Origin of the sequence: Providencia rettgeri (assembly GCF_001874625.1) — a bacterium.
Taxonomy (GTDB): Bacteria; Pseudomonadota; Gammaproteobacteria; order Enterobacterales; family Enterobacteriaceae; genus Providencia; species Providencia huashanensis.
Genome location: NZ_CP017671.1, coordinates 1,787,815 through 1,844,106, shown reverse-complemented (window position 1 = coordinate 1,844,106; position 56,292 = coordinate 1,787,815). Strand labels below are relative to the sequence as shown.

The following is a 56,292-nucleotide window of genomic DNA, read 5'->3' as shown; positions in this document are numbered from 1 at the left end:
CATTAGATTCAGATGAAGAAAGACTTGAGCACCTTTTTAATCTTTATAATAAGATGATTGAGGAGGAGCGTTTAAATGATTAATATAATTGATGTTTGTTACCAGCAAACTGGTGAAAGCACCTCAACAAACAACATGGGTATGCGGGCTATGCAAGCTCGTGCTTACGCATCTCGCAACTCACAATATTTATTGTTAAAAGCACCACCCGCTTCAGGTAAATCTCGTGCATTAATGTTCCTAGCGTTGGATAAACTGCATAATCAAGGTATTAAAAAAGTTATCGTAGCTGTACCTGAACGCTCTATCGGTGGTTCATTTGCTAACACTAAGCTTACAGAAAATGGTTTTTTTGCAGATTGGGATATTAAACCTGAAAACAACTTATGTACTGCTGGTGGGGACAAAAGCAAAGTAAAAGCCTTTAAACGCTTTATAGAAGACTCTGATCAGATCTTGGTGTGTACCCATGCTACATTAAGATTCGCTTTTGAAGAGCTTGAAGATAAGGTATTTGACAACACATTAGTCGCAATTGATGAATTCCATCATGTATCAGCAGATGCCGATAATATTTTAGGTACTGTTCTTAAATCTCTGATGGACAATACCACAGCTCATATTATTGCAATGACAGGCTCTTACTTCCGTGGTGATAGCGTTCCTGTACTTACCCCTGAAGATGAAGCCAAGTTTGATAAAGTTTCGTTCAACTATTATGAACAATTAAATGGTTACACTTACTTAAAATCACTTGGCATAGGATATCACTTTTATAAAGGTCGTTATTTTACTAAAGATGATGAAGGTAATATTGCTCTTGAGTATGTATTAGATACCGACAAAAAGACCATCATTCATATTCCAAATGTAAATTCAGGTGAATCAACCAAAGATAAATATGATGAAGTTGATGCCATTCTCGAAATTATTGGCGAGTTCATTGCTAAAGCCCCCGATACTGGCATTATTACCATCAAACGTCCAGATGGTAAGATTTTAAAAGTAGCTGATCTAGTTGAAGAAGATGGGCGCGACAAAGTTGTTGAATATCTACGAAATATCAAAACAGTCGATGATCTTGATCTAATTATTGCTCTTGGAATGGCAAAAGAAGGGTTTGACTGGCAATTCTGTGAACATGCCTTAACGATTGGTTATCGGGGATCTTTGACAGAAATTGTGCAAATCGTAGGTCGCTGTACTCGTGATAGCTCAAACAAATCACATGCACAGTTCACAAATCTTATTGCACAACCTGATGCTCAAGATACTGAAGTCAAATTTGCAGTAAATAACATGCTTAAAGCAATTACTGCATCTTTGCTCATGGAGCAGATCCTTGCACCAAACTTCAAGTTTAAAACTAAACGAGATGATGAGGATATTGTTCCACCAGGCACTTTAACCATCAAAGGATTTAAAGAACCAAGTACAGCAAAAACAAAAGCGATTATTGAAAATGATCTTGTGGATCTAAAAGCAGCAATTCTTCAAGATGCCAAAGTGATCGCTGGCTCTGCTGGAAAGGTTGAGCCTGAAGTAGTCAATAAGGTCCTTATTCCAAAGATTATCCAAACTAAATATCCAGATTTAACAAAATCAGAGCTTGAGGAAGTGAGTCAATATTTAGTAGTTGACTCAGTGATTAGTACAGCAGAAGTAAAAGAAGTCGGTGATAAGAAATTTATTCGTATGGCGGATAAGTTTGTCAATATTGATGATCTCAATATTGATCTTATTCAATCTGTGAATCCATTCCAAAAGGCTTTTGAGATTCTGTCAAAGGATGTCACAGTGAATGTTTTGAAATTGATTAAAGAAGCAATTGAAGCAACTAAAATTAGTATGACTCAGGAAGAAGCAATTGAGCTGTGGCCTAAACTCAAAGCCTTCACTAAACAAACAGGACGTGAACCTAGTCTAGAGTCAAGTAACTTAATTGAGAAGCGACTAGCTGAATGCTTAATCTATATTCGTGAACAACGTAGACGAGCTGGAGTGTAAAACATGGAAGATTTTGACTGGCTTCACGATATGATTGCTGATGACGATTTGGGGCTTTTAAAAGTTAAGAAAAAGACTTCAGCCCTAACTGCTGATGAACAATTAGTCTCTAAATTTAATGAAATCAATAACTTTATGACACAGCATGGACGTGTACCTACCAAAAATATGGCAAACATTTCGGAGTTTATGCTTGCGAGTCGTCTAGAATCGATCAAGAGTAATCCAGAGCAATATATGGCTTTGGCAGATTACGATGAACATAATTTGCTCCCAGAACAGCAGGACTAAAACATGTCTGAGATTAAATCTCTCGAAGATATTTTTAATGATGATGATCTAGGTCTACTAGATGATGGTCAAGATGGTGACATCTTTAAGATTAAACATGTTACTGCCCAACGTGCTGCTGCAGACGAGGTTGCTAAACGCAAACGCTGTAAGGACTTTGATCAATTTGAACATCTATTTAAAAATGTTCATCAAGAGCTTCGGGAAGGTAAACGTAAGTTATTACCTTTCAACGATAAGGGATACCAACTAGTTGAAGGTAATTACTATGTTTTAAATGGCTTGCTGGTTTATCTTGCAGATATCAATTTTACGTCTGAGGCTAAAACCGTGGATGGCAAGCGTTTTCGTAAAGATGGTCGGACACGAACCATCTTTGAGAATGGCACCGAATCAACTATGCTTTATCGCTCACTAGCTAAAGCATTGTATAAAGATGGACGTATTGTTTCAGAAACGAATGAGCAAGAAAACTCCAATTTCTATACTCATTTTGGCGGTATTACCGAAGATGATACATCTACAGGTTATATTTATATCCTAAAGTCACAAAGTAAAGATCCACGCATTCAGTCACTTGATCACCTCTATAAAATTGGATTTGCAACTACAACTGTTGAAAAACGTATTGCTAATGCAAAAAAAGAACCTACCTATTTGATGGCTGATGTTGACGTAATTGCTGAGTATCAAGCATTCAATATTAACCCACAGAAATTTGAATATTACTTACATGCTTTCTTTGGTGAGTCTTGCCTTGATTTATTTGTTGCAGATAAAGATGGTAAAAATCATCAACCTAAAGAGTGGTTTATTGCGCCTTTAAATGTGATTCAACAAGCCGTTGAATTATTAGTAAATGGCCAAATTACGAATTACAAATACAATAAGTTGGCGAAAGAGATTGAGTTGAGATAGTAATTTTTTTATCTTAATTACAATTGATATGAAAATTACCTATAAAATAGAACTATAATAAATGTATGATAGTTCTATTAAACAACTATAATAAAAACCTATTGGGATAGGTTCTAAGCTCTATTTTAGATGTTATTTTCTCTGTAAATGATTATGTTTTGTTTTTGATAATTTTAATAATGATTTTCGCTAAATCGAAATCAAGACTATTCAAATTTGCATTTGGTTATTCTGGTATATCAGTTGTATTTTTACTCTTTAGTTATTTTATCAGAGATGATTTACTGTTTGATATTAATAATACACCGCGATTCGGATTATTGATGATCAATATAGGCATGATTACAACAGCATTATATTTAATATACTGGCTTATCTATCTATTCAACGAAAGTGGCATGATTGATAGCAAAAAGAGTAAACCATAGTTAACCGAATAAAAGGGTGCTTGTATCACCAAACTATCGTAATCTGTAAAAGAGAAAATGTGGGGGTTTCCCCCCACAAGAGCAACGTTACTTATCACAAGATAACGTTGCTTGAACCACTGTGCCTCCGCTTGTGAAATTTAGTGAACATAAGCGATCACGCATTAACAATGAGAAGCACAGAACTGTGATGCACACAGCAATCAGCCCTATCAGGGCAAATTTGCTCATTTCTCTTGACTCCTTGAGTAAAAGGAGACAGAATCAAATTGCGAAGTTTGTAGACTGCCTCGAATTGAGATTAACATCAAGATTCGGGGCTTTCGTCTTTTTGGCTCTTAGCAATGCTCGAACCAAAATGATTCAAGCACCCAAGACGATATTATCAGATTATTATTAAGAGACATACTATTTATTGGTAATTATAACATTATATTTTAATTATGTTTTTTCATTTTTTTAAGTAATGATTGCATTATCAAAAAAGACTAATAAATGAATATATTCAATATCGTCAAGGCTAAAAGAGCTTAACTTTGAATGTAATAATTCCTTTTTAGTATCATCAGAAAGATGCTCTAATAGCATCCTATCCACTTTTGATAATCGACCTATTTTATCCCTAGCAAGGAAATTAAATTGATCCTCTATATTAATTATCTTTGCTATTATGTCGTAGTCACTTTTAGAGATTTTTATTCTTTCAGTTTTTATTTTCGATTGCTTTTTAATTCCTTTTTTTCATTGTCTTTGAGTTTTAACCAATCTCTTTTATAGAGCCCACCATTCCGGATAACACCGACTCTCCAATCTATTGATTCAAAATCAGAAATACGTTCAAAATCAATTTTATTCAGTTTATTCAATGGAATAAATTTATCACCGATTAAAAATCGAAAGAGTTGTTTAAGCATTAATCCCTCGCTCAGTTCGTACTAGGGGTTCGAGGTTCAATCGTGTAAAAAACCACGTTAAGGCAATAATTCATTGTTTGAATTGAAATTTAATGGCCTCAACTCTCCCTTCAGAATATTTTCCGGCAGCGTGAACGTATAATGTCCCAGCATGTTGATATGACCGTACATCAGTGGCGACAGGCGTGAGATATGCTCGTCTTCCGGGATCTCACCAGCGCTGCGCAAATGTGATAGCGCTTCCTGCATATAAAGCGTGTTCCACAATACAACTGCGTTAGTGACAAGCCCCAGCGCACCCAGTTGATCCTCCTGCCCCTCACGGTAACGTTTTCTAATCTCACCACGTTGGCCGTAACAGATCGCCCTTGCCACGGCGTGACGGCCTTCTCCCCGGTTAAGCTGAGTCAGTATCCTGCGACGATATTCTTCATCATCAATGTAGTTGAGGAGGTACAGCGTCTTGTTGACCCGTCCCACCTCCATAATCGCCTGCGCCAGCCCTGACGGACGGGAACTTTTTAAAAGCGAGCCCACAAGTTCTGAGGCGTGGACTGTACCCAGCTTCAGAGAACCGGAAACCCTCATCATTTCATCCCATTGGGTTTCTATCTTTGACAGTTCAACGCATCCCCGCGCCAGCTCATCCAGTACCCCGTAGTTCGCATTTTTATCTGCACGCCAAAATACCGCCTCACCGGCATCTGCCAGGCGGGGCGAAAACTGGTAGCCCAGCAGCCAGAACAGGCCAAAGATAATGTCGCTGGACCCTCCAGTGTCCGTCATAATCTCCACCGGATTCAGCCCCGTCTGCTGCTCCAGAAGCCCTTCCAGCACAAAGATAGAGTCACGCAACGTACCGGGGATAACGATGCCGTGAAAGCCGGAATACTGGGGGTCGCCTCAGAAAACGGAATCTATGGTCACTCCCGTTTTTGCAACACCGATTTTGACGACAAGTTGGCTTGCTTGAATCTATCCGGCGTCTGAATGGGATTTTATTCCCGCGCCTTGATGAGTTCCGCGCCTGATGAACCTCCAGAAAATATACGGCTTCAATGAGCCTTTCCGTTTTACAGGTTCCTCAACAGGCCGGTGGGCCGTTAGTATCATCAATATCAGTATTCGCAAAACCAGATCAGTAATTCTTTAAACCGGTGTATTTCTGCCGTTATGCTACATAAGTTTGCTGTCGTGCCGTTAGGGCCCAGGCTATTCTGGCCAGCTTGTTTGCCAGAGCACAAGTGACGACAAAGTTGCTTTTCCGGCACAGTAAATCCCTGACCCAATCGGCCAATTTGCCAGACTGGTGTTCCAGTTTTTGTATGAATACCCTGGCACATTGAACCAACAAAGTTCGGATCTTTTTATTACCTCGCTTACTAATTCCCAGCAATGTCGTCCTACCTCCCGTGCTGTACTGCCGAGGTACAAGCCCTGTTGCCGCCGCAAAGTCACGGCTGCTGGCGTACTGCTTCCCGTCGCCAATCTCAGTTGAAATAGTACTCGCTGTCAGTGTTCCGACGCAGGGAATGCTCAGCAAGCGCTGTCCAACCTCATCTTCGTCCAACTTTCGTTTCAACTGGGATTCCAAATCTTTAATCTGCTCAACAAGATAGTGATAATGCTGTTGTAATTTCAGCAATAACTGGCTGAGGTAAAGAGGCAAACTATTATCCTCAAGAATGGTACTCAGTCGGCTAATAACGGCAGCTCCTCGGGGAACGCTAATGCCAAATTCCAGCAGAAAAGCATGCATTTGATTGGTTGTTTTTACCTTATCCTGAACCAGGGATTCACGGACACGATGCAGAGCCCGCATTGCCTGCTGAGATTCCGTTCTGGGCTGCACAAAACGCATAGACGGACGCGATGCAGCTTCACAAATAGCTTCGGCGTCGACAAAGTCGTTTTTATTGCTTTTAACGAACGGGCGGACAAATTGTGGTGATATCAGCTTTGGGGAATGCCCCAACTCTTCCAACTTGCGTGCCATAAAGTGAGAACCGCCACAGGCTTCCATTGCGATGGTTGTAGCGGGGCATGTCGCCAAAAATTCGATCAACTTTGGCCGGGTAAATTTTTTACGGTAAACAGCCTTCCCGCGACGATCCTGGCAATGAATATGGAAAGAGTTTTTACCCAGATCGATACCAATGAGCGCAATGTTTTCCATGATAGTTCTCCGAATGAAAGCCTGTCCTCAGCATAGTACCGGGAAGGAGGGAGTGACCATCTCATTAAATAAAGGGCACTGTTGCAAATAGTCGGTGGTGATAAACTTATCATCCCCTTTTGCTGATGGAGCTGCACATGAACCCATTCAAAGGCCGGCATTTTCAGCGTGACATCATTCTGTGGGCCGTACGCTGGTACTGCAAATACGGCATCAGTTACCGTGAGCTGCAGGAGATGCTGGCTGAACGCGGAGTGAATGTCGATCACTCCACGATTTACCGCTGGGTTCAGCGTTATGCGCCTGAAATGGAAAAACGGCTGCGCTGGTACTGGCGTAACCCTTCCGATCTTTGCCCGTGGCACATGGATGAAACCTACGTGAAGGTCAATGGCCGCTGGGCGTATCTGTACCGGGCCGTCGACAGCCGGGGCCGCACTGTCGATTTTTATCTCTCCTCCCGTCGTAACAGCAAAGCTGCATACCGGTTTCTGGGTAAAATCCTCAACAACGTGAAGAAGTGGCAGATCCCGCGATTCATCAACACGGATAAAGCGCCCGCCTATGGTCGCGCGCTTGCTCTGCTCAAACGCGAAGGCCGGTGCCCGTCTGACGTTGAACACCGACAGATTAAGTACCGGAACAACGTGATTGAATGCGATCATGGCAAACTGAAACGGATAATCGGCGCCACGCTGGGATTTAAATCCATGAAGACGGCTTACGCCACCATCAAAGGTATTGAGGTGATGCGTGCACTACGCAAAGGCCAGGCCTCAGCATTTTATTATGGTGATCCCCTGGGCGAAATGCGCCTGGTAAGCAGAGTTTTTGAAATGTAAGGCCTTTGAATAAGACAAAAGGCTGCCTCATCGCTAACTTTGCAACAGTGCCGCGCGACGAGCAGCAGCACCAGGAGCAGAAGCACGTCGAGAAAAAGCAACAGCAGATCGAGCAGCGCCCACGGCGGGCCGCTCGCATCGGATAAGTCGAAAAATCCGGCTAAAGTGGCCGAGCTGCACATCAGGCCGCGCGGTTTTCCTCCCTGATCGCCGGCGCGGTTTCTTCCTCCCTGAACCGCATGCAGACTTGCCGCCTCGGACACCCCGAGGCGGTTTTTTTTCGCCTCGCTCGAGCATCGCCGCATCCGACGATGCCGAGACGACCAGGCCGCGCACGTCGAGCTGCAGCATCGCCATTGCCGACGATGGCACCAGGTCGCCGGCGGTGGCCACCGACCTCGAGCTCGCATCGCCACATCCGACGATGCGCGCCGGCGTCGACCATCGCCAGGTCTGACGATGGCGGCCGCCCTGCCCTGGATCTCGCATCGCCATTTCTGGCGATGAGATCCACGGAGCGGCCATTTAGACCCGCCAATAACGACCCGGCCAAGATAAATCGCATGACGGCCTTTTTGGCCGGGGGTAGCATGACCGGACACTTTGCGTATGCCCAAAGGAGCCCGCAAGTATGCGCAGGACGAAGCCAGTAGCCGCGCCGATGGTGGCGCGGGTCTATCTGCGCGTCAGCACCGACGCGCAGGACTTGGAACGCCAAGAGGCGATCACTACGGCCGCGAAGGCCGCCGGCTACTACGTCGCCGGCATCTACCGTGAGAAGGCATCCGGCGCACGCGCCGACCGGCCTGAGCTGCTGCGCATGATCGGCGACCTACAGCCCGGCGAGGTGGTCATTGCCGAGAAGATCGACCGCATCAGCCGCCTACCTTTGCCCGAGGCCGAGCGCCTGGTGGCCTCGATACAGGCCAAAGGCGCAAGCCTGGCCGTCCCTGGCGTGGTCGATCTATCCGACCTGGCGGCCGAGGCCCAGGGCGTCGCCAAGATCGTGCTGGAAGCCGTGCAGATCATGCTTTTTCGCCTGGCCTTGCAGATGGCCCGCGACGACTACGAGGACAGGCGCGAACGCCAGCGCCAAGGCATTGAGTTGGCCCGCCAGGCCGGGCGGTACAAGGGCCGCCGTGCTGATCCGAAGCGCCGCGCCCAAGTTGTCGCGCTGCGCAAGTCCGGCTACAGCATCAACAAGACCGCCGAGCTGGCCGGGTACAGTGCGGCCCAGGTGAAACGGATATGGGCCGAGGTCAGCCAGGCCGAAGCGAAGCAGCACGGCGCGTTCGTGGAGGACGCATTGACGGAAGCCGATGCCCTGGCCGCTGTCGGCCAGGATGAGCGCCAGGAGGAAAGGGCATGAAGAAGCCGAACCAAGACGACGAGCCGTTTTTCATCACCGAGGAGATTGCGGCCGAAATGATCGCCGGCGGCTATGAGTTCGAGCTGCCGCCCATTCCTTGCACCATCCGCCTACGCGACGTGCTGGAGCGCATGACCGATGCTGAGCTAGCATTGCAGCCGGGCGAGATCGCCGACCAGGAGCGTGAACGCTGCCGGCGCAAGCCGTGTTCAACCTCATGATCTGGTCATGGTATTTTTCATGGCACTGAGCCTGATAGTTCTTGCAAATTGTTGTCACTAAAGGGTTTTGTGTGCTTGTTTACAATCGAGTGGGAGTGACGGGCACTGGCTGGCAATGTCTAGCAACGGCAGGCATTTCGGCTGAGGGTAAAAGAACTTTCCGCTAAGCGATAGACTGTATGTAAACACAGTATTGCAAGGACGCGGAACATGCCTCATGTGGCGGCCAGGACGGCCAGCCGGGATCGGGATACTGGTCGTTACCAGAGCCACCGACCCGAGCAAACCCTTCTCTATCAGATCGTTGACGAGTATTACCCGGCATTCGCTGCGCTTATGGCAGAGCAGGGAAAGGAATTGCCGGGCTATGTGCAACGGGAATTTGAAGAATTTCTCCAATGCGGGCGGCTGGAGCATGGCTTTCTACGGGTTCGCTGCGAGTCTTGCCACGCCGAGCACCTGGTCGCTTTCAGCTGTAAGCGTCGCGGTTTCTGCCCGAGCTGTGGGGCGCGGCGGATGGCCGAAAGTGCCGCCTTGCTGGTTGATGAAGTACTGCCTGAACAACCCATGCGTCAGTGGGTGTTGAGCTTCCCGTTTCAGCTGCGTTTCCTGTTTGCCAGCCGGCCCGAGATCATGGGGTGGGTGCTGGGCATCGTTTACCGCGTCATTGCCACGCACCTGGTCAAGAAAGCGGGCCATACCCACCAAGTGGCCAAGACGGGCGCGGTCACCCTGATCCAGCGTTTTGGATCGGCGCTCAATCTGAATGTTCACTTCCACATGCTGTTTCTCGACGGTGTGTATGTCGAGCAATCCCACGGCTCAGCGCGTTTCCGCTGGGTCAAGGCGCCGACCAGCCCAGAGCTCACCCAGCTGACGCACACCATCGCCCACCGGGTGGGTCGCTATCTGGAACGGCAAGGCCTGCTGGAACGGGATGTCGAAAACAGCTATCTGGCCTCGGATGCGGTGGATGACGACCCGATGACACCCCTGCTGGGGCACTCGATCACTTACCGTATCGCTGTCGGTTCACAGGCGGGGCGAAAGGTGTTCACTTTGCAAACTCTGCCGACCAGTGGTGATCCGTTCGGTGACGGGATTGGCAAGGTAGCCGGGTCCAGCCTGCACGCCGGCGTGGCGGCCAGGGCCGATGAACGCAAGAAGCTCGAACGGCTGTGCCGGTACATCAGCCGCCCGGCGGTATCCGAGAAGCGGCTGTCGTTAACACGAGGCGGCAACGTGCGCTACCAGCTCAAGACGCCGTACCGGGACGGCACCACGCACGTCATTTTCGAACCATTGGATTTCATTGCAAGGCTGGCCGCCCTGGTACCGAAGCCCAGAGTCAACCTAACCCGCTTCCACGGGGTGTTCGCACCCAACAGTCGGCACCGGGCGTTGGTCACGCCGGCAAAACGGGGCAGGGGCAACAAGGTCAGGGTGGCTGATGAACCGGCAACACCAGCACAACGGCGAGCGTCGATGACATGGGCGCAACGGCTCAAGCGTGTTTTCAATATCGACATCGAGACCTGCAGCGGCTGCGGCGGCGCCATGAAAGTCATCGCCTGCATTGAAGACCCTATAGTGATCAAGCAGATCCTTGATCACCTGAAGCACAAAGCCGAAACCAGCGGGACCAGGGCGTTACCCGAAAGCCGGGCGCCACCGGCTGAGCTGCTCCTGGGTCTGTTTGACTGACGAGCCTGAAGGCCAACGATACCAATCAAAATGCTGCGTTCACAGCGCCGCGGCAGGGATCCGCCGTGCTGGTTGTCGGAAAAGGAGCCGCTAGTGGGAAAGAGGAGGGTAAATTTTCAGCGTTGCTGGCTCCCCGTCAGCCGGATTGGGTTGCATCGCAGGGGTGTCGAAAGAGTCAACTGCGGTCCAAAGCTGTTGGACTTGGGTGAAAAGGGCGTTTATTCTTCCTATACGTTTAACATGTCCAAACAATGGAATTGAAAAGAAAACTATCTTTTTCATACTGCTCCTATAACATTTTACTATTTTATAAACTGATTTTAAAAAATTTATTAATACTTTTGTTGTCTGTTCCTGTGCATTCTATTTAATTTAGATTGTTCTAATAACAATTTGGCATAAGAGCCTATAACAAACTTTTTTTTATCATCAGATACAAACTGTTTGTAGGTATTAAATATCTCAACCCATTGCAAATAAGTCCATTCGGAGAAAGTAACATCTTCGTCTAGATTAATAGATTTTCTTAAACGCTTTTGTTGTTCATAAGAAAAAACTTTTTTGGTTTTTTCTTTAAAAAATTTCCCAGGAGCAGCGTACACATACGATAAAAAATCCCAAAACTCTAACATTGTGGCTTTCTTTATATCGCAATATTTCTTTTTATGAAAATGTACCATTACTATAGAAACATTTGGTTTAGGTGTAAAATCGGCTGAGTCAAATTCGTGAACCATTTTAATATCGTACATTGGTTTAAACATAAGTGACTTTAAACTATCTTTATAATATGGAGCTCCCGCATATTTTAGCATCGCTTCATATTGCATAATAATATACATATCCTGTGGCGGATTAGGTGCAGTTAATAATTTTGTTAAAATCTCTGCTGTCATATTAAATGGAATATTTGAAAAAACTTTATACTTTTCATCTGGTAGATTCGTTAACATGAAGTCTTCATTTATAAGTGTCAGTTTAGGATTTTTAAATTTATCCTGTAATAATTGATATAATTTGTTATCCAATTCTATAGCTATAACATTTTTACATCTAGCCAATAATTGTTCTGTAATCATACCTTTTCCGGGACCTATTTCATATACTGTATCTTCTTTAGAGAGATTACTCTCTTCAACAAGTTTTTGAACCAATTTTTTATTATGTAAAAAGTTTTGAGAGTCTTTAATATTTCTTTCCATAAGTTTTCCTTATTTGAGCCTTCAGAAGCACCGGCAAATCGAAGCGCAGCCGCAATTCATCGAACCGCGCCAGCACCGAGAGCGAGGTTTCGGGAGCAGCCCCCAGAAAAAACCCCATGCCGGGATCAAGGACAAGGCGGTTGCGTTTGATACCGGCACCCGTCAGCGCCGCGATGCGCGCGTCAAAGAACGCCGCAATGTGATCCATGATGTCGCCAGCGGGTGCCTCGCGCCGATCTGCCTGCCCGTCTTGCACCGAATGCATAACGACGAGTTTGGCAGATGATTTCGCCAATTGCGGATAGAACGCAGCGTCTGGAAAACCGCGAATATCATTGAGATAGGCCACACCACGCGACAAGGCATAGGCTTGCGTCGCGGGTTGATAACTGTCGAGCGAGACGGGAATGCCATCTGCCTTGAGCGCGTCCAGCACCGGCGCGATACGCGCGATTTCTGTGTCGGACGAAACAGGCGCGGCGTCGGGATTGCTGGATGCCGGACCGAGGTCGATCACATCTGCCCCCTCGGCCATCAGCTTACGCGCCTGCGCAATGGCTGCGTCTGGCGCCAGATACCGGCCTCCATCGGAGAAACTGTCCGAGGTTATGTTGACGATGCCGAAAATGATGAGCGATTTATTCATGGGGGCTTCTATAATAATAATAATCGAGCATGAGTCTCATACGGATGCTCGGGTCGAAAGGGAATCCCCAGGCGAGTAACCTGTTTGCGGTGATCCATTAGCTGCAGGAGCAGAATAGCATACATCTGGAAGCAAAGCCAGGAAAGCGGCCTATGGAGCTGTGCGGCAGCGCTCAGTAGGCAATTTTTCAAAATATTGTTAAGCCTTTTCTGAGCATGGTATTTTTCATGGTATTACCAATTAGCAGGAAAATAAGCCATTGAATATAAAAGATAAAAATGTCTTGTTTACAATAGAGTGGGATAAATGGACGCTAAAGAACTGAACCACATGATAGCTGAGGCCTACAGCCGGGATTTGCAAAAGCCTGAGCTGGTATCGTTCAAAGAGGTGAGTCGCTGGGGGCGTAAGTACGGTTTCCCCGTCGTATGCACTCTGGCCGATGAAAGTGAAGAAAAGCAGATCCACTGGGCTGCCAGTTTGCTCATTCAAGTAGCCGGTACTTGGCCGCGAGAAGATATGCCGGAATTGCTCACACCGGAACGGGGCTCCGCGCTGTTCAACGATGCGATGCAGTTATTGGCGAATGGGCTTGGAGCAGCAAATCAATTGCGCTGACAGCACAAACCTTGTCAATAAGCGGCCTTCATGGCCGTTTTTTTGTTTAAAGTTTGTTTTAACAGAACCATAATTAGATATTGCAGTATCATTTTATGATCGCTACAATCTTTCACATGTGAAAGTTTGGGGGTGGTCTTGATCACCTGCGAGAAACCAAAATAGAGGTGGGTATGGCAAAAGTAATCAGCTTCGCCAACCAGAAAGGCGGAGTGGGTAAGAGTACCCTCTGTATCCAGCAGGCCTTTTATCTGGCGTTACAGAAGAAAAAGAAAGTGCTGGTCTTGGATATGGATGGTCAGGGGAACACGTCCTCTCGACTGGCCCCCAGACGAGAGCTTGAGGATGGTGACTACGAGCCCATCCTCACAGGAACCAAAACCGCAGAGCTGTTCGCTTACGAGCTGGACGGCATTGAGGTCATGCACTGCCCTTGCGGTGCAGACCTCATTCATACGCCGAAAAACGACCCGGATCTGTTTGAGATGGAGGCTGTGCCTCTTGACCAGGCCATGAATCCGGCTCGCCATTTGGCTGAGCTGTTTGAGAACTACGACTACGTGCTGATTGATTGTCCGCCTAGCCTCGGCAGAAAGCTGGTGGCAGCGTTGGTGATGTCTACCCATGTGGCATGTCCAGTAAAGCTCTCTGGCTTCGCTGTGGACGGCGTAGAAGGTCTCCTGAACACGATTATTGGTGTGCGCGAGGCGTACAACCAAGATTTGGAGATCCTGGGCATCGTGATCAACGACATGGACCGCTCTGTCAATCACGACAAAGCCCTCAAGTCGCTGGAGAACACAGTTCCGGATCTGTTGTTTGAGAACAAAATTATGCACCGGCCTCCGCTCGATACGGCGACGACTGATGGCATCCCTGTCTGGGAGCTTCGCTATGGACATGTCGCGGCCAAAGAAGTTGAGGCGGTGTTGGAAGAACTATTAGAGAAGGTGGGCTAAGCGATGGCATTGAACAATTTAAAAGGCCTGTCCGAACTTGCTAAAGCCGCCAAAGGCAAGAAAGGCAAAGAGGTTCTTACCGTACCTGTTGACGACGTTGTATCCAAGGTCCAGGTTCGTAAGCGCTTCCGTAACATTGAAGAGCTGGCGGCAACCTTGCTGACCGAAGGGCAGCAGTCTCCGATCATCGTGTTCCCGAAGAACGAAGAAGGCAAGTTCGTCATCCAAAAAGGGGAGCGGCGTTGGAGAGCGTGTAAACACGCTGGTATCGAGACCATTGACTTGGTGGTGAATGATAAGGTCCAGAACAACTTGGACGAGACTGCTGGTGAGCTGATCGAAAACATCCAGCGGGATGACTTGACTCCGGTAGAGATTGCCGAGGCGTTAAACCTGTTTATTGAAGAAGGTTGGAAGCAAAAGGATATTGCTGATCGGCTCGGTAAGAATATCACTTTCGTATCTACGCATCTGTCGTTGCTCAAGCTACCTGACTGTGTGCGTGAGTTATACGATAATGAAGTATGTTCTGATACAGAGACCTTGAATAACCTTCGTCTCTTGTTCGATCTGAATGAAGAAAGATGTCGCGCCGTCTGCGCGGTGGCTATGTCTGACGGGATTACTCGTAAACAAAGCCGTGAGCTGCTGAATGATGCCAAACGTATCAAAGACGAAATGGAAAAAGGCCCACTGACTGGCTCCCACCAGAATGATGAGCTTGGCGCTGGCAACACCGACGAGCAATCCCTCAACTCGGGTGGGGATGGTACGTCGGAACAAACCGGGAATGACGACCTGAACCTTGCCCAGGAGGAACTGGAAGGGGGTAAAAATTCCAATGGTCAGGACGATGATGACGAAGACCCTTTGCGTGATGAAGAGGGTGAGCACAAAGATCCTGTCAAGCAGCCAGATAACAGCGGCAAGGACAAAGATGAAGAAGGCGGTGATGCTCTTCCTCCTCTGCCGAAGGACAAGGAATGGAAGAACGTCCGGGCTGACAGTTTGATTTTTGCTGTCAACGTTAACCTGGATGGCGAGACCAAACGTGGAGTCATCATGACCGACCGTGTTGCTCTGGTTCCGTCTACTGTCTGGGTTAAAACGCTCGATGGCGAAGGCAAGGAAAAGCATGTTCATGTGCCTGTGTCAGACATTGAACTCCTGAGTGTCGAAGGCTAATAAAGGAGGCCCAGCCAGAGAGGTTGGGCCTGTCAAGAACAGGTGAATATGAAGATCTCACAGGACATGAAAAGAAAATTTGCTTTGGTGAATGCCCTGTCTAAAACGGAGAAGCCAAGTCTCCAAGACCTTCACAAGGCAACAAATATTCCTGAATCAACGATCAAGAGACAGTTGTCTGCCCTGCGTGATGAGTTCGGAATGAATATCTTGTTCGTCAGGGAGTCTACCGGCGAACGAGGTGCCACCGGCTACTACATGCTGACAGACTGGGGGATCTTAGACAGGTCTTCGTTCTTGAACCGGTACGGAAAACTGTAAGGTGCCATAGAGCAGCGCATTGAATGCAAAACCCGCCAATCGGCGGGTTTTTTTATGCTGCCACGGTAGCGGCGGTTGCTGGAGGTTTTTCGGCGTAGTAGGCGATGTTCTTGGTTCGTCTGCTAAGGGTGTCTATGCCGACGATACTCAGCGTTTTGGGAGTGGTATTGCGGGACTCGAAATAATGGAATAGCTGGATCATGCAGCACTTCACCATCAACGGATCGATGTCTTCCAGGTAGATTGAGGCTTCTCTCAATGCTTCGGGACCGTGGTTCTCGATCAGGTTTTCCATCCAGTGAATGGCGTTGATGCCAGAACCACAGCAGGGCTCATAAAAGTCTGCCGAAGACTGTGAGCCAACAATGAGTGACATCAAGCGGCCAATCTCTGGAGGAGTGGGGAAGTAATTGGTGCCCTTCTTGTGGAAGCCAGACATGCTTAGGACGTAACCCAAAACATCGCTGGTGGGGTCGCGCTTAATGGCGGCAGACAGGACGTGAGAGAGCTCGAAGGCGACCGGCTGAAGTTCTTCCGGGATCTCCTCCTTGGCTGGGTATAGGCCAGTCTGCAAGTATGCCCACTGGTCAATAAAGGCCTCAACAAACCGAGATGTGCCCATTCTGTATCGGGACTGCTCGATGAGAGATAAAGCCTTGGATGTAAGTTGCTGTGTTTCTGGTGACATAAGCGCTCCAGTTTGTTCTGACGAAACATTCAAGAGGTAGAAACGAAGAACCCCGCCGAAGCGAGGTTCTTTGCTTTCCTGCCTGATCGCCTTAATGCCGAAGCAAAGACGTCTTGATAAAGTCGGGGCAACCGGACATTTCCCGGTCGATGAAGTCCTGACGTTTCGCCAGCGGCCATTTCATGAACGCCGCGAGCGGGATGCGCTTATTCGTGTTAGTATTGCCTTGCAGCATAACAAAGCTCCTTAATTGCTTGATTGTGTTGTAAGGGCTGCAACGAAGGTCGAAGAGCGATGCGGCCCTTATTTATGATTATTACAGCATCATAAAATAATATCAAGGGACAATAAAACGATACCAAGAAACAAAACTTTCACATGTGAAAGTCTCCCCGCTGTCCACCTCGCACACTCCAAACGCCCAAATAACTTGTCTATCTGCCCAAAATGGGCGCGTAAGCGTCCGATAGAAAGTAATTGTTAGTGAGATATTGACTACACGGAATATGGCTATATCATAGAATCATAAAATGATACTGTAAAAGTGATATGTATGCCAAAGCAAGCAAATCATCTCCGTTTGAAGAAACCTTGCGCCAACTGTCCATTCCGGAAGGAGGGCGCTATCGAGCTGGTCCCTGGGCGATTAGAAGGCATCATCAACGACATCGTTGAAAACGACATGACGACGTTTCATTGCCACAAGACCGTGCATTCAAAGTCAGGTGGTGAATGGGATGAAGAGGGTAACTATGCACCTTCGGGACAAGAGTCGATGTGTGCCGGTGCTGCGGCTTACTTGATGAAAATAGGCAGGCCGACAGTGGCTATGCGAATTGCCTTTGCGTTTGGTGATGCAAAGGTGTCCGACTGGGACGAAGCTCAAGAGCTGGTTGTCGAGCCTTTGGTACAAGGGGACCGAAATGAGTAAGCGATATGCGGTAGTGCCGCATCCGAAACTGAAACGAGAGTACAAAGGTCGGCTGGTCAGAACTACTCGGGTACTAAAAAACGGCTGGGGGGTGATCCCTCTAGGGGCTGTGGCAACGGTCACGCATCAGTCTCCCAAGGGATCAGAACTGACCTTTGAACCATGCGACTGCTGCGGCCTGAAAGCCATTATCAGTCATGTAAGCATGGACTCCATTGAATTTATCGAACCGATTACTGAGGAAGAAGATGGACGAGAACAAGCTCAACATTGAAACGGTCGATGGGCACAACGAGCTGGTAGTCAGCTTTTTGTCCAGAATGGTAAGCCTGAGTGACGAGGAAAAGCAGACAGTATTGTCCTGCCTTCCGGGCACCGGCAAACAAACAATCACCCAGCTCTATGAGGCGCTGCGTTCTCAAGGGCACCAGGATCTTGCAGAGAAGGTCGAACCATACCTCCAGCAGGGGGTGTTTGGGCCGATCTTCGATAACGCCAAGTCCAAGGTGTTCGTTCGGGACGAAGCGCCTTTTTTCCTCATGGATGAAAATCCTTTGAACTGGGATGACGCTAAAGCATTCAATCGCCTACGTATGAGTACGACCTGTGTTCTTGGCCGTGGCGGCTGGACTATCGGTGAGCGCTTTGATGACCGCTTTGATACCGAGGTGGGCGGAACACAGCTTATCGTCACCCAGTCACTCAACGAAAAAGGTGAGATTGAAGGAGGACTTCCTACCTCGATGTCGCTGAATGACTTTGCTGAGTTCCCTAAACAGCCAAGGCCTCCTCAAATAGTCGATTACCAGGAAGACAAGCGATACACGCTTGAGGAAGCGGAAGCTATCCCTGAGCTCGCACCAGTGGTTCAGCGTCTGAAAGAGCGCATCGAAGAGTATGAGGAGAGAAGAGCCCATGATTGACATGACATGCCGCCTCTGTGCTGGTTCCGGTGTTTATGACTTTTCCCCTTCCAAAGAAACCTGCGGTATGTGCCAAGGGCATGGGAAATTTGCTGACGCCAAAGCAATGCTGGTGGCTGCCATCGAGCTGGCAAAGAAGCAACGCGAGCCGGTCATTGAAGTGGTAATGGGGTTGGTGCTCCAGGGTGTGGATGTTAGAGGGAAGGAGCCTGGAGAGCGGTTCAAGGCTGCTCAGGCCTTTAACGCCCCAGGGCACAACCTATTACGATACGGGTGGGATGCTTGGGAGCTCTATGCCCTCCATGAGGGTGTAAGTCCAGAACTTGCATCGCTTGGCCGAAGTGTGATGCGCGAGTGGCATAGCCATTCATGGGGCCGGTTCAGTGGAGAGGTAGGCTTTAACGCCGCCGAGATCATGATCAAACAGGCCAAAGACAACCCAGAAAAAGCAGAAGAGCGCTGGGCGTTCCTGCTTAGTGAAGAATGGATGGTGGAGTAATTGTCGTGACAGAACAAACCAATAAGAAATTGATGCTGGATGAGTCTCCAGATATGCCCCTGCAATTCAAGTGGAGAAAGTTTGGTGGTGCGATTTTTACTGCCACGCAAACAATGGAGCACGTCAAGGAAGGACGTAAGCTCGGGCCGACTCCAGCAGGGATGCTACCTCAAGAAGTGTGGCTGAACCGCCTGATCGCTATGGAAGAAACCCTGCCACGAGGGAAGTTTTTTGACAGATTCCGCCGCCGCGACAAAAACGAGCAGTATGACTTGGCCGCCGATCATCTCCGTCTTGTCGGACAGAAAAAGCGATAGGGGGATAGATGAAAGCCCAGGCATACCCACCATCAGTCATTCGTAAAGGCGCTGTGTTGTACGCAGCCCTTTATTACATCTCTGATGATGATAAAGCAAAGGTCGAGGTTACAGAGTGGATAGTTCGCTCTATTCAGAAACGACGCAACTCAACCAGCGATCAACGCTATGTCAATCTTGCCCAAAAGTTAGATGGGATTACGTGGGGGAAAAGGTCACGGAAGAATGGGGACTTTGGTTGGTTGCCATCTATACCGAGCTGGTGTTTGAAGCAGTTCCGGGAAGGTGGCGAATTGCCTTTTGGCGTTTATACGACGCGACTGGCCGCTCTCAAGTTTGCGAAAGTCAGCTTGCAGGAAGAGGTCCAATATTGCGAGGCCGAGCTGAAAAAGCCTCAGACAGAAGAGGATACTCAGGAACTCCAAGAGGAGCTGGCGGAGAACCAGAGACTTCTGAAAGCTGCTGGAGCAATGGTGAAGCGCGAGCAAAACAAGAAGAAAAGAGGTTGACCAATGTTACCGATCGTCTCCCCCTCCGTAGTAACCAAACAACTTGCGTTCAATCGAGTAGGCGATAAACGCAAGGTTAGGGTTTCGTCCAACTTTTTGGATGTTATGGGGTTCAAGCCAGGTATGGGCATCGCCGTTGAGCCAGGGGAGGGGATGGGCGGTTTTTCGGTGATCCCAGCGACCGATGAACTACAGACACACCAGGTTTATCAGCGCCGGTATCAACCAAAGAGTCGCTCCAACAACCCGCTGGAAACCGTTATTGAGTTTTCTGGACAAGGGCTCATAGATAAGTGCTTCCCTCGCTATACAGAGCGTTTCCACGTCGAAATGCGAAAAGGCCGAGTAGTCTTCACTCCTGTCGCAAACAGAGCCTTTGCCATTGCGGATCGGTTCAGAAAAACCAGCCCTTTCCGTGCCTTTGTGGCATTGACTGGCGGGGTAGACATTCATGTTATGGAAGCGCTTGGCTGGAAGGCTGAGATTGTTTTGGAGCATCGTCCAGTTGAAGCCAGAGACAGAGCATCCGGGCGGAACCTGAGTGAAGTACATGCGCTCAATACGCTGGTGAACAGCTCCCCGCGTATCCTGCTGAATGAAGACATTCATCACCTGGAGCTGGATCGCCTTGGAGCCTTGCTGGCGGAGTGCCCACCAATTGGTTTGGCCCATTACTCGTTGGGGTGTGATGACCACTCAAACGCCAAAAGTCCAAGGGACAAAGAGCGTTCTCTTGAGGATCTCTCCACCATGCTCGACATGGTTTACCCGGCACTAAAACAGATCGAGGTCGTGAACCCTGCCGTCGTGCTGGTGGAAAACGTCCCGAACTTCAAAGCATCCGGAGCCGGGGCGATGATGGGAACGACACTGCGGCGGATGGGGTACTTCCTCACTGAGATGGTCTTGAACGGTCTGGATTTCGGCGCTTACCAGGGGCGAGAACGCTATTACATGGTGGCGTCGGTCTTCCCTGGGTTCGTTCCACCGAAACCTGAGCAGAGAGCTGGTGGACGATTGTGGCCGGTGATCGAGAAGCACCTCGGGGATTGTGCTGACGTCACAGTGTTGAAGTCAATTCAGGCCAGAGAGTCAACTTCTCGCAGGATGCCTGCGTTCTTGACGAGAGAAAGCACCAGTTGCCCGACCATCCTCAAGTCTCAGGATCGTGGGGTAAAGGATGCAGTGTACATCCAAGACGGTGGCCGCATTTACAAGCCATCGGTCGATCTGGTTCAGGAGTTGATGTCGATACCTGATAGCTTTGATGTTTCGTGGATGGCAAAAGAACAAGCGACAGAAACGCTTGGGCAGAGTGTGGATTACAGATTGCATTCAGCGGTCATGGCCGCAGTTCGGGATCACCTGAATGTGAATTGCGGTCGCCATACCGTGGTGCAGCACGGTATCAGAAGTAAGGAAGGTAGATAATGGCAGTCATTTACTACGGCGAGGGAACCCATGACGCCGGTTTCGTCGGGTTCCGTGTCGCACGAACAGTTGGGGTGGCGGATGATTACCGGCAGGAATACTTCTCCTTGAGAGAGTATTCCTACGCAACAGCTCACCGGCTGGCCTACAGCTTGGACCGAAAGTGGGAAGCTGAGGCAGAAGAGGTGAAGCGTCAGAATAAGACTTGTAAGCGGCGACGCAACTCCGGGCCAAACATCATTGCTGAGGGGCTGAGGGCTTATATCAGCATTGAGAACCGGAGCCGGATGGGGGTGAAGAGAACCTACTTCGCGCCTTGTTTTCTCGTCACAAAGCCAGGCTACGGCAATGGGGATATTGCTTTCAGGATTTCCACTCATGGCTACGCAGAAGCCTACGAAAAGGCGGTGGAAAAATATTGTGAGATCCATGATTTGACGGATGAGCAGTATGTTGAGTTGCTTGACCGTATGCCGAGTACAGAGGTGTTCACTGGATACCTGCTGAATGCTCTTTTAATGCGCGGCCATCGCGCTACAAAAGCTGAAATACTGAGTAAGCTGGGGGCTGAGAAGAATGAAGAGGACATTGCCAATGGCAAAGGGAAAAGCGGCCAGAACAGAGTGCGTTGCCCAGAGTATCGGTGGGCGCAATAACAGCGCCACCAGCTTTTGGGACCGTATTTTAACAGTTGAGGAGACGGCCACACTCATTGGCGTCAGGATCTCTGAGCTCAAAGACGCGGTGCGCTATCAGAAACTCCTGAAAGGGAAGGCAGCTCCAGAAGTACATTCGGTATCAGGAACTGGGAAACTGTTTTTTGATGGGCGATCCATTAAATCGTTCATAGAGGACTAACCGGTGGATCTGGATCAAAAGCAAGAACCGTGGATCAGCGTCAACGACAAGATGCCGGTCGTCGGTGTGCCTGTTCATTGCCAGCTTAAAGGATGTTGGTCGGGCAAAATTGTTGAGTACGACTTGATCCATGTTCAGGAAGATGATTGTTCGTGGCGAACGGCGGACGACAACTCGGAAGTCAGCTATGACTTCGATGTCATCACCTGGAGACCTATTTAGGTTTGGGAGTCTTGCATTATCCGGCGGTTATTGCCGTGAAAATACGGATGTTCAAACCATGTTTTATAGCAACACCTCCTTGGGGGCGGAATTATGTTTTTTGATAACAAAGTAGAATCTCACTCGCTCGTAATGGGAGCCAGCGGGAAGGGTAAATCGGTCTTGTCCGAACAAGTGCGGAAAAATGCGAGGCTGCGCGGTGATCTGCTGGTGGATACTGAAATGTACCGTGAAGGTCGAGGGTTGAAACCATACGAGCATGAGTACGCTCGTCGCTTAGTTCTGGGGCTAAGTGGACCGTTGCCGCGTGAACTGCGTGGGAAGCCGGTGACGGTTATCTCTGATGTGTCCAGGCCAAAAAAGGTAAAGCGTCAGCCAAAGCAATTTGTTAAGACCGTGAATGGCGTAACCCTTGAACGCCAATTGGTGGCCGATGCAAGAGATCAGTTGGAAATGCAAACAGGCGTCTGGCTCAAACAACCACAGCTCATCGAGCTGATGGAAGAGTCGGGCATAGACGAAACTCTGGCCGATTTTGGTGAGGCTGAAACACAGATCCGAGAAATGCTGGCGGATGCGTTGGCGATGAAACTGGTAGGACGCTCATGGCCCAAGTGTGGAGCCCTCTATAACGCGGCAGAAAAGTCCGACGTTAACTTCTCCTCCGAGCTTGATGCTGCGGCCAAAAAAGCTGGATACATGGTTCGCTAAATGGGATTTGGTGTGGACAAGATAGATCGGCAAAGTTGGCTCGTTAAATTCAGGCGAGCGAAGTGTCAGGACACTTTAGACACGATGAGGGATGCGGCCATTCGCAACTATGAAGGGAATATTCGTGTTATCGCGGATATTGTATTGGCCCATGAGGCGAGAGAGACAGAAATTGAAAAAGGGATGTTTTGTCGAATAGTTAGATAGTCTGATGGGCTATCAGGTGGTGATTATGAAAAAGAGAATACTTCATCTGCCCGTAAAAAAGATTTACTTCGATCAGATCAAATCTGGAGAAAAACCAGATGAATATCGCCTCGTTACAGACTACTGGATAAAAAGACTAGAGGGGCGCGAGTATGATGAAGTCCATGTTAAGTGTGGCTACCCAAAGGCTGGAGATATGTCCAGGATAGAGATTCGCCCTTGGCGTGGCTTCTCAAGGAGTGTTATAACGCACCCGCACTTTGGAGATTGTCCGGTTGAAGTATTCGCTATCCATGTGAATTGAATGGTGTATGACAACTGTGCTTGGTAGGAAAATCAGGTATCAAAAGAAATTGGGTTATTAAAAATTAGGGGCCATCGGCCCCTTAATTGTTTTAGTCTGTGAACATTGAACAATCGAGGTGGGATAGTGCTTGTTCGTAGCTGTCTTTGTTGTTCGTCTTACGTAGTTCCACCAGCTCAACAATCACTGGACTTAAAGCCAGAGATTGAGGCTCCCAGACGCGCTTGCATTTGACCGCCATGTTGGCATTTACGTCTGTAACAACGTAGAGAAACTCAGGCGCTTCTTTCAATGTCCCCAGGCCCTTTGCCATATCCACAGCCTCAGAGTTCTTATAGCTTCGAGTAAAGCTCAGCTCGTCTTGGGGAATGTAGCTGGCAGTCGCCGCAGCCAAACCTGACACCATGCCTTTACCTGCGCTTTTTGCAATGGCCGAGCTGGTAGCTAAAGTTGGCATTACGGCCTGCCCCATTTGGCTGGCGGATGCCGCCGCCAAGCCTGAGGCGATGTTCTTCCCTGCATCTTCGGCAGTGGCTGAGCTGGTGGTGAGCATCGCAGTTAAAATGATTGTTCCAAACATACTTAATTCCTCTATCAATCCATAAAGTCCGACTTTTTGAAGGGCATAGTGCCTTTGCAATCGGGATAGGCGGTGCAGCCCCAGAACTTAGAAGCTCGCTTCTTGCCGGGCGCTTTTCCTTTCCTGAGACGCATCGGGCTACCGCAATCTGGGCAGTCTGGACAATCCTCAGCCGCGATACGCTTCTCGGGTTTCCCTCGGTTGTCTGGGAACGTCTTCTTGCAAGCCTCGTTCTGGCAGCCCCAGAAAAATCCGTTCTTCCCTTTGATCCGGTGCATCTCTCCACCGCAGTTGAAGCATTCGTGTGAAGGCGGCTTAGCGCCCTCGAAGGCTTTAGCCATCGCGCCACCTTCTTTGGTCAGAACCGGTGCGGCCACTTTGAGCTGCTCAACCATTTGGCAGATCCAGGTGGAAATCTGCTTCATGAAGACAGACATATTCCCGGAGCCGGAGGCGACTTTCTCAAGCTCCTGCTCCCAAGCCGCAGTCATGCCGGGTGATTTGATGGCTGGTGGAAGCACTGCGATAAGCGCATGAGCCTTATCAGTTGCAAGCAGTACCTTTTTCTGACGTTTGAAGTAGCCTTTATCAACAGCGCCCTGGATGATGCTTGCGCGTGTTGCTGGAGTGCCTAAACCGGCTGTGTCTTTGAGAATTTGCTTGAACTTCTCCTCAGTCACGAACCGGGCAATGTTCTCCATCGCGGCAAGCAATGTGGCTTCGGTGAAGTGCGGTGCTGGCCGCGTCATTTTGTTTGCCAGCTCGGCACCATTAAGCAAAGCGGGTTCGCCCTGGCTAACCCTGGGGAGCTTCTCTTGTTCAACCGGCGCGTCGGTGTCTTCCCCCTCGTCCTTGGGACTGCTTTCACTATCAGAAGCAAACAAAACCTTCCAGCCTTGTTTGGCAGGTGTCTTACCAGAGGCCGCAAAGAGGTGACGCCCACACTGCACCTCGATGGAGGTTTTGGTGAACTCGAACTCGCTGTAGAACTGCGCGATGTAGAAACGACGGATGGCGTCGTAAAGATTGAACTCGATCTCAGACATGGCACTGATGTCTGTTCTGGCCGGTGTTGGAATGATCGCGTGGTGCGCGGTCACTTTGGCGTCATTGAATACCCTGGCCTTGCGATGAGGATCTGCGCCAGCCACCAGCCCAGAGACGTTCTGATCGGACAAAATGAGCGCCTGGAGAATGTCCGGAATGTCTTCCTTTTGGCTCTCGGGTAGATAACGACTATCAGTACGAGGGTAGGTGGTCGCTTTGTGCGTCTCGTACAGAGCTTGAGCTGCATCCAGTACCTGCTGAGCGGTGTATCCCCATCGTTTGCTTGCGTATTGTTGCAGCGACGTTAGATCGAAGGGGAGGGGGGCTGACTCTTTACCTGGTTTGGTTTCTGCTTTGCTGATAACAGCATTGGCACCATTGACCTGGGAGGCTACCTGCTCGGCATAGGCCTTATTGACGCACCGGCCTTGCTCGTCACTGCACTCTTCTGGTGGTATCCATTGGGCGGCAAACTGTCCATTCTGTACGGACACGTTCACACCCAGAGTCCAGTATGGTGAGGGGGTGAAACCGGCGATCTCTCGGTCCCGTTGACAAACAAGAGCGACGGTTGGGGTGATAACCCTGCCAACGTGAAGAGTGTGGTTGAAGCCGACATCTCGGGCCAGCACTGTGTAGAGGCGGCTCACGTTCATGCCTACCAACCAGTCAGCGCGTTGCCGTGCCAATGCGGCGTAGTAGAGTGAGACCGTATCCTTGCCATCCTTTACGTTGTTCAGCGCTTTCTTGATGCTTGACTCATCGAGAGCCGTCAAACAAACCCGGCGAATAGGGCCAGAGTAGCGGAATCGATCCAGAAGCGAACGGGCGATAGCCTCACCTTCTCGGTCGTAGTCCGTTGAGATGTAGATGGTGCTCGCCTTTTTGACCAGTCCCTCAACAATTTTGTACTGTTTGAACGCACTCTTGCGAACGTTGTACCGCCATGACTCTGGTGCAATAGGGAGGGTCTCCAGTGACCATGACTTGTAGCGTTCGTCATAATCGTCTGGCATATACAATTCCAGCAGGTGGCCGAACGCCCACGTAATAACGCGGTTTCCTCCATCATGGAGAAATCCATCACCTCGTTGGGAGGCCTTCATTACGCCAGCCAAATCTTTGGCCTGAGAAGGCTTCTCGCAGATATAAAGGTCCATTAAGCAGCTCCTCTCATCTTTGATTCCAGATTCGCCAGCTCAGCCCAGCTTTGGGCCAGACCTTTGACTTCGGGGTAGTCTCTGGAGAGGTTTTCGAGGACTCCAGAAATGACATAGGCCGCTTCGCGGGAATTACCCCTCGAACCGGCCTCCTGGAGCATGATTGATAAAGCGTCGAAGAGCTCAGCCTTACGGCTTGGCTCTGTCTGGTTTCTTATTTCAGAGCTTTGCATGGGTTCACCACTGAATAGGGACGCACGGACTCGCGCACAATGCGGCGATCTGCGTCAGTTACAGCCTGGCTGGTGCAAAAGTGCGTCCAGGCATTCAGATAATCTTGATAGGTGTGGGTAGGTGGTATGCAGCCGGTTACAACATCCTTGGGGATGTTTGTAGTCCCCTCGGCTTCCACAAAGCGCCAATCGTGCTCGTCCATACCTTTGCCGCCATCGCAATAGCGTTCCCAGCGTGACAACTCGTACAGCGAGTAGCCTTTGCCTTTATTCATGGACTTGAAGGTATTGATGGCTTCGTTCACATCCCCGTGCTGCTTGATCCCTGCTGGAGTTTTATCTGAACCAGCGGAGTCATCTTTGACCTTGTTCATCGTTGCGCTGACATTACCGTCGCCCAGCACATGGATATAACCAGGTTGACGTAATGCAGCACCACCGCGCCCCATGTTGTCCCATGCCATCGACAGTTCCCGGCTAACTCGGGCAGGTTTGTCATTTTCGGCAGGGGCAGTCTGGGGCTGAGGCTTTTGCTCGGGGGCGTTAGAGGCACACCCGGCCAGAATTGCCACTCCCAGAATTGCTATCAGTTGTCTCATCGTGTCGTTCCTCATCAAAAATTGTCGATGAGCCCATTCTAAAAGGGGGGGATGGAAAGCTGGTTTCTCAAACTGCCCAAATTGGACAGATAGGCGTGTGTGCGATCTAAAGGTGTTTTGAGAGCATGTAGCGACGAGAAATACGATAGGAATATGGTCAACCTACATGCTGAAAGCCCTTAACAAGTTATTTGGTGGGCGAAGTGGAGTGATCGAGACCGCGCCGAGCGCCAGAGTGTTGCCGCTTAAAGACGTGGAAGATGAAGAAATCCCTCGATACCCACCTTTTGCCAAGGGCCTGCCAGTGGCCCCACTAGACAAGATACTGGCAACCCAAGCTGAACTGATTGAGAAAGTGCGGAACTCTCTCGGTTTCACTGTGGACGACTTCAACCGGCTTGTTTTGCCGGTGATCCAGCGGTATGCCGCGTTTGTTCACCTGTTGCCAGCTTCCGAATCACACCACCACCGTGGCGCTGGTGGTCTGTTCCGACATGGGCTTGAAGTGGCCTTCTGGGCAGCTCAGGCATCTGAGTCAGTTATCTTTTCCATCGAGGGGACGCCTCGGGAACGCCGTGACAATGAGCCGCGTTGGAGACTGGCGAGCTGTTTCTCTGGGCTGCTGCATGATGTGGGTAAACCGCTCTCGGATGTGTCCATTACGGACAAAGACGGGTCAATCACATGGAACCCGTATTCGGAGTCACTTCATGACTGGGCACACCGTCACGAAATCGACCGTTACTTTATCCGGTGGCGCGACAAGCGACACAAAAGACATGAGCAATTCTCGCTGCTGGCGGTGGATCGAATTATTCCGGCTGAGACTCGGGAGTTTCTGTCCAAGTCTGGCCCGTCCATCATGGAAGCGATGCTGGAAGCTATCTCAGGAACCAGCGTCAATCAGCCTGTGACCAAGCTGATGCTTCGCGCTGACCAAGAGAGCGTCTCACGGGACCTTCGCCAGAGTCGTCTCGATGTGGACGAGTTCTCCTATGGTGTGCCCGTCGAGCGTTACGTGTTCGATGCCATCCGCCGCCTGGTTAAAACCGGAAAATGGAAGGTCAATGAGCCAGGCGCGAAAGTCTGGCACCTCAACCAAGGTGTATTCATTGCCTGGAAACAGCTTGGGGACCTTTATGACTTGATCAGCCACGACAAGATCCCCGGTATCCCACGAGACCCTGACACACTGGCCGACATTCTCATCGAACGTGGTTTTGCTGTACCAAACACGGTGCAGGAGAAGGGTGAACGTGCGTACTACCGCTACTGGGAAGTTTTGCCTGAGATGCTCCAGGAGGCGGCGGGTTCGGTGAAGATCTTGATGCTCCGACTCGAATCAAACGACCTGGTGTTTACGACTGAGCCTCCTGCGGCTGTTGCTGCGGAAGTTGTTGGTGATGTTGAGGACGCTGAGATTGAGTTCGTTGATCCTGAGGAAGCCGATGACGGTGACGACCAAGAGGAAGGTGAAGCAGCTCTGAACGATGACATGTTGGCCGCAGAGCAGGAAGCAGAGAAAGCTCTAGCTGGCCTTGGCTTTGGTGATGCGATGGAGATGCTGAAAAGCACCTCCGATGCTGTCGAGGAGAAGCCAGAGCAAAAAGATGCGGGACCAACGGAATCATCTAAGCCTGACGCTGGCAAGAAGGGTAAGCCGCAGAGCAAACCGGGCAAAGCAAAACCGAAGAGTGATACGGAGAAACAACCCCATAAACCAGAGGCAAAAGAGGATCTGTCCCCTCAGGACATTGCCAAAAACGCACCACCTTTGGCAAACGACAATCCGTTACAAGCACTCAAGGATGTTGGGGGTGGACTGGGGGACATCGACTTCCCGTTTGACGCATTCAACGCATCGGCAGAGACAACCAGCACTGACGCAACAAACTCAGAAATCCCAGATGTGGCAATGCCCGGAAAGCAAGAGGAGCAGCCAAAACAGGACTTCGTTCCACAAGAACAAAACTCCCTGCAGGGCGATGACTTTCCAATGTTCGGTGGTTCTGATGAACCGCCATCATGGGCGATTGAGCCGCTCCCTATGCTGACTGACGCACCAGAACAACCAACGCACACGCCAGAAATGCCGCATACGGACAACGTTAATCAGCATGAGAAGGACGCAAAGACCTTGCTCGTTGAGATGTTGTCTGGATACGGGGAAGCATCGGCGTTGCTTGAACAAGCGATCATGCCTGTTTTGGAAGGTAAAACGACGCTGGGCGAAGTCCTATGCCTGATGAAGGGGCAAGCCGTCATTTTGTACCCGGATGGCGCTCGGTCGCTGGGTGCGCCGTCAGAGGTTCTCTCGAAGCTGTCCCACGCCAACGCGATTGTTCCGGACCCGATTATGCCAGGTCGCAAAGTTCGTGATTTCAGCGGAGTGAAGGCAATTGTACTGGCGGAGCAGCTTTCAGATGCAGTCGTGGCGGCCATTAAGGATGCCGAGGCGTCAATGGGTGGATACCAGGATGCCTTTGAGCTCGTCTCTCCCCCTGGCTTGGATGCAAGCAAAAATAAGTCTGCACCGAAACAACAAAGCCGAAAAAAGGCGCAGCAGCAGAAGCCTGAGGTTAATGCCGGTAAAGCCTCGCCTGAACAAAAGGCGAAAGGTAAGGACTCCCAGCCACAGCCGAAGGAGAAGAAGGTCGATGTTACTTCTCCGGTTGAAGAGCAACAGCGCAAGCCGGTCCAAGAAAAACAGAACGTGGCTCGCCTTCCTAAGCGGGAGGCTCAACCGGTGGCTCCTGAGCCCAAAGTTGAGCGTGAGAAGGAATTGGGACACGTCGAGGTGCGAGAAAGGGAAGATCCAGAGGTTAGGGAGTTTGAGCCGCCTAAGGCGAAAACAAACCCGAAAGACATCAACGCGGAAGATTTCTTGCCGTCTGGTGTTACGCCTCAGAAAGCACTCCAGATGCTCAAGGACATGATCCAAAAACGCTCGGGCCGATGGCTCGTGACACCTGTCCTGGAAGAGGATGGCTGCTTAGTAACCAGTGACAAAGCCTTCGACATGATTGCCGGTGAAAACATCGGCATCAGCAAACACATCCTCTGCGGGATGCTGAGCCGGGCACAGAGACGCCCTTTGCTCAAGAAACGTCAGGGAAAATTGTATTTAGAGGTAAATGAAACATGACAATGAGTTATGACCCGCTCGCCTACGAGATGCCGTGGCGGCCCAACTATGAAAAAAATGCTGTAGCAGGCTGGCTTGCCGCCTCCGGCGCGGCTTTGGCCGTAGAGCAAGTCAGCACGATGCCGCCGGAGCCATTCTATTGGATGACGGGGATCTGTGGCGTGATGGCGATGGCTCGTTTGCCCAAGGCTATCAAACTTCACCTGCTCCAAAAGCATTTGAAGGGGCGTGATCTGGAGTTTATTTCCATTGCGGAGCTCCAAAAGTACATCAAGGACACGCCGGACGATATGTGGCTTGGTAGTGGGTTCCTGTGGGAAAACCGCCATGCCCAGCGCGTGTTTGAGATCCTGAAACGCGACTGGACTTCCATCGTAGGGAGAGAGTCCACGGTCAAAAAGGTTGTCCGGAAGATACAGGGTAAGAAAAAGGAGCTGCCAATCGGCCAGCCCTGGATTCACGGGGTAGAGCCCAAAGAAGAGAAGCTGATGCAGCCACTCAAGCACACTGAGGGGCATTCGCTGATCGTTGGGACCACCGGCTCGGGCAAGACCCGTATGTTCGACATCCTGATTTCACAGGCCATTCTGCGTGGGGAAGCCGTGATCATCATAGACCCGAAAGGGGATAAGGAGATGCGGGACAATGCCCGACGTGCCTGTGAAGCTATGGGGCAGCCGGAAAGATTCGTCTCATTTCATCCAGCATTCCCGGAAGAGTCGGTGCGTATCGACCCTCTGCGTAACTTCACCCGCGTGACTGAAATCGCAAGTCGTTTGGCAGCGTTGATCCCGTCCGAAGCAGGGGCCGACCCGTTCAAATCATTTGGATGGCAGGCACTGAACAACATCGCTCAGGGCTTGGTCATCACTCATGATCGTCCCAACCTGACAAAGCTCCGCCGATTCCTTGAAGGTGGCGCTGCTGGCTTGGTCATCAAGGCCGTTCAGGCTTACTCAGAGCGAGTTATGCCCGACTGGGAGGCAGAAGCAGCGGCTTACTTGGAAAAAGCCAAAAACGGTTCGCGTGAGAAGATCGCTTTCGCGTTGATGAAGTTCTACTACGACATCATCCAACCTGAGCACCCGAACTCTGACCTGGAAGGCTTGCTGTCGATGTTCCAGCACGACCAAACCCACTTCTCCAAGATGGTGGCGAACCTCCTGCCGATCATGAATATGCTGACGTCCGGGGAGCTAGGCCCTCTGCTGTCTCCAGACTCATCTGATCTGAGCGACGAACGCCAGATCACCGATTCCGCAAAAATCATCAACAACGCTCAAGTTGCTTATCTGGGGCTCGACTCCCTGACCGACAACATGGTTGGTAGTGCTATGGGGTCCATCTTCCTGTCAGACCTGACAGCGGTTGCCGGTGACAGATACAACTACGGCGTCAACAACAGACCCGTAAATATCTTTGTTGATGAGGCTGCCGAGGTGATCAACGACCCGTTCATCCAGCTCCTGAACAAAGGTCGCGGTGCGAAACTTCGTCTTTTCGTTGCAACTCAGACTTTTGCTGACTTCGCAGCTCGACTGGGTAGCAAAGACAAAGCGCTCCAGGTGTTGGGGAACATCAACAACACGTTTGCTCTGCGTATCGTCGATGGTGAAACCCAGGAGTATATCGCGGATAACCTGCCGAAGACCCGGCTCAAGTACGTCATGCGGACTCAAGGCCAGAACTCGGATGGCAAGGAGCCCATTATGCACGGAGGCAACCAAGGCGAGCGTTTGATGGAGGAGGAAGCTGATCTGTTCCCAGCCCAGTTATTGGGAATGCTTCCGAACCTGGAATACATAGCCAAAATTTCAGGCGGAACAATCGTAAAAGGCCGTCTGCCCATATTGACCCAGTAAGAGCAGAGCTATGTGTGACAAGAAGTATAGAGATTACGAGGTAGCCATCATGGTCGATGTGAACCCTTTCGACAGGGTTATGAATGAATTGAAAAGTCGTGGCCGCAAGAACGCTCACATCCTGAGCATCCTCCAATTCGACTGGCCTGCATCGGAGGCCATCATCGAGAAGCTGAGCTGCTACATCACAGACGGGATTAAGGCTAATCAGGAGCCTGTGATTTACCCGATCATTGAAGAAGCTCTGCATCGCTACAGCCAGCTCGTGTTTCATGAGCAGAGAGAGAAATATGAAGACCCGGCCAGAATTGGGGCATTTCTGGAAACCCTGATCACCGAAACCTGCCGGGCGTTGGAAGTGCAAATTGTCGATAGTGGCGGTGATTCATGGTCTGTCGATTCAGGAGAGTCGTTCTCACTGTGGCTTTCTTCCCATCCAGGAGAACTATCCATTAACCCGCAGCCCCATGAGGATGAGACCTCTTTGCGTGGCTTGCTGTATGAGCTCATCACCTGTGAGAGCGTGAAAACTGTTTTAAGGAGAACCGACTATGAAGAAGCCGTGGTTGCTGGTCGCATGGCTGCTGGTTATTGAGTTGCTGGCAATATTGCTGCTGATCCCTGGCGACTGGACAGACAGAGCCATCAAAAGGGAATCCGTGCTGGTGGAACAGAGTCTTGGTGTCGAAGCAAGAGACTGGATACAGAACAAAGCATCTACCTGGTTCAGGTCGAGCGTTATTGATTCAGGCTTCTATGAGGGGATGTACCAAACGCTGATCCCATCAGAAGAGGAGCGCCAGAAGTCCAAGGGGATGCAGGATATGGGCAAGGGCTGGTTTGTGTGGGTCAAAGGCCGCATGGAAGCCTTTGTCAACGTCATTTACCAGTTCTACACACGGTTGGCGCTGTTAGCCGCGTGGGCTCCCTATATGCTGATCCTGTTCGTACCTGCGGTATATGACGGGATGATGACATGGCGAATTAAGCGGACCAACTTCGATTATGCGAGTCCGGTTCTCCATCGTTATAGCGTTCGCGGAACGATGTACCTGATGGCCGGATTGTTCATCGCGTTCTTCATCCCCATAGCGCTCGATCCGGTTGTCATCCCGATGACAATGATGACGTGCTGTGTCCTGGTTGGCCTGACGTTCGGCAACCTCCAGAAACGGGTATAGGGAGGGAGGATGAGCTACTCCGTTATAAATCAAGATGGGGTGCATCTGTGCGACATCCCATTGAACGTCTACCAGGTGATACGTCGCCAATCCTTGTCTGCGTTGTGGCTTTACTGGGCGCAGAGCTTGAATTTGGTGAAGGTGCTCATTGCTTGCGTCGGAAAGATGATCTTTGTGATGCCGGTAATGTGGTTCTGGGTGCTGGTGGTGTGCCGCTTGGTTGAACCAGAACGTATCTCAGACGTGCCAGGACTTATCTCTCCGGACGTGATCGGGTGGGCCGCTGGTGCGGCCATCACCCTCATTATCTATTCCGTTTTTACACGCCCAGCTTTGTACGGATACCACAACTTTTTCAAGCAGCATATTTGCTCAAGAGTAAAGCAAGTAACGCCGGAACTCAGAACAGTCACTGGGCCACTGTTCTTTTACCGAAACGAAATTGGAACGATATAGAGAGGAACCATGAAAGTAACCAATAAACTCAAACTGCTGGCACTGGGGCTGTGTATGGCCGGTACTGCCATCGCGGCTCCTGATGTGCTCAATGACGACGCAAAGCTCAAGAACCTTGAGAAGGTGTGTCCCGACTGTAAGATGGTGGCAAAAGATGTACTCAATCTGCGGGTTGAAAACTGCCAGCTCAAAGACACTTCCAGTGCAATGATGATTGGCACCATGCAAAATGACCCTATGTTTTCGTTTATGCTGGCAGTACACACAGCGGCAGGCTCGGAGGCATACAAAACGGTAGTTGGTGCCGCTGGCAACCATGTTGACTGTGAAAACCCGTTGAACTGGATCAAGCTGACCCAGCAAGCGATTAAAGGAGGCAAAGTCTAATGCGTAAGAGAGATTTCTTTTTTGGAGAGGTGTATGAGGGGGGTGCAGGAGCCACTCTACGACTGAGTGATATGGAACCATTGGCAAGAAAAGTGTCGGCAGAGTTCTTCACTGCACAACTGAACCGTATGCTGAAAGAGCATGACGGTCAGTTGACGCTCAGCGATGGAACGTCGTACCCCAGCTTTTGGAGCTTCATCGACAAGGTTGTTCCAGAGCAGGTTGGTTTCGTGGAGATCTACGCTCGGCAGGATGTTAACGATAATGTTGAAGCGACACTGGCGTGTGACATCGTTTTGGTAAATGGTGTGATCACCGTTAAACCTCACTGGTGTGCTTACAAAGACATCAGGGCTGACGAAGTGATTTCCACCTTACTGGTGCCTTTGCATTTGAAGGCTCTCCAGGGTAAGGCTTACATTCGCTGGGATGATGGTGAAACCGAACCTCTGTTACAAAACGACGACTATCAGGCTGAACTTGAAAATGTGTTTAGTGTTTCCAAGTACCCATCAGCCATGAGCTGGGGCGATACAGCAGACCAGAAGGTTAAGCAGTACAAGATGGACCTTGAGTGCGCCACAGATGTTGGTTGTCGAGGTGTCTCATCAGAGCAAGCATGGGATGCTTATCGAGAACTCCGTTACAATAGAACAGTGTGAAACAAGCGGCCATTGGCCGCTTTGAACTTTCACATGTGAAAGTTTTTCGCCTCCCGCTCTTATCATCTCCTCGAATAAACCTCCATAAAGTGCCCAAAATGGGCCGTAACAGCACTGTTCCTAGATTGATCAATTAAGAGACGATTACTCCGTGATGACGACAAGTTATTTGGAGGGTCTATGTCCGCACAAGCTCACGTCAGAGAAAGCGAAAGCTCATCTGGTTCATTCATCTCCTGGCAGTTCCTTGTCTGGCAGGTGATGTTCGTTATAGGTGTTGTTGCAGGGATGAACCTGGAACACGCATTCAATTTTCTAGGTTAATGGGAGGAAGTGTGAACCTTAATAAACAATTTTTCTGGTTTTTGATGAACGCGGTGCTGATGTGCATCTTCATCGTTCCAGTGGCCGTCGCGTTTTGGCTGTCTGCTTTTGCGGCAGGTTTTGACTGGAGTCAGTGGGTTAAGTTGGCTGCTGATACGGCCAACAGAGCTGCAAGTGACCCGGCCAAGGCTCTGGGCACGGTTCAGACCTACTGGGGCATTCTCAGCTTCTTCCTGCTGGCGGCGTACAGTCTGATGTTCAAGTTTAAAGCCAATGCTAACAAGGAAGTGAAAACTCTGGGGGTGGCCCGACCAGCCAATGAAGTTAGCGTTGCGGCTTCGGAAAAACATTCGGAAGCGGTTCCTCAAAATCAATAACCGATCCAGTAAACGCAAAAAAGGCGGCTTAGGCCGCCTTTTTTTATTTGTCGCTGGAAGTGCCCGAAAAGGGCGCGAAGCCGTGGCAGAAAATCAGTGACCCTGAATGAGAATACAGGCCACTAGGAAAAGAAGAGGGTTGCTATGAAGCCTGTAAAGATACCGCGCCGGGTCGATGAGCCCCCGCATCTGCTGTTGTGGAGCGCAGATGAGTTGGCCCCGATGCTTTTGGGGCTAACGATAGGGGTCATCATCGGTAAGGCCCTGATCTGCTTTCTGGGGGGGTTACTTGTAACCAACCTTTATCGCCGATTCAGGGATAACCATCCGGATGGATACCTGCTCCACATGATCTACTGGGCCGGGTTCATCATGACCAAGGCCAAATCTCTCAAGAATCCGTTTGTCCGGAGGTATTTGCCTTGAACCTGAAAAAGTATCTCAAGACCTGGGAAGGGACCCAAACAGAAAATAAGTGGGGACGAATCTTCCAGGGTGGTCTTATTGCTATCGTTTTCCTGCTGGTGGTCCAAGTATTCAGCAAGGAAACCATCGTCACTATCCAGCCTTTCACGCTCACGGAAGAAGCCTGGGTGACGAAAAATAACGCCTCTCAGTCCTATAAAGAGGCTTGGGGTTTCGCTTTTGCTCAGCTCCTTGGCAATGTGACGCCAGGAACCGTTGACTTTGTGAAAGAACGGATCACCCCGCTTCTCTCCCCGAGCATCTATCAGGACGTGATTGATGCCATCGAAATTCAAGCTCAACAGATCAAGAACGACCGCGTAACCATGCGGTTTGAGCCGCGTTTTGTTGAGTACGAGCCCAAGAGCGACAAGGTGTTTGTCTACGGATATTCCTACGTCAAAGGGGCTTCTTCTAACGAAGAGCGTAGCGAACGCTCCTACGAGTTCGCCATCAAGATTTCAAACTACGCGCCCGTGCTGGACTACATCGACACCTATGTAGGAAAGCCACGCACCAAAACTGTTTTGGAGCAACTCCAGCGCAAAGAAGAAAACCGGAGAAAGCATGAAGAACAACGCTAAACTTTCGCTCCTGGCGCTGTCCTTGGCGCTTGGAACTTCAATGGCCTATGCCTCGGATGACATTCCTGTTGTCCCGGCCAGTGTTATGAAAAAGGATGTTCCTGCCCCTGTGACGTCAGGACAAAGCTCCCATGAGGTTGTGGGCAGCATGAATGAAAACCCCTTACTGACGATGAAGCCGGGGGTTAACCAGATCATCCCGATAGCCGTTGGTCATCCGAACCGAATCGTCACGCCTTTCAGCAATCCTGAGATCGTTTCAACATCTCTGACCGGGGCGACGGATAACGGCCAGTGTGGTGAGGTCTGCATCAAAGAGAATGTGGTCTATGTCGCCACGGATAAGCAGTATCCGGTGACTATGTTCATTACTGAAAAAGGCTCGGAAGCCCAAGCTCTCAGCCTGACGATGGTTCCCCGTCGTATTCCGCCCAGAGAAGTCTTTCTCAAGCTCGATGGTGGTGTAGGTATCACTGGTGCTTTTGCCAATACCAAGGCTGAGACCTGGGAACAGAGCCAGCCTTATGTCGAAACCATCCGGTCAGTATTCCGAAAGATTGCTCTTGGTGAAGTCCCTCAAGGTTACACGTTGAACCGCATCCCTGCTGGTGCTGCGGTGCCGAGCTGCGCTCATCCTGGGGTAAAGGTGGATTTTAGCAAGGGGCAATACATGATGGGCCACCACCTTAACGTGTTCATCGGTGTCGCCCTGAACGTCTCTGATCAGCCTATTGAGTTCAAAGAGGCGTTGTGTGGGAGCTGGGATGTGGCTGCGGTGACTACGTGGCCGCTTAACGTGCTTGAGCCCGGCCAGAAGACGGAGATCTATGTGGCGAAGAAGCAGAAGCGTGGTCTCGCACCAACGTCTAAGCGTCCATCGCTGCTGGGAGGTGCCCAATGATTAAGCGATTTTGGACACAGTTAGACCCCAACAAGAAGCGTTGGGTGTCTATCGCTGGCGGCGTCTTCGTTCTTTTTGCGGTCGTGACAATGTTCTCTGGTGAACCCAAGAAAGAAGAGAAGCGCGGTCGCCAAGAAACCATCAAGCACGTTCTCACAGACAAAAACACCCGTGAGATCGGGATAGATTCGTTGTCTGCCGATGTGAAGATGGTGTCTCGTGAAAACTCCGACCTGAAAAAGGAGCTGGAACGAGTCAAGAAAGAGCTGGAGGAAACCAAAACCACTGCCGGGAAATCCAGTGATGTTGGCCGTGAGATGACCCGCCTTCGTCAAGATTTGGACCGCCTGACCCAGAAGAACATGGAATTGGCTAAGAAAGTCGAAACCGGCGCTGCTGGTGGAAAAACATCCTCTTCATCAGAGGATGCCAGAGCCGATGTTAATGGTGCATCTGGTGGTGATGGTCAGTTCATGGAGAAAAAGCTCGACTACAAAGATCCAGCATCCTTTTTTCGGGACGCACCGCTTCCTGACTCGAAGGGTGGGGCTCCTGCAACTGGCAAGGGAGACGGTCGTGATGCAACTAAACCAGGCATCCAAATAGTGAGCTACTCGCAGAAAGCGCCAGAAGTTGAAGAGAAGGACAACAAGGATGATGAGTCTATCTACCTACCTTCTGGCTCCATCCTGACAGGGGTGCTCATCAACGGTATGGACGCACCAACATCTCAAGGTGCTCGTCGAGATCCGTTCCCTTCGACCCTCAGGATTCAGAAAGAGGCTATTTTGCCTAACCGCTTCCGTGCGGATGTTCGTGAGTGCTTCCTGATTGTTTCAGGCTATGGAGATCTCAGTTCAGAGCGAGCGTACCTGCGTGGCGAGACCTTCTCGTGCGTTCGGGATGATGGGGGGGTCATAGAAGCGAAGCTGGATTCCTATGCAGTGGGTGAAGACGGTAAGGCCGGTGTCCGTGGTCGCGTCGTATCGAAGCAGGGGCAAATCATCGCCAAGAGCTTGATGGCAGGCTTCCTTGGTGGCGTTTCCGAAGCCTTTGACGTCAATCCTGTGCCGGTCGTCAGCACTAACCCTGGCTCAAATACCCAGTACCAGTCTGTGTTCTCCGACCAGATGTTGCAGGGAGCAGCAGTGAAGGGGGCCAGTAAGGCGCTAGATCGCATCGCTCAGTTCTATATCGACATGGCCGAAGGCATCTTCCCCGTTATCGAGGTCGATGCTGGCCGTCAGGTAGACATCATCGTGACCAAAGGAACCAAGCTACAAATTCGTTCCACCGGGGGAACCAAGAAATGAAAAATTTGAACATTTTGACCAGAAAGGGCAGTTCCAGAGGCGAGGCTCAAAAGGAACAGGCAGTAAGATCCGCAAAGATGTTGGGGGTGGGTGCAGCGCTACTTATTTTGTCGGGCTGTTCGACGTTCAACATCGGCAAGGATGAGTATAGCTGTCCGGGAATGCCGAATGGTGTTCAGTGTATGTCAGCGCGAGACGTTTACGCCGCAACCAATGACGGAAATGTCCCGCGCCCAATGAAACCAGAGGAAGTCGAGGCCAAAGCGGAAGCGGATGGCGAAGGTTCCTCAAACGTTTCAGCGAACTCATCTAGCTCCGGAGACCCGGTGATTGACAACTATGTCGCACCGCGTCTTCCGGATCGCCCGATTCCAATTCGTACACCAGCACAGGTTATGCGGATTTGGGTAGCTCCCTGGGAGGACACCAATGGTGATCTCATCGTGACAGGGTATGTCTATACCGAAATCGAACCGCGCAGGTGGGTGATTGGGGATGGCACACCGCAAAGTGAGCCAGTTTTGAGACCGCTGCAAACGGTACAACACGAACCGAAGTCTGAAACAACCAAATAGGAGATGTTCTTGATGAACGCAAATCAGTTGGCGAATGCCTCAAGTAAAAACAACGCACTCTTCCTCTTCCTGGGGTTGATGGTGGTAGCCTTCCTGCTCGTGCCGGATCAGGCCCACGCTGGTACTGGTGGTACAGCGTTTGACGACGTATGGGTAACTCTCAAGGATTGGACCCAAGGTACTTTGGGTCGAATCGTTGCGGGTGCGATGATCCTGGTCGGTGTTGTTGGTGGTATCGCTCGCCAGAGCCTCATGGCTTTCGCTATGGGTATCGGTGGCGGTATGGGCCTGTACAACTCCCCGACCGTAGTGGAATCCATCATGTCTGCTACTCTGGAACATGCAGAGAAGGTCATCCCGGCTGTTGTGCAACTCAGCAATGGCCTGGGGGTGTAAAAGACACCTTGCCGTTAATCAACGGGTGATAGGGGCAGCCTAAAAGCTGCCCTTATTTTTTGGCAAAAAGTCCAGTCATAACAAATTCCAACTATTTCCTTATTTGCTCAAAAAGGGCACTTCCACAGCCCATGTTTATGCACTCCCTCCCGTAACCTCCAGCATTGGGTTCTTGTAACTCAAAACGAATGGAGAATGCGATGATCAATTTCAAGCCTAAAATTCCGGCGATGCTTGGGGCTCTGGCGGTTCTTACCGCTGGTGCTGCTCATGCAGAGCTGCTGGAATACACCTTTAAGGCTCCAGATGGTACGCAACGGTCTCTGACTCCGAATGCCAACTATGCCAACCCAACGGGCAATATCTCGTTTGCCTTGAGTGCCGGTATCGACCGAAAGGTAAAGATTTCGGTGATTCGGTCGGATGGAACAGTGGTTTCGACAGCGACCAGCCACCTTCTTGGGGCTACTGATCGCATCACAGTGGGTGGAAAATCCTACTATGGTGCGGAACTTCAACTACCGGCTCCTTCCGAGGGAGTCTACAAACTAAGGGCCGAAATACTGGCGTCAGACGGAAGTTCCGTTCAGACTGATGAATACCCGCTTCAAGTCGATACGACAGCGCCAAGTTTGGCAAACGTGACAGTAAAAGGGGAATGGAACCGGGCGCTTTCTGATGGAACGCTACTGCGAGGTCCTAACCGATTTTCAGGTATAGATGTGTCTGCATCTGATGCCGGTTCTTCGGTTTCCTCTATACAGGCGTATGCTGTAGATAGCAAAGGCAAGAGGAGTCCTGTTGTCTCGGTTAATTACGCCAACGGCCAAGGCCAGTTGTTGAACTGGAGCACTGTGTTCCCTAATGGGGAGGATCTATATACGCTTCATTTCGAGGCCCTGGATAAAGCAGGGAACAAAGGGTCAATAGCCTATCCTATTGCTTGGGATTCAGTAGGTGCAAAGTCTGGAGAGAATCCTGAGCCAGTAGCAGTGTATGACCCTAAGAACCCGCAGGCCTCAACTTTTAAGGTTAATGGTCAGGCCCTATCAGGTTTTGCGCCTTATCAGAACGGAATGACCATTTATTCCGATACCTACAGGGTGCTCTACCGGATACCCAAAACAAACTCCTATCCTTCTTCACCTTACGGTGCTCAAAGCGGTAACTGGTGTGATTATAAAAACTGTATTGAAGGCAATATCATTGCCGAAGACGGTACATATGATTATCGGCAGACGCAAGCTGATGTATTCCAGCAACATGGGACAAAAACTAAGTCGTTTATTATTTACGACTGGGTTATGAACTCTCTTGGTAATACATCCGTCAGTGTGAAAGCTGATCCATCGGTTAGCTTGGCTCCCATCGGTAAGTATGTTGAATATCTTAGGGATGATGGTCAGTGGGTCCGCGGTGAAACCATTAATATGAGCTCAGTTAACCATTATAAAAAACTGAGATTTCATGTTGAGCCGAGACCTTACGCTCAGGAGTTATGGGGATCTTGGTTGCCTACTACTAAAATTCCGGCAAATGCTTCTTATGCAGAAGTGGATACGGATATATCGTTCAGTGGGCGCTCATGTTCATGGCCTGGATATTGGTCTCGACCGGAAGGGAAGCCTGAACTTCCGTCTGATCGGATTGGGGCAACGTTCTGCTATGACCTTAACCCTCCTGAAATTGCTGGGTTAGAACGAAATGGGCGGATTTTTAAAGCTCATTTCCGTGAGCCTGATTCATTTGACGGTTGGGGTGTTAACCAGTGGGTTATTTCTAACAACTCAAGTGCGTCTGCGATAACCTCGACTGGCGAAGAACGTCCGTTGTCTCGTACTGAAGTTCTTCGTAGTAGCACAAATGATTGGTTTTTCACATTTTCTGCTGAGAATCTGTCAGAGGGCACATATACCGGCATATCTCTCGTAGCTAAAGATGCTTTCGGTAATGAGGTTAAGCAGGTATTCACTGGCTCCCAATATGCTATGAGCATAGATAATTCAGCGCCGACACTAACCGTATCGATCAGTGATGGAGCACCAATCCAGTCTTTGGATGATGTTGTAATCACCTTGACTGATACTGCCGACCCGAGTCCTAAGCTGACCTCTATTGCCCTCGTCGGAGGCCCAGCCGATGACAAGGTGCAGTTGTCTTGGCGTGAGGAGTCGAAAGGTCGATTCCGCCTTGAGTACCCGGTAATGTTCCCGTCTTTGAAGGAAGGGGAATCTTACACGCTGACTGTTTCCGGTGAGGACGCACAAGGCAACGCGGTTCAAAAGGCGGTTGGCTTCGAGTACAAACCGCGTCAGGTGATGCTGGCGGATGGGATGGATGGCAAGGTTATGGTCCCCGCTGTCACTCATGAATTTGTTCATGCAGATGGCAAGCGGATCATCGAGACCAAGCCGCTGACGCTCAGTGATGGTGCTGTCGTGACAGGTTCATACGACGTGTTTGCGACCCTCCGTTCTGATGCGAAAGTGCCGCTGGTGGTGAATGGGGTGCGTATCGAGCCGGGCCAGACAATGGGGATCATGAGCCAACATGATTTCGGTGCGTCAGGTGGTCGTTTGAGCATTCCGGTTAAACCGGCTGTTCCTGATGTGGTCGGCTCTTCCAGTCTTCTTGTCATGACCTCCGCGCCGAACTCACCCATCTTGGTTGTGGACATCAATACCTGGAAAGGGACGGCCAAGCTCTCGGCTGAATCATGGACAATTCGCCAGGTTATTGACCCGGTGAAAATCTATGCCCTGCCAGAGTCGGGTGTGCCTTGCCGGTTCACCACGAAAGAGGATGTGGCTATGGCCGCAGACCCAATTCGTGACCCGGTGTGTTTGCTCCAATGGGACAGAACTCCGGATGAGGCTGAACAAACTACGCAGGACAACAACGGGATGAAAGTTGCCGGGCTGGTGGGGCAGGCTGTGAGCATTGGTGAACAACCTGTCGAATACAGCCTGTACCTGTTCAGTGGTGACGGTTCCAAGGTAAAAGTTGGGTCTGGCTCTCAGAACCTGACGGTAACTACTGCCTATGGCTCTGTTGGTTACACCCCGATTGATGACATTGCTCAGGTGAATCGCGTCATTGAAGACTTTGATGTGAACTTCAAGCAGAGCAAAGGTCCTGATTGTTCAATCACTCTCAGTGCTGACCGTGCGAAAAACGAGGCCGCGAACAAAGCTGTTGGCAGTGCAAGCCGCACCTGTCTGTTCGAGTGGCAGCAGATCCCCGATGGACTGGTCCAAGACCCGTTATCGGAATCTCCTTCGTTGTCAGGTTCCCTGGCCGAGAACGGTGATCACCCTCTGGGGTGGCGGGTAAGTATTTTCACCCGTAACGGCACTCGGGTGACGTTGAACGACGAGACTTTCAATGTCGAAGCGGTTGACCCACCAGCTCCGACCGTTGAACTAGCCTCCGACTACAACTTCAAAGACAACATCTACTTGGTGCCGATGACAGGTAACTACCTGGGTGATGCCATTATCAACTCTGAACGAGCTGATCTGGATATTGCCATATCGCGCAACTCTGATGTTCTTGAGTCTGAGACCTTCACTCCGGGATGGGGTGCCACCAATAAGGTGTATCGCCGCATCAATACCGATGAGCGAGCGTTGTGGGAGGAGACCACCTACAAGGTGAACGCGGCCTACAACAAGGTGCCTGATGTGAAGACTGAGGTTGTCTACCGGGCTATCTCTGCACCTTCTGACAGTATCCGTCCTATCGTTGAAGTTAAAGGTGATACCGCGATTGACACCCAGGCATTGCCGGTTAGGGTTCTCATCCGTGATCAGTACAAACCTGATGGTGACTATGACGCTAACACGATGGGGGTGTGGAAAGTACGCCTGATCCAGCAAAAGGCCTACAACGAGACGGTTGCGCTCACTGATTATGCGGAAGCATCGAACGGTGAAGCTCAGTTCTCAGTAGACCTGTCTGGTGTGGATACTTCCTCCGTCCGTATCGCTGCTGAGGCTGTTCTGGAAAGCCCTGTTGAGGGTTACAACCGCACAGAGTTGTCTATCAGACCTGCCTTCTTGACAGTGCTTCGTGGTGGTGCCATCGGTGCTGGCGTGGAGGCTCGCAAGTTGTCTGGTGAAGCTCCGTTCACTGCTGTGTTCAAGCTATCTTTGGACGACCGTCAGGATCTCCGGGCTACCGGCCAGGTTGTGTGGGAAACCAGTAAGGACGACGGTAAAACCTGGGAGCAGTTCATCCCAGAAGATCGATACAAGTATCAGCTTGTGAAGACCTTCGACAAGGGGGAGTACCAGGTTCGGGCCAAGGTGGTGAACGTCAACTCAGGTGCGGAAAAGTACACCGAAGCGGTCAGTGTTGTCGCTTACGACAAACCTGATATTGCTGTTATCGGCCCGACCACGTTGTTTGTCGGAAGTGAAGGCAAGTACACAGCGAACCTGACGTTGAACGATGAGCCAATCTCCGGTGGCAATGCCATTGTTGAGTGGTCTACTGACGGTGGCAAAACCTACGCGCAGACAGGGGATAGCATCACGCTTTCGAGCGATGAAGAAACCCGATACCGCCTGTGGGCTCGTGTGCGCTCTGCCACTGCACCGGCTGATGACGGCTATGCCTATGAAGTTGCGAAAACGGCAGTTGACTTCCGAGCAGTGAAGGCCCCCCGTCCTTACGTGACAGGGCCGCGAGTCATTGAGACCGGTAAGAAGTATGTGTTCAAAGCCGAAACCAGCCTGCCTTACCGTGGGATGGACGTGAAGCTGAACGGGTTCTTCACGCTGCCTGATGGCTCAATTGTGCAGGGTGATACTGCTGAGTACGTGCCTTCGGACACTGACCTCAACCAGGCTACTGTAGAAACGAAGTACACCACCTGGATCGAAGGATACCGAGATCAGGGTGCAGAAGCCTCGCATAGCCTACGCTCCCGCGTGTGGCAGTATGTATGGCCGAGCTTCGGAATGCAGGTCAGGAAGAACGCTGACGTGGCTCCTGCGACGATCACCGCGTCAGTGCGGCCAATTGCCTTCAACGGCAAGCTGGAAGAACCGACCTACGAGTGGGAGTTGCCGGAAGGCGCAGTGATTCAGGATCAGCGGCAGGATATTGTCCGGTCCTTTGTGATCAATGAGCCGGGCGATTACAACATCAAGGTGACTGTCCGTGATGCTCGCGGCCATGAAACCGTGATCGAGCAACCGCTCAAGATCGGCCAGGCAGAGCCCTATGCTATCGACCTGCAATACTCTGGCTCGAACAAATACGAGCGTGAGCCTCTGGATGTGCTGTTGCGACCGTACATTTCTGGCGGCCACCCACGCGACCGTATTTCGACTCGCGTCTACTCGGTAGATGGTACGCCGTTGGAAAGCAGCGGTTACTACGGCAGAGCAACTCTGGGCGCTGGTGAGCACAGCATCAAGCTGAAAATAACCTCAGAAATGGGGCATGAAGCTGAGGGCGAGGTGAACATCAATGTGGCAGAGAACAAGTTGCCTGCATGTAGCCTGAGCTCACGAGAGACCGTTGGGTCGTGGATCGTTTATGCGAACTGCGAAGATACCGATGGCCGCATGAAGTCCTACGAATGGACCATTGCCGGTGAGTTGCAGAGCATCAGCTCTGATCGAGTGACTATCAGCAAGGGCACCTATGAAACGATGCCGACCATCTCTCTGGTTGGGGTCGATGACTCTGGTGGCAAATCCGAAGCTGTTACCATGAACTAAGGTTCATTCCTCTCAAAGCCCGGTTCAGACCGGGCTTTTTTTTGTATCGCGCTGGAATTGTCCAAATTGGGCTATTACAGAGGCGAGTCTATTTCCCTCCCCCGGATACACTGCCCAGCATCCAGTAATCCAATCTTAGGGGATAGACATGCGGACAAAATTACTCGGGGCGCTGATGGTGTTCGGGATTATTACCGGCACGGCTCATGCGTCATCGAAATTGGAAATCACCGATCCCAGAGCGGCGAAGATAGAGGACATCGTAGAGCTACCCATCAAAGGGGTTCGAGCCGTCCAAAGTGATGGGCAGATCATGTTCCTCTCTGAAAACGGGCGATTTGTTATTTCAGGACAAATCTACGACCTGTGGAGCAAGAAGCCCCTCAACACGATGTCCCAAATGAGGGATGTAGCGGAGCGTATCCACTTCAAGAGCATGGGCATGGATGTGGACACGCTGAACACCGTTTCGATGGGGCGTGGTGACAAAGAGGTGGTGGTCTTTGTCGATCCTAGATGCGCGGTTTGCCATCAGCTCATGGGTGATGCCAAATCGCTGGTGGATGATTACACCTTTAAATTTATCGTGATTCCTGCTCTGGGTGCTGAGTCCAACCGCTTGGCAAAGAACTTGTACTGCGCGAAAGACAAAACCCACGCGCTCGATGCGCTGATGAACAACACCTTGGGTTCCCTTCCTTCAAAAGAAACCTGCGACCCCGGCCAATACGATCAAACGCTGCTGACAGCTCATTTCATTGGGATTGAGGGCGTTCCGTTCGTGGTTGCTCCGGATGGTCGTGTCAGCAAAGGACGTCCGAAGAACCTGAAATCATGGTTGGAGAGTGTTGAATGATCGTAACCATCAAAAAGAAACTCGAAGAAACGTTGATCCCGGAGCACTTGCGAGCTGCCGGGATTATTCCTGTCCTGGCCTATGACGAAGACGATCATGTCTTCCTTATGGATGACCACAGTGCAGGCTTTGGTTTCATGTGTGAGCCCCTGTGTGGTGCCGATGAAAAAGTTCAGGAGCGAATGAACGGTTTCCTGAATCAGGAGTTCCCGTCGAAGACTACGCTCCAGTTTGTTCTGTTCCGCTCCCCGGACATCAATCAGGAGATGTACCGGATGATGGGGTTGCGTGATGGCTTCCGTCACGAGCTGCTGACATCTGTCATCAAGGAACGGATTAACTTCCTCCAGCACCACACGACAGAACGCATATTTGCCAAGACCAACAAAGGTATCTACGACAATGGCTTGATCCAAGACCTCAAGCTGTTCGTTACGTGCAAAGTCCCCATCAAGAACAATAACCCGACTGAAAGCGAACTCCAGCAGCTCGCACAGCTTCGCACGAAGGTCGAATCATCGCTTCAAACCGTTGGTCTGCGTCCCCGCACAATGACGGCGGTGAACTACATCCGGATCATGAGCACCATCCTGAATTGGGGGCCGGATGCTTCATGGCGACATGACTCTGTGGATTGGGAGATGGATAAGCCCATCTGCGAGCAAATCTTCGATTACGGCACTGATGTGGAAGTCAGCAAGAACGGCATCAGGCTGGGGGACTACCACGCGAAAGTCATGTCAGCGAAAAAGCTGCCTGACGTTTTCTACTTTGGTGATGCGTTGACCTATGCCGGGGATCTCAGCGGCGGCAACTCCAGCATCAAAGAAAACTACATGGTTGTGACCAATGTGTTTTTCCCTGAGGCAGAAAGCACGAAAAACACTCTGGAGCGCAAACGCCAGTTCACTGTAAACCAAGCCTACGGGCCGATGCTCAAATTCGTGCCGGTGCTGGCGGACAAAAAGGAGAGCTTCGACACTCTCTATGAGTCCATGAAAGAGGGGGCTAAGCCAGTCAAGATCACCTACTCGGTGGTTTTATTTGCTCCAACCAAAGAACGTGTTGAAGCGGCGGCGATGGCCGCACGAAACATCTGGCGTGAATCTCGGTTCGAGCTGATGGAGGATAAGTTCGTTGCTCTGCCGATGTTCCTCAACTGCCTGCCATTCTGTACAGACCGGGATGCAGTGCGAGACCTATTCCGCTACAAGACCATGACAACCGAGCAGGCGGCTGTGGTCCTGCCGGTGTTTGGGGAATGGAAGGGGACCGGGACCTATCATGCAGCGCTGATTTCCCGCAACGGCCAGCTCATGAGTCTGTCTCTTCACGACAGTAATACCAACAAAAACCTGGTGATCGCAGCCGAATCCGGCTCGGGTAAATCGTTCCTTACCAACGAACTGATTTTTTCCTACTTGTCCGAGGGTGCTCAGGTCTGGGTTATTGATGCCGGTAAGTCCTACCAGAAGCTGTCGGAAATGCTCAATGGCGACTTCGTTCACTTTGAAGAAGGAACGCACGTCTGCCTCAACCCGTTCGAGCTCATACAGAACTACGAGGACGAAGAAGACGCGATTGTCAGCCTCGTTTGTGCAATGGCGTCGGCCAAAGGCTTGCTGGATGAATGGCAAATCTCTGCGCTGAAACAGGTCCTTTCTCGCCTGTGGGAAGAGAAAGGTAAAGAGATGAAGGTTGACGACATCGCTGAGCGCTGTCTGGAAGAAGAAAACGACCAGCGCCTCAAGGATATTGGTCAGCAGCTCTACGCCTTTACGTCGAAAGGTAGCTACGGGAAATACTTCTCTCGCAAGAACAACGTCAGCTTCCAGAACCAGTTCACTGTACTGGAGCTCGATGAACTGCAAGGGCGTAAGCACTTGCGTCAGGTTGTACTGCTCCAGCTTATTTACCAGATCCAGCAAGAAGTATTCCTGGGTGAACGTAACCGCAAGAAAGTCGTCATCGTGGATGAGGCCTGGGACCTGCTCAAAGAGGGCGAGGTCTCGGTCTTCATGGAACATGCCTACCGCAAATTCCGTAAGTACGGTGGCTCCGTTGTCATTGCAACGCAGTCCATCAACGACCTCTATGAGAACGCAGTGGGCCGCGCCATCGCGGAGAACTCGGCCAGCATGTACTTGCTCGGCCAAACCGAAGAAACCGTGGAATCTGTTAAACGTAGCGGTCGTCTGACCCTTTCAGAGGGCGGGTTCCACACCCTCAAGACGGTACACACCATCCAGGGCGTGTACTCAGAAATCTTTATCAAATCGAAGAGCGGCATGGGCGTCGGACGCTTGATAGTGGGCGACTTCCAGAAGCTGCTTTATTCGACCGATCCGGTGGACGTTAACGCCATCGACCAGTTTGTGAAACAAGGCATGAGCATTCCTGAGGCAATCAAGGCCGTGATGCGAAGCCGTCAGCAGGCTGCATAACCAGGGAGACAGTAATGGACATTAAATCAATCGCAATCGCCGCCATTCTCGGTGCCGCTGGTGGCTTCGGCGGTAGCTACTACGTGATGAGCGAACAAACGGCAAGCATCCATCAGCGTTTGAATCAAACCCCGCCAGTGGTCGTGGTTGACTTCGCTAAAGTGGCGTCGGCGTATCCCGCTGGTGCCTCTCAGGAGGAAGTTGAAAGACTGATGGTCAAGACCAATGACGCAATTTTGAAGTTGAAAGACGCAGGTTATTTGGTCCTTGACGCAAGTGCTGTCGTCGGTGCTCCAAGTGACGTGTACCTCCCTGATGAGGTGCTGAAATGAATTTTCCACTCAAGAAGTATTTCGTCAAAAAGGAATCCTGGAAGCGCTTCGGGGTTAAGGCCGGTGTGACACTACTGGTTCTTTGGGCTGCTGGTGCGGCCTTTGCCAGCCGCTACCGTATTGGCATTGATCCACAACAGGAGAAGTGCCTGCCGGGTTACACCTTCTTCCTCATTGATCTGAACGACCAAACTCTGGAGAGGGGAGCTGTTTACGCCTTCCAAGCCAAGAACATGCAGCCTTTCTACAAGGACGGGACTCGCATGGTCAAAATCCTCACCGGTATGCCGGGGGATAAAGTCGAGATCAACGATAAGTGGAAGATCACCGTCAATGGTGATGTCGTCGGAGAGGGGCTCCAGCTCGCAGGGAAACTACATCTGCCAGAGAGCCACTTTTACGGCAAGACCACGCTGAAAGAGAATAACTACTGGTTTATGGGCAAAAGCCCATTCAGCTTCGACTCACGTTACTGGGGGACTGTGAAAAATGATCAGATCATTGGCCGCGCATATCCCCTGTTCTAAGAGCGTTCTGGTGGCGTTGATATTCTCTGTGGCTGGCGGGGCATACGCTCAAGAGTCTCCGCTCACAGAGCAGGATAAGGCGCTTATTGAGAAAGGAAAGCAAATTGCCCAAAAGGCCCAGAAGATGGAAATGCCATCTCTGTTGCAAAACCAACACATGGACGAGGCTCAGGCCGAAGCCAAGGCATTTTTCAAGCAGCTCCAAACTACTAACCCAACGCTCAAGGAGATGCACCGGAAACAGGCTGAAAAGGGTATCTACTCTGACCATCGGATACTGGTTTTCGCCTCGTTGTCTCTTGGCGAACAGGGGTTAGATGACGTCCTAACGGCGGTGTCAGGCCAGCCTGATTCTGTAATTGTGTTCCGTGGCATCCCGGAAGGAATGAACTTGGGGCAGGGAGTTAAAGCTATTCAGGCGCTCGCGGCCAAAAAAGACCCAGTGCCGAACATCATCATCAACCCTACGTTGTTCAAAACGTACAACATCACAGCCGTTCCCACGATTGTGATGCTGGAGGATGAGCCGCTGCCTGGCGAACAACCAAACGTCGTCGCCCAGGTCTCCGGGTTGTCCGACCCGGTATGGTTGGCTCGGGAAGTGGATAACGGAGAAAAAGGCGATCTCGGCGTTAAGGGGCCGGTGGAGAAAATCAGTGAGCCAGACCTTATTGATGTTGCCAAGAAACGCCTTGCCAATATCGACTGGGAAGAGAAGAAGAAACAGGCTATAGAGCGCTTCTGGACCAAGCAGAATTTCAATGAGCTGCCCAGAGCGCCAAAATCTCGAACACGAGAAATTGACCCTAGCGTCATGATCACCAGTGACATCAGCACTCCGGATGGCACTGTGTTCGCTCACGCGGGTGACGTGATCAACCCATTGTGCGATCCGAAGGAAGTTTGCAAGCCTGGAACGCGGCCATTTACCCAAGCGGTCGTAGTTTTCGACCCGCTGGACAAAAAGCAAATGGAGCTGCTCGCCAAGAAGCTGCCTGAAATTAAGCAGGAACCTGGCGTACAACGGATTACCTATATCGCCACAGAGTTCGACAAAGACAAAGGCTGGGATTCCTACAAGAGTGTCACCGACAACTTTGACGCGCCGGTATATCTGCTGACGCCAGATCTGATTACCCGGTTCGAGCTGGAGCACACACCGAGCGTCATTACTGCCAGAGGCAAGAAGTTTGTTGTCCGCGAACTTGCTGAGGAGGGCGGTGAATGATTTTTGCCCCGGCTTTCCAACCAATTAAAGACGTCGGCACAGGTTCGTTTGTCGCTGCTGAGGTACTGGCTCGTTGGTACGACGAAGGCCGGGTTCTTACACCATCCTCTCTGTCATCACCTCCTTATTGGGGGCTGGTGGATATGGAGATGGCACGGTTCATTCAGGACAACCTTCATTATTGCTTGGATCTGTACCCAGCTCTTTTTCTGAATGTCTCTGAACATACTTTGCAATCAGACGTCATTTTCAAAGCGTGGTGGAGGGTTGTCCGCGACATTGCTAAGAATCACTCATCACGGCTTGTCATCGAGATTACCGAGGGCATTCAGGATGCCTCTCTCGCATTGAGATGGGAGGCTCTTACCGAAATAGGGGTTGAGCTGGCGCTGGATGACTATGGAGACAAAAACTCTTCGCTGGAGCGCCTGAGTCGTTATGACTGGCACTATTGCAAGTTTGACGCGAGAAGACTGCGGTCGCTTGAAGACTACTCGGCCATCCTCCACTGCCGCCGAAAAGGCATACAGCTCATTGCTGAGCAGGTGGAGAGCTTCCCATTGGGGGAGAGCGCCAAATTACTTGGACTGTCATGGCAACAAGGTTTCTATCACGGGAAGCCTGCTGTCATGGAGAAACACTTGAATTACGTAAAGGCCTTACCATGATGCAAAAAATTCTACGGGTCATTGCCGTTAGCGCGGTCTTTTGGGTTCGTTCGGTATCGGCTGACCCTGGGTGCCAGAATGCGGAAGTAATCGGCGGAAAACTGATTACTGACATCTGCTGGAGCTGTATTTTTCCCATCAAAGTAGCAGGGGCTCCTATAAGTGGTGGAGGCGGATCATTCCCGAGTGAAGCCGTAAGCAACCCTCTGTGTATGTGCGAGGATAATCTAGGGGTCCCTCGGCCTGGAGTCACCACTTCTATGTGGGAGCCAGCACGGCTTGTTGAATTTCAGAGAGTGCCTGGCTGCTCATCTGTCTTGAATGGTGTCAGGTTCCCGTTTGATAGGACTAACCAAGGGCATCATGGCATGGGAGACATGGATGGTGGTGATGGTTCTTTTATGCACTATCACTACTATGCGTTTCCTCTGTTGGTGATGCTCGATTTATTTATTAAGCAGACCTGTAATGCTGATGGGTATATGGATCTCGACATCATGTACATGTCGGAGCTCGACCCGACCTGGAACAATGATGAGCTCGCTTTTTTTACCAATCCAGAGGCGGCGGCAGTAGCAAACCCAATTGCGGCGGCTGCGTGTACTGCTGATGCTGTCTCATCAACCGCTGGAAAACCTTTAAAACAGCTTTTCTGGTGTGCTGGTTCATGGGGCACCCTGTATCCATTTAGTGGCAACCAGAATGGTGGAAAAGGTGTTATCCGCGATAGCAGTCTTCTTAGCACAAGGGTTCTGGCTGCTTTGCATCGCCGGGGGTTAGCGTGGAAGACAATGGGTTCTGAGGCTATGTGTAGAGGTGTTATTAGCCCAACACTACCCAAAACGCAGTACAAATTCACGCTATTGCATCCGGTTCCAGAGACAAACTCATCTCACGTAATTGGCGAATCCACTCTTACGTGGGGTCTGGCGCGAACTATACCGGCAATTGGGCAAGACCCTATTTACACCATCTGGCGATGGAATGATTGCTGTAACAATTGAGCAGACCCTAACGAATTTGCACGGGCATTTTAGATTATGCCCCAAAAGGGCCACTACACGTACAGGTGGCCCTTGTCTTCTCAGATAGCATGGGAAGGTTGAAATGGAGAACACAATGCGAAGTCATAATTACTTTATGAAAGCTGTGGCCTCGCTGTTGACAGTAACCATGTCTGCGCTGCCGATACATTCCTACGCTAACGGTAGCCAAGACCAGGACATCACAGCGGTGGGTAAAGAGGCCCAGGCTTTCGGACAAAACCTCTCAAACTCATTCAAGTCGAGCTCGGGGACTGTGCAAGATGGCACAATCTCTATGCCGACGTTGAAAGACGGTCAATTCCAAATGAACGGGGGGAGTCAGATTAATGTCAATGATCTATTCCCCGGAACGAGCGGGACCAACAATAAACCTGATAGTTATTACTTCCCTGATGCCAATAAACCTGATGTGGGCGGTCTGCAAGGCATTTACGACTCTGGCGATGACATGGACAGCGTGGGGAATAATGCAAAAGGGTCGCTGTGGAGTGATGCCAATAGTGCTAATCCATCAATCTCTGGTGCGGCATACAAGGTTCTTCTCGATGCCTCTAATCGATCACGCCCTGATTTCAGTAATGACCCTGTACTAAATCTAAGCAAAAAGACCTATGAGGATATGGACCTCATCGCAGGTGGCTTTGGGGATTGTTCTGCCGAAACAACCATCAATCAGAATACTATCAACGCCCACATTCCAGAGTATGAACGGTGTCAGCGTGTTGTAGATCAAAGCGCGGACTGTGAGGTTGTCCATGACTACGATGCCTCTGTGGTGAAGCACTATGATGGTCCATATAACCTCAAATCTTGTGGAGAAGGCTGTACTGAGTTGTGGATTGGCCGAGTTGGTAACGACTACTGGAGTGGCAACTGTTCGATTTATGAGGAATACACGCGGGTCCAAGTCAGTAATCCAGACGCCATAGTGTCTGCAACTCTTGAGTACGCCAAGTGGGATGACTACATGCAAGTTTGGGTTGGTAAATCAGGTCAGGAAACTAAAGTATGGTCCGGCCCTGACGGCAATTTCCCTCCAGAAACGGCTGGCCGATGTGAATTGTCAACAAGTTGGGAGCGAAACCCTAATATTGATGTCACTCCCTATTTCAAGAATGTGAAAGATGGTGATGTTGTTACGTTTAAGATCCGCGTTTCAGTAACTGGCGCAGGTGAGGGTTTTGGCCGCATAAAGCTACGCTATGACCCATCAAAAGCCATTACCAAGGATGAGTGGGCTCCACAGAGCTGCATGGATTCAGCCAAAGGGGTTGTAGATGGTTTTGCGGAAGGCGAGATCACATGTATAGATGACCCGACTGATGCTACGGGCTGCACAGTCATCAATGGGATCAAAGTTTGCGAATCTCAACTCAAGCCGTCACCTTTGCCTGGTATTCCAAAACTATGCAAAAAGGTTCGAGTTAAAGCTGACTATGACTTTTATAAGGGGCAAATGGACTGCTGGACAGACCCTCAAGGTGAAACGCACTGTCCGGTAAACACGGGCGGGAATCTCGATAGCTGTCAGAAATATGAAGAAAACCCTCAGTGCGGCTTCATCAGTTCCAAATGTGTTGATGGTGCTCAGGGAAGTTCTGGTACGTGCTACGTCCACGAGGATACTTATGACTGTGGTACAGATGTTTCTGTTCCGACCTTGGAAAAGGAAACTGAGTACCAGTGCGGTGGGCCTATACGCTGCATGGGAGATGACTGCCTTGATTTGACCAAAACACAAAGCACTGATTTTGCTCGCGCTACTGCGTTGCTCAATGCAGCCCAATTCATGACGCAGGATATGAGCTGCACAGGCCAAGATGGGGATGACAATCCTACCGGGGATGAAAACGTTATTTGCTCTGCTTTTGCAGGGGAAGCTGGCGAATGCAAGATAGCTGTTGGGGGAGTTTCTGATTGCTGTGAAAAGCCAACCAATATATCTCTTGCCGATTATCTGAACCTAATAATGGCCGTTCCAAAGCTCGATGGCGCAGTGATGGGGCTGACTGATGGTAATGCGCTTAAAGGTGCTTATCAGGTACTTAGGGAACCTGCCCTTCAAGGGTGGACAGAAGTCACAAAACCGTTCACAAGTTATATAGAGAACGTTTCAGGTGCTGTTGATTCGTTCTTCCAGCCTGTAGAGCAGTTTGTTGATCAACTCATTGACCAGCTCAAAGAGCAAGTCAAAGAAGTGATGATGGATGTCATGAAATCAGCAGGCCAAGATGCAGCAACAGAGCAGGCGGCTGCCGCAGCATCTGAACAAGCTGCCGAAGCAATGATGGAGACTGCGACAACATGGCTTAGCACTGCCATGACGATATATACCGTCTATGTCGTTGCGATGGTGATGATCCAGATGATTTATAAGTGCGAGGAAGAAGAGTTCACTATGAACGCCAAAAGAGCGCTCAAGAATTGCACCTATGTAGGCTCTTATTGTAAATCTAAGGTGTTGGGCGCTTGTATTGAAAAAAGAGAAGCGTATTGCTGCTTCAATTCTCCGCTCTCTCGTATTATACAAGAACAGGTTCGCCCTCAATTGGGGCAGAACTTTGGAGACCCCAAAAATCCTCAGTGTGAAGGGATTCCACTAGATAAAATTGCCGAAATTGATTGGAGCAAAATTAATTTGGATGAGTGGCTTGGGATATTACAGCAGAACGGTAAATTCCCTGATCCGGCCTCAATAAATCTCGACTCGCTGACTGGAGCAGGGAATGACTTCAATATTGACGGGACGCGGAAGAATGCTCAGGAAAGGGCGTTGGAGCGGTTGGAAGGGATTGATATTGACGCGAAGCGAAAAGAGGCGACAAACAGCATAGACCCTCAAACAGGCGCGCCAACTGGTGGTGGTGGATAAAAAAAAGGGGCCTTTCGTTCTCTATAGTACATAGAACTGTGTAAATTTGATAAAAACCCCCTTAATTGGGGGTTTCTTTTTCCTGAAGACTGCACTATATATATAGTAAATAATGTGTAATTTGTGTAGGATTCAAGGATGTTTGCAACGAAGGTTACAGCCAAGGTAGTTCAGGATAACAGTGGAGTAACCACAGAGATCCCGGTCATTCTGACCGACCAAGGGGTTTTGGGGTCGGTCACAGATTATGTGCTTAGCCTTCACCTAAATGGCATCTCATTTTCAACAATCACCAACCATATTCAGTCGATTAGACTCCTCATCGAGTTCATGGATGCCAACGAAGGCATGTTCGATGAACCCGAAGCGTTGTTCGCGGGCTTCGTCCGACGGCTCTACAGCGGGACCATCGGTGAAGATGGATTGGACCCCTCTGGCCTGTATTGGATACCGGCCAGTAATGGCACGATACATCGACACATCAGCAATCTGACGAATTTCACCAATTGGCTCTCGGACAAAGGTCTGGGCAAGCCTCTCAATACCTTGCGCACAGCCACTCGACATGAGGAACGCATTCAGTACGCCGCTTGGTTTAGGCGTAACCAGAATGATTTCCTCGGGCACATTAAAGACACCTCGGTTAGTACCACGGTAAAAAGAGCCCGCAGCATCAAGGGCAGAACACCTCTGGCAAAAACCAATGACGATGCCATCGCCTTCCCTACGGGAAAGTTTGAAGACTTCTATATGAAGGGCCTGGGAGGAGCCAAAGACCCGCGAGTTGCGCTGCGGGACAAGCTTATCGTGCTCCTGATGCACGCGACCGGATTGAGGGTGAGCGAAGCACTGTTACTCTGGGTCACCGATGTCTTTGAAGACCCCTCCGATCCAGATCGGGCAATCGTGAGGATCTACAACGAGATAGAAGGTAAGGCA

General features: G+C 50.3%; 61 protein-coding genes and 2 pseudogenes (2 of these 63 cut by a window edge). 51 read left to right on the top strand and 12 right to left on the bottom strand.

From position 1 onward, the window contains the following. The 4 genes in view from RB151_RS08255 to RB151_RS08240 are tightly spaced (at most 3 nt apart) and all read left to right on the top strand, a layout consistent with a single transcriptional unit that may run on beyond the window. A protein-coding gene (locus tag RB151_RS08255; protein ID WP_071547959.1) for a class I SAM-dependent DNA methyltransferase crosses the window boundary here: on the top strand, positions 1-83 show its final stretch. The gene continues 2,626 nt to the left of window position 1, outside the view; the window shows 83 of its 2,709 coding nt (coding positions 2,627-2,709); its start codon lies off the left edge, out of view; the stop codon is at positions 81-83. Then, a complete protein-coding gene (locus RB151_RS08250; protein ID WP_071547958.1) occupies positions 76-2,007 on the top strand; it encodes a DEAD/DEAH box helicase in 1,932 nt (643 codons plus the stop codon). The genes RB151_RS08255 and RB151_RS08250 overlap by 8 nt, the downstream gene beginning before the upstream one ends. A 3-nt stretch (positions 2,008-2,010) precedes the next feature. Beyond that, a complete protein-coding gene (locus RB151_RS08245) occupies positions 2,011-2,298 on the top strand; it encodes a hypothetical protein (protein WP_071547957.1) in 288 nt (95 codons plus the stop codon). 3 nt (positions 2,299-2,301) lie between these two features. Further along, positions 2,302-3,216: a GIY-YIG nuclease family protein gene (locus RB151_RS08240; RefSeq protein WP_071547956.1), complete on the top strand. Its 915-nt coding sequence runs from the start codon at positions 2,302-2,304 to the stop codon at positions 3,214-3,216. Between the two features lie 515 nt (positions 3,217-3,731). Here the strand turns inward: RB151_RS08240 and RB151_RS08235 are convergent. The 4 genes and pseudogenes from RB151_RS08235 to RB151_RS08220 all read right to left on the bottom strand — a co-directional run bounded on the left by RB151_RS08235 (position 3,732) and on the right by RB151_RS08220 (position 6,734). Beyond that, on the bottom strand, positions 3,732-3,875 hold the full coding sequence (locus RB151_RS08235; RefSeq protein WP_071547955.1) for a Hok/Gef family protein: 144 nt from the start codon (positions 3,873-3,875) through the stop codon (positions 3,732-3,734). 479 nt (positions 3,876-4,354) lie between these two features. After that, the gene (locus tag RB151_RS08230; protein WP_071547954.1) at positions 4,355-4,558 is read right to left on the bottom strand and encodes a hypothetical protein; all 204 of its coding nucleotides are present in this window, start codon (positions 4,556-4,558) and stop codon (positions 4,355-4,357) included. Positions 4,559-4,615: 57 nt separating this feature from the next. Further along, positions 4,616-5,452: pseudogene (locus tag RB151_RS08225) on the bottom strand (Tn3 family transposase); the annotation flags it as partial. A 277-nt stretch (positions 5,453-5,729) separates the two neighbouring features. Continuing rightward, on the bottom strand, positions 5,730-6,734 hold the full coding sequence (locus tag RB151_RS08220; RefSeq protein WP_000427623.1) for an IS110-like element IS4321 family transposase: 1,005 nt from the start codon (positions 6,732-6,734) through the stop codon (positions 5,730-5,732). 137 nt (positions 6,735-6,871) lie between these two features. On the opposite strand from RB151_RS08220, the gene RB151_RS08215 reads away from it, so the two are divergent. From RB151_RS08215 to RB151_RS08195, 5 genes are all read left to right on the top strand, one after another. Continuing rightward, a complete protein-coding gene (locus RB151_RS08215) occupies positions 6,872-7,576 on the top strand; it encodes an IS6-like element IS26 family transposase (protein WP_001067855.1) in 705 nt (234 codons plus the stop codon). 5 nt (positions 7,577-7,581) lie between these two features. Then, positions 7,582-7,722, top strand: a complete 141-nt coding sequence (locus tag RB151_RS24255; protein ID WP_001044210.1) for a hypothetical protein — start codon at positions 7,582-7,584, stop codon at positions 7,720-7,722. A 485-nt stretch (positions 7,723-8,207) separates the two neighbouring features. Then, on the top strand, positions 8,208-8,945 hold the full coding sequence (locus tag RB151_RS08205) for a recombinase family protein (RefSeq protein WP_001446887.1): 738 nt from the start codon (positions 8,208-8,210) through the stop codon (positions 8,943-8,945). Next, positions 8,942-9,166, top strand: a complete 225-nt coding sequence (locus RB151_RS08200) for a hypothetical protein (protein ID WP_000743213.1) — start codon at positions 8,942-8,944, stop codon at positions 9,164-9,166. Before RB151_RS08205 ends, RB151_RS08200 begins: the two co-directional genes overlap by 4 nt. Positions 9,167-9,376: 210 nt before the next feature. Next, positions 9,377-10,870, top strand: coding sequence for an IS91-like element ISCR2 family transposase (locus tag RB151_RS08195; protein ID WP_001120888.1), 1,494 nt, complete (start codon positions 9,377-9,379; stop codon positions 10,868-10,870). A gap of 332 nt (positions 10,871-11,202) precedes the next feature. On the opposite strand, the gene erm is transcribed toward RB151_RS08195, so the two are convergent. Both erm and folP read right to left on the bottom strand, forming a co-directional pair. Then, positions 11,203-12,072 carry a 23S ribosomal RNA methyltransferase Erm gene (erm, locus tag RB151_RS08185; RefSeq protein WP_039110121.1) on the bottom strand — a complete coding sequence of 290 codons (870 nt, stop codon included), beginning with the start codon at positions 12,070-12,072 and terminating at the stop codon, positions 11,203-11,205. Further along, positions 12,071-12,718: pseudogene (gene folP / locus RB151_RS08180) on the bottom strand (dihydropteroate synthase); the annotation flags it as partial. The pseudogene folP and the gene erm, both read right to left, overlap by 2 nt. A gap of 306 nt (positions 12,719-13,024) precedes the next feature. On the opposite strand from folP, the gene RB151_RS08170 reads away from it, so the two are divergent. The 4 genes from RB151_RS08170 (at position 13,025) to RB151_RS08155 (ending at position 15,801) form a co-directional block, all read left to right on the top strand. Beyond that, positions 13,025-13,336 (top strand): hypothetical protein, encoded by a 312-nt coding sequence (locus RB151_RS08170; protein WP_000338945.1) that lies wholly within the window; start codon positions 13,025-13,027, stop codon positions 13,334-13,336. 173 nt (positions 13,337-13,509) lie between these two features. Further along, positions 13,510-14,295 (top strand): ParA family protein, encoded by a 786-nt coding sequence (locus RB151_RS08165; RefSeq protein WP_001151304.1) that lies wholly within the window; start codon positions 13,510-13,512, stop codon positions 14,293-14,295. Positions 14,296-14,298: 3 nt separating this feature from the next. Further along, the gene (locus RB151_RS08160; RefSeq protein ID WP_001207227.1) at positions 14,299-15,480 is read left to right on the top strand and encodes a ParB/RepB/Spo0J family partition protein; all 1,182 of its coding nucleotides are present in this window, start codon (positions 14,299-14,301) and stop codon (positions 15,478-15,480) included. Between the two features lie 48 nt (positions 15,481-15,528). Next, on the top strand, positions 15,529-15,801 hold the full coding sequence (locus tag RB151_RS08155; protein ID WP_000703827.1) for a helix-turn-helix domain-containing protein: 273 nt from the start codon (positions 15,529-15,531) through the stop codon (positions 15,799-15,801). Between the two features lie 52 nt (positions 15,802-15,853). On the opposite strand, the gene RB151_RS08150 is transcribed toward RB151_RS08155, so the two are convergent. Then, positions 15,854-16,489 (bottom strand): N-6 DNA methylase, encoded by a 636-nt coding sequence (locus RB151_RS08150; RefSeq protein WP_000074431.1) that lies wholly within the window; start codon positions 16,487-16,489, stop codon positions 15,854-15,856. 91 nt (positions 16,490-16,580) lie between these two features. Then, positions 16,581-16,724 (bottom strand): hypothetical protein, encoded by a 144-nt coding sequence (locus RB151_RS23300; RefSeq protein ID WP_000939033.1) that lies wholly within the window; start codon positions 16,722-16,724, stop codon positions 16,581-16,583. Positions 16,725-17,198: 474 nt separating this feature from the next. On the opposite strand from RB151_RS23300, the gene RB151_RS24600 reads away from it, so the two are divergent. The 13 genes from RB151_RS24600 to RB151_RS08090 all read left to right on the top strand — a co-directional run bounded on the left by RB151_RS24600 (position 17,199) and on the right by RB151_RS08090 (position 23,401). Continuing rightward, entirely contained in the window at positions 17,199-17,420 is a 222-nt protein-coding gene (locus RB151_RS24600; RefSeq protein ID WP_343206149.1) for a hypothetical protein, read from the top strand. Further along, the gene (locus RB151_RS24250) at positions 17,413-17,694 is read left to right on the top strand and encodes a hypothetical protein (protein ID WP_000044824.1); all 282 of its coding nucleotides are present in this window, start codon (positions 17,413-17,415) and stop codon (positions 17,692-17,694) included. Before RB151_RS24600 ends, RB151_RS24250 begins: the two co-directional genes overlap by 8 nt. Next, the gene (locus RB151_RS08135) at positions 17,669-18,343 is read left to right on the top strand and encodes a thymidylate kinase (RefSeq protein ID WP_000344151.1); all 675 of its coding nucleotides are present in this window, start codon (positions 17,669-17,671) and stop codon (positions 18,341-18,343) included. Before RB151_RS24250 ends, RB151_RS08135 begins: the two co-directional genes overlap by 26 nt. Then, positions 18,336-18,842 carry a hypothetical protein gene (locus tag RB151_RS24245; RefSeq protein WP_000566600.1) on the top strand — a complete coding sequence of 169 codons (507 nt, stop codon included), beginning with the start codon at positions 18,336-18,338 and terminating at the stop codon, positions 18,840-18,842. The genes RB151_RS08135 and RB151_RS24245 overlap by 8 nt, the downstream gene beginning before the upstream one ends. Further along, a complete protein-coding gene (locus RB151_RS08125; protein WP_000348669.1) occupies positions 18,827-19,159 on the top strand; it encodes a hypothetical protein in 333 nt (110 codons plus the stop codon). The genes RB151_RS24245 and RB151_RS08125 overlap by 16 nt, the downstream gene beginning before the upstream one ends. Positions 19,160-19,167: 8 nt before the next feature. Continuing rightward, positions 19,168-19,668, top strand: a complete 501-nt coding sequence (locus RB151_RS24240; protein WP_000647189.1) for a hypothetical protein — start codon at positions 19,168-19,170, stop codon at positions 19,666-19,668. Positions 19,669-19,671: 3 nt separating this feature from the next. Continuing rightward, positions 19,672-21,099, top strand: coding sequence for a DNA cytosine methyltransferase (locus RB151_RS08115; RefSeq protein ID WP_000936896.1), 1,428 nt, complete (start codon positions 19,672-19,674; stop codon positions 21,097-21,099). After that, positions 21,099-21,755, top strand: a complete 657-nt coding sequence (locus RB151_RS08110) for a hypothetical protein (RefSeq protein WP_000268551.1) — start codon at positions 21,099-21,101, stop codon at positions 21,753-21,755. The genes RB151_RS08115 and RB151_RS08110 overlap by 1 nt, the downstream gene beginning before the upstream one ends. Continuing rightward, on the top strand, positions 21,694-21,957 hold the full coding sequence (locus RB151_RS24235) for a hypothetical protein (protein ID WP_001337759.1): 264 nt from the start codon (positions 21,694-21,696) through the stop codon (positions 21,955-21,957). Before RB151_RS08110 ends, RB151_RS24235 begins: the two co-directional genes overlap by 62 nt. Before the next feature lie 3 nt (positions 21,958-21,960). After that, positions 21,961-22,179, top strand: a complete 219-nt coding sequence (locus tag RB151_RS08105) for a hypothetical protein (protein ID WP_000362482.1) — start codon at positions 21,961-21,963, stop codon at positions 22,177-22,179. A gap of 93 nt (positions 22,180-22,272) precedes the next feature. Next, positions 22,273-22,890 (top strand): hypothetical protein, encoded by a 618-nt coding sequence (locus RB151_RS08100; RefSeq protein ID WP_000464631.1) that lies wholly within the window; start codon positions 22,273-22,275, stop codon positions 22,888-22,890. A 12-nt stretch (positions 22,891-22,902) separates the two neighbouring features. Continuing rightward, positions 22,903-23,097 (top strand): hypothetical protein, encoded by a 195-nt coding sequence (locus RB151_RS08095; protein WP_213291358.1) that lies wholly within the window; start codon positions 22,903-22,905, stop codon positions 23,095-23,097. Between the two features lie 25 nt (positions 23,098-23,122). Continuing rightward, positions 23,123-23,401 (top strand): hypothetical protein, encoded by a 279-nt coding sequence (locus RB151_RS08090; protein ID WP_014386427.1) that lies wholly within the window; start codon positions 23,123-23,125, stop codon positions 23,399-23,401. A 91-nt stretch (positions 23,402-23,492) separates the two neighbouring features. On the opposite strand, the gene RB151_RS08085 is transcribed toward RB151_RS08090, so the two are convergent. Genes RB151_RS08085 through RB151_RS08070 form a run of 4 tightly spaced genes read right to left on the bottom strand, consistent with a single transcriptional unit; the run spans position 23,493 to position 27,020 of the window. Next, on the bottom strand, positions 23,493-23,981 hold the full coding sequence (locus tag RB151_RS08085; RefSeq protein WP_000468105.1) for a hypothetical protein: 489 nt from the start codon (positions 23,979-23,981) through the stop codon (positions 23,493-23,495). A 14-nt stretch (positions 23,982-23,995) separates the two neighbouring features. Continuing rightward, a complete protein-coding gene (locus RB151_RS08080; protein ID WP_000366821.1) occupies positions 23,996-26,188 on the bottom strand; it encodes a DNA topoisomerase III in 2,193 nt (730 codons plus the stop codon). Then, positions 26,188-26,421: a hypothetical protein gene (locus RB151_RS08075; RefSeq protein WP_001191892.1), complete on the bottom strand. Its 234-nt coding sequence runs from the start codon at positions 26,419-26,421 to the stop codon at positions 26,188-26,190. The genes RB151_RS08080 and RB151_RS08075 overlap by 1 nt, the downstream gene beginning before the upstream one ends. Next, positions 26,403-27,020, bottom strand: coding sequence for a hypothetical protein (locus RB151_RS08070; RefSeq protein ID WP_001249396.1), 618 nt, complete (start codon positions 27,018-27,020; stop codon positions 26,403-26,405). Before RB151_RS08070 ends, RB151_RS08075 begins: the two co-directional genes overlap by 19 nt. A 166-nt stretch (positions 27,021-27,186) precedes the next feature. On the opposite strand from RB151_RS08070, the gene mobH reads away from it, so the two are divergent. The 25 genes from mobH to gmtY all read left to right on the top strand — a co-directional run. After that, on the top strand, positions 27,187-30,165 hold the full coding sequence (gene mobH, locus RB151_RS08065; protein WP_001337757.1) for a MobH family relaxase: 2,979 nt from the start codon (positions 27,187-27,189) through the stop codon (positions 30,163-30,165). Further along, positions 30,162-32,027 (top strand): conjugative transfer system coupling protein TraD, encoded by a 1,866-nt coding sequence (traD, locus tag RB151_RS08060; protein ID WP_000178856.1) that lies wholly within the window; start codon positions 30,162-30,164, stop codon positions 32,025-32,027. The genes mobH and traD overlap by 4 nt, the downstream gene beginning before the upstream one ends. A gap of 49 nt (positions 32,028-32,076) precedes the next feature. Beyond that, entirely contained in the window at positions 32,077-32,622 is a 546-nt protein-coding gene (locus tag RB151_RS24230) for a hypothetical protein (RefSeq protein ID WP_000228720.1), read from the top strand. Next, the gene (locus RB151_RS08050; protein ID WP_000743450.1) at positions 32,579-33,208 is read left to right on the top strand and encodes a DUF4400 domain-containing protein; all 630 of its coding nucleotides are present in this window, start codon (positions 32,579-32,581) and stop codon (positions 33,206-33,208) included. The genes RB151_RS24230 and RB151_RS08050 overlap by 44 nt, the downstream gene beginning before the upstream one ends. Positions 33,209-33,255: 47 nt before the next feature. After that, positions 33,256-33,432 carry a hypothetical protein gene (locus RB151_RS24225; protein WP_169342285.1) on the top strand — a complete coding sequence of 59 codons (177 nt, stop codon included), beginning with the start codon at positions 33,256-33,258 and terminating at the stop codon, positions 33,430-33,432. A gap of 241 nt (positions 33,433-33,673) precedes the next feature. Then, entirely contained in the window at positions 33,674-34,051 is a 378-nt protein-coding gene (locus RB151_RS08040; protein ID WP_000869261.1) for a hypothetical protein, read from the top strand. After that, positions 34,051-34,713: a hypothetical protein gene (locus RB151_RS08035; protein WP_001231463.1), complete on the top strand. Its 663-nt coding sequence runs from the start codon at positions 34,051-34,053 to the stop codon at positions 34,711-34,713. The genes RB151_RS08040 and RB151_RS08035 overlap by 1 nt, the downstream gene beginning before the upstream one ends. A gap of 180 nt (positions 34,714-34,893) precedes the next feature. Further along, positions 34,894-35,037 (top strand): hypothetical protein, encoded by a 144-nt coding sequence (locus tag RB151_RS23465; protein ID WP_001275801.1) that lies wholly within the window; start codon positions 34,894-34,896, stop codon positions 35,035-35,037. Positions 35,038-35,048: 11 nt separating this feature from the next. Continuing rightward, a complete protein-coding gene (locus RB151_RS08030; RefSeq protein WP_001052531.1) occupies positions 35,049-35,414 on the top strand; it encodes a hypothetical protein in 366 nt (121 codons plus the stop codon). Positions 35,415-35,558: 144 nt separating this feature from the next. Continuing rightward, positions 35,559-35,840, top strand: coding sequence for a type IV conjugative transfer system protein TraL (traL, locus tag RB151_RS08025; protein ID WP_000805625.1), 282 nt, complete (start codon positions 35,559-35,561; stop codon positions 35,838-35,840). Then, on the top strand, positions 35,837-36,463 hold the full coding sequence (locus RB151_RS08020; protein ID WP_001049716.1) for a TraE/TraK family type IV conjugative transfer system protein: 627 nt from the start codon (positions 35,837-35,839) through the stop codon (positions 36,461-36,463). Before traL ends, RB151_RS08020 begins: the two co-directional genes overlap by 4 nt. Next, positions 36,447-37,364 (top strand): TraK domain-containing protein, encoded by a 918-nt coding sequence (locus tag RB151_RS08015; RefSeq protein ID WP_000794249.1) that lies wholly within the window; start codon positions 36,447-36,449, stop codon positions 37,362-37,364. The genes RB151_RS08020 and RB151_RS08015 overlap by 17 nt, the downstream gene beginning before the upstream one ends. Continuing rightward, positions 37,364-38,677, top strand: a complete 1,314-nt coding sequence (locus RB151_RS08010; RefSeq protein WP_024131605.1) for a TraB/VirB10 family protein — start codon at positions 37,364-37,366, stop codon at positions 38,675-38,677. The genes RB151_RS08015 and RB151_RS08010 overlap by 1 nt, the downstream gene beginning before the upstream one ends. Next, on the top strand, positions 38,674-39,252 hold the full coding sequence (traV, locus tag RB151_RS08005; RefSeq protein WP_000793435.1) for a type IV conjugative transfer system lipoprotein TraV: 579 nt from the start codon (positions 38,674-38,676) through the stop codon (positions 39,250-39,252). Before RB151_RS08010 ends, traV begins: the two co-directional genes overlap by 4 nt. Before the next feature lie 78 nt (positions 39,253-39,330). Continuing rightward, complete coding sequence (traA, locus tag RB151_RS08000; protein ID WP_064754699.1) at positions 39,331-39,648, top strand: TraA family conjugative transfer protein; 318 nt, start codon at positions 39,331-39,333, stop codon at positions 39,646-39,648. A gap of 200 nt (positions 39,649-39,848) precedes the next feature. After that, complete coding sequence (locus RB151_RS07995) at positions 39,849-45,380, top strand: Ig-like domain-containing protein (protein ID WP_000606833.1); 5,532 nt, start codon at positions 39,849-39,851, stop codon at positions 45,378-45,380. Between the two features lie 148 nt (positions 45,381-45,528). Then, positions 45,529-46,236 carry a DsbC family protein gene (locus RB151_RS07990; protein WP_001259347.1) on the top strand — a complete coding sequence of 236 codons (708 nt, stop codon included), beginning with the start codon at positions 45,529-45,531 and terminating at the stop codon, positions 46,234-46,236. Beyond that, positions 46,233-48,680, top strand: coding sequence for a type IV secretion system protein TraC (gene traC, locus RB151_RS07985; protein WP_000637386.1), 2,448 nt, complete (start codon positions 46,233-46,235; stop codon positions 48,678-48,680). The genes RB151_RS07990 and traC overlap by 4 nt, the downstream gene beginning before the upstream one ends. A 14-nt stretch (positions 48,681-48,694) precedes the next feature. Further along, complete coding sequence (locus RB151_RS07980; RefSeq protein ID WP_000351984.1) at positions 48,695-49,012, top strand: hypothetical protein; 318 nt, start codon at positions 48,695-48,697, stop codon at positions 49,010-49,012. Then, on the top strand, positions 49,009-49,539 hold the full coding sequence (locus tag RB151_RS07975; RefSeq protein WP_001010738.1) for a S26 family signal peptidase: 531 nt from the start codon (positions 49,009-49,011) through the stop codon (positions 49,537-49,539). Before RB151_RS07980 ends, RB151_RS07975 begins: the two co-directional genes overlap by 4 nt. Then, on the top strand, positions 49,502-50,767 hold the full coding sequence (locus tag RB151_RS07970) for a TrbC family F-type conjugative pilus assembly protein (protein ID WP_000621288.1): 1,266 nt from the start codon (positions 49,502-49,504) through the stop codon (positions 50,765-50,767). Before RB151_RS07975 ends, RB151_RS07970 begins: the two co-directional genes overlap by 38 nt. Continuing rightward, entirely contained in the window at positions 50,764-51,435 is a 672-nt protein-coding gene (locus RB151_RS07965; protein ID WP_001337754.1) for an EAL domain-containing protein, read from the top strand. Before RB151_RS07970 ends, RB151_RS07965 begins: the two co-directional genes overlap by 4 nt. Beyond that, positions 51,432-52,439 (top strand): TraU family protein, encoded by a 1,008-nt coding sequence (locus RB151_RS07960; RefSeq protein ID WP_064784033.1) that lies wholly within the window; start codon positions 51,432-51,434, stop codon positions 52,437-52,439. The genes RB151_RS07965 and RB151_RS07960 overlap by 4 nt, the downstream gene beginning before the upstream one ends. A gap of 115 nt (positions 52,440-52,554) precedes the next feature. Continuing rightward, the gene (gene traN / locus RB151_RS07955) at positions 52,555-55,353 is read left to right on the top strand and encodes a conjugal transfer mating pair stabilization protein TraN (RefSeq protein WP_001256487.1); all 2,799 of its coding nucleotides are present in this window, start codon (positions 52,555-52,557) and stop codon (positions 55,351-55,353) included. Between the two features lie 138 nt (positions 55,354-55,491). Then, positions 55,492-56,292 carry the 5' portion of a gamma-mobile-trio recombinase GmtY gene (gmtY, locus tag RB151_RS07950; protein WP_071547865.1) on the top strand. The gene runs 672 nt beyond the window's last position, so only the first 801 of its 1,473 coding nucleotides appear in the window; it begins with the start codon at positions 55,492-55,494; its stop codon lies beyond the right edge, outside the window.

What these genes read in the sequence shown, in the direction of transcription:
- RB151_RS08195 (WP_001120888.1), top strand. Translation starts at nt 9,377, where the DNA reads ATGCCTCATGTGGCGGCCAGGACGGCCAGCCGGGATCGGGATACTGGT.
- RB151_RS07970 (WP_000621288.1), top strand. Translation starts at nt 49,502, where the DNA reads ATGATCAGATCATTGGCCGCGCATATCCCCTGTTCTAAGAGCGTTCTG.
- RB151_RS08090 (WP_014386427.1), top strand. Translation starts at nt 23,123, where the DNA reads ATGAAAAAGAGAATACTTCATCTGCCCGTAAAAAAGATTTACTTCGAT.
- RB151_RS23465 (WP_001275801.1), top strand. Translation starts at nt 34,894, where the DNA reads ATGTCCGCACAAGCTCACGTCAGAGAAAGCGAAAGCTCATCTGGTTCA.
- RB151_RS08155 (WP_000703827.1), top strand. Translation starts at nt 15,529, where the DNA reads ATGAAGATCTCACAGGACATGAAAAGAAAATTTGCTTTGGTGAATGCC.
- RB151_RS08100 (WP_000464631.1), top strand. Translation starts at nt 22,273, where the DNA reads ATGTTTTTTGATAACAAAGTAGAATCTCACTCGCTCGTAATGGGAGCC.
- RB151_RS24245 (WP_000566600.1), top strand. Translation starts at nt 18,336, where the DNA reads ATGATTGACATGACATGCCGCCTCTGTGCTGGTTCCGGTGTTTATGAC.
- RB151_RS24240 (WP_000647189.1), top strand. Translation starts at nt 19,168, where the DNA reads ATGAAAGCCCAGGCATACCCACCATCAGTCATTCGTAAAGGCGCTGTG.
- RB151_RS08085 (WP_000468105.1), bottom strand. Translation starts at nt 23,981, where the DNA reads ATGTTTGGAACAATCATTTTAACTGCGATGCTCACCACCAGCTCAGCC.
- RB151_RS08050 (WP_000743450.1), top strand. Translation starts at nt 32,579, where the DNA reads ATGAAGAAGCCGTGGTTGCTGGTCGCATGGCTGCTGGTTATTGAGTTG.
- RB151_RS08015 (WP_000794249.1), top strand. Translation starts at nt 36,447, where the DNA reads ATGAAGAACAACGCTAAACTTTCGCTCCTGGCGCTGTCCTTGGCGCTT.
- RB151_RS08170 (WP_000338945.1), top strand. Translation starts at nt 13,025, where the DNA reads ATGGACGCTAAAGAACTGAACCACATGATAGCTGAGGCCTACAGCCGG.
- RB151_RS24250 (WP_000044824.1), top strand. Translation starts at nt 17,413, where the DNA reads ATGAGTAAGCGATATGCGGTAGTGCCGCATCCGAAACTGAAACGAGAG.
- traA (WP_064754699.1), top strand. Translation starts at nt 39,331, where the DNA reads ATGGTGGTAGCCTTCCTGCTCGTGCCGGATCAGGCCCACGCTGGTACT.
- RB151_RS08080 (WP_000366821.1), bottom strand. Translation starts at nt 26,188, where the DNA reads ATGGACCTTTATATCTGCGAGAAGCCTTCTCAGGCCAAAGATTTGGCT.
- RB151_RS07990 (WP_001259347.1), top strand. Translation starts at nt 45,529, where the DNA reads ATGCGGACAAAATTACTCGGGGCGCTGATGGTGTTCGGGATTATTACC.
- RB151_RS08165 (WP_001151304.1), top strand. Translation starts at nt 13,510, where the DNA reads ATGGCAAAAGTAATCAGCTTCGCCAACCAGAAAGGCGGAGTGGGTAAG.
- RB151_RS08035 (WP_001231463.1), top strand. Translation starts at nt 34,051, where the DNA reads ATGCGTAAGAGAGATTTCTTTTTTGGAGAGGTGTATGAGGGGGGTGCA.
- traC (WP_000637386.1), top strand. Translation starts at nt 46,233, where the DNA reads ATGATCGTAACCATCAAAAAGAAACTCGAAGAAACGTTGATCCCGGAG.
- RB151_RS07965 (WP_001337754.1), top strand. Translation starts at nt 50,764, where the DNA reads ATGATTTTTGCCCCGGCTTTCCAACCAATTAAAGACGTCGGCACAGGT.
- RB151_RS08200 (WP_000743213.1), top strand. Translation starts at nt 8,942, where the DNA reads ATGAAGAAGCCGAACCAAGACGACGAGCCGTTTTTCATCACCGAGGAG.
- RB151_RS08160 (WP_001207227.1), top strand. Translation starts at nt 14,299, where the DNA reads ATGGCATTGAACAATTTAAAAGGCCTGTCCGAACTTGCTAAAGCCGCC.
- RB151_RS24230 (WP_000228720.1), top strand. Translation starts at nt 32,077, where the DNA reads ATGGTCGATGTGAACCCTTTCGACAGGGTTATGAATGAATTGAAAAGT.
- erm (WP_039110121.1), bottom strand. Translation starts at nt 12,072, where the DNA reads ATGGAAAGAAATATTAAAGACTCTCAAAACTTTTTACATAATAAAAAA.
- RB151_RS08110 (WP_000268551.1), top strand. Translation starts at nt 21,099, where the DNA reads ATGGCAGTCATTTACTACGGCGAGGGAACCCATGACGCCGGTTTCGTC.
- RB151_RS08215 (WP_001067855.1), top strand. Translation starts at nt 6,872, where the DNA reads ATGAACCCATTCAAAGGCCGGCATTTTCAGCGTGACATCATTCTGTGG.
- RB151_RS08150 (WP_000074431.1), bottom strand. Translation starts at nt 16,489, where the DNA reads ATGTCACCAGAAACACAGCAACTTACATCCAAGGCTTTATCTCTCATC.
- RB151_RS07960 (WP_064784033.1), top strand. Translation starts at nt 51,432, where the DNA reads ATGATGCAAAAAATTCTACGGGTCATTGCCGTTAGCGCGGTCTTTTGG.
- RB151_RS08230 (WP_071547954.1), bottom strand. Translation starts at nt 4,558, where the DNA reads ATGCTTAAACAACTCTTTCGATTTTTAATCGGTGATAAATTTATTCCA.
- RB151_RS08075 (WP_001191892.1), bottom strand. Translation starts at nt 26,421, where the DNA reads ATGCAAAGCTCTGAAATAAGAAACCAGACAGAGCCAAGCCGTAAGGCT.
- RB151_RS08250 (WP_071547958.1), top strand. Translation starts at nt 76, where the DNA reads ATGATTAATATAATTGATGTTTGTTACCAGCAAACTGGTGAAAGCACC.
- RB151_RS24235 (WP_001337759.1), top strand. Translation starts at nt 21,694, where the DNA reads ATGGCAAAGGGAAAAGCGGCCAGAACAGAGTGCGTTGCCCAGAGTATC.
- RB151_RS08220 (WP_000427623.1), bottom strand. Translation starts at nt 6,734, where the DNA reads ATGGAAAACATTGCGCTCATTGGTATCGATCTGGGTAAAAACTCTTTC.
- RB151_RS08040 (WP_000869261.1), top strand. Translation starts at nt 33,674, where the DNA reads ATGAAAGTAACCAATAAACTCAAACTGCTGGCACTGGGGCTGTGTATG.
- RB151_RS08240 (WP_071547956.1), top strand. Translation starts at nt 2,302, where the DNA reads ATGTCTGAGATTAAATCTCTCGAAGATATTTTTAATGATGATGATCTA.
- RB151_RS08135 (WP_000344151.1), top strand. Translation starts at nt 17,669, where the DNA reads ATGGACGAGAACAAGCTCAACATTGAAACGGTCGATGGGCACAACGAG.
- RB151_RS08245 (WP_071547957.1), top strand. Translation starts at nt 2,011, where the DNA reads ATGGAAGATTTTGACTGGCTTCACGATATGATTGCTGATGACGATTTG.
- RB151_RS07975 (WP_001010738.1), top strand. Translation starts at nt 49,009, where the DNA reads ATGAATTTTCCACTCAAGAAGTATTTCGTCAAAAAGGAATCCTGGAAG.
- RB151_RS08070 (WP_001249396.1), bottom strand. Translation starts at nt 27,020, where the DNA reads ATGAGACAACTGATAGCAATTCTGGGAGTGGCAATTCTGGCCGGGTGT.
- traD (WP_000178856.1), top strand. Translation starts at nt 30,162, where the DNA reads ATGACAATGAGTTATGACCCGCTCGCCTACGAGATGCCGTGGCGGCCC.
- mobH (WP_001337757.1), top strand. Translation starts at nt 27,187, where the DNA reads ATGCTGAAAGCCCTTAACAAGTTATTTGGTGGGCGAAGTGGAGTGATC.
- traV (WP_000793435.1), top strand. Translation starts at nt 38,674, where the DNA reads ATGAAAAATTTGAACATTTTGACCAGAAAGGGCAGTTCCAGAGGCGAG.
- RB151_RS07995 (WP_000606833.1), top strand. Translation starts at nt 39,849, where the DNA reads ATGATCAATTTCAAGCCTAAAATTCCGGCGATGCTTGGGGCTCTGGCG.
- RB151_RS08125 (WP_000348669.1), top strand. Translation starts at nt 18,827, where the DNA reads ATGGATGGTGGAGTAATTGTCGTGACAGAACAAACCAATAAGAAATTG.
- RB151_RS08205 (WP_001446887.1), top strand. Translation starts at nt 8,208, where the DNA reads ATGCGCAGGACGAAGCCAGTAGCCGCGCCGATGGTGGCGCGGGTCTAT.
- RB151_RS23300 (WP_000939033.1), bottom strand. Translation starts at nt 16,724, where the DNA reads ATGCTGCAAGGCAATACTAACACGAATAAGCGCATCCCGCTCGCGGCG.
- traN (WP_001256487.1), top strand. Translation starts at nt 52,555, where the DNA reads ATGCGAAGTCATAATTACTTTATGAAAGCTGTGGCCTCGCTGTTGACA.
- traL (WP_000805625.1), top strand. Translation starts at nt 35,559, where the DNA reads ATGAAGCCTGTAAAGATACCGCGCCGGGTCGATGAGCCCCCGCATCTG.
- RB151_RS07980 (WP_000351984.1), top strand. Translation starts at nt 48,695, where the DNA reads ATGGACATTAAATCAATCGCAATCGCCGCCATTCTCGGTGCCGCTGGT.
- RB151_RS08115 (WP_000936896.1), top strand. Translation starts at nt 19,672, where the DNA reads ATGTTACCGATCGTCTCCCCCTCCGTAGTAACCAAACAACTTGCGTTC.
- RB151_RS08235 (WP_071547955.1), bottom strand. Translation starts at nt 3,875, where the DNA reads ATGAGCAAATTTGCCCTGATAGGGCTGATTGCTGTGTGCATCACAGTT.